Below are 57,671 nucleotides of genomic sequence, written 5' to 3'. Positions count from 1 at the left end.
ATTCATTAAATCGTTCAAAAAGGGTGCACTAGTGCTGCTCGTATTCATACTGAGCATCAGCCTTCTAACCGCATGCGGCTCGCAGGGCGAAACGGAATTGACTAATCAAGAAACAGCAGTCCCGAACGAAACCGCAGCTTCTGAAGGAACGGAGACAACAGCTTCAACTAGGGTAGTGACAGATGAGCTGGATCATGAGATTACGATTCCGACTAAGCCTCTTAAAGTTTTTGCTCCATATATGGAGGATTCCATGATTGTCTTAGGCGTTAATCCGGTGGCGCAATGGGCAGATGGGAAAAATGGGCAGTTATATTTGCAGGATCAATTGGCAGATGTGCCTAAAGTTAACTTTGTTGGCGGGCTTCCGCCCGCACCAGAGGTAGTCATGGCTTTTGAGCCGGATTTAATTATTTTGCATACAGCCTTCTATGCTGAAAATGGCGTTTATGAGAAGTACTCCAAAATTGCGCCTACTTATGTATTTAAAAACGCAGCAGGTGATCTGGTAAGCTCAGTCACAAAGCTTGGCGATTTGCTGGGCAAAGGGGCAGAGGCAGAACAGGCGCTGAAGGATTATGAAAAGAAGAAAGAGGAAGCGAAGGCAAAGCTTGCGCCTGTGGCGGAAGGTAAGAAGGCAGCACTTATCAATTTTAATGGAAAAGGCATGTATATGATTGGCGGCAACTATTTTGGCGGATACGTTCTATCGCATGAACTGGGTCTTGGAAAGAGCAAGCTGGTAGAAACGAAGAACAGTATGGATGTTTCACTTGAAATTATACCGGACATAGATGCCGATTTTATTTTTACAATGAACAACAAAGGTACGGGAACTGCAAATATGAAGGAGCTCACCGACAACGCGATCTGGAAGAACACGCCATACGCCAAAGCTGGCCATGTTTATGAGGTTGACGATACTTATTGGACAGGAAGCGGACTGATTGCTTATGGAAAAATCATCAATGATGTTGTGACGCTGCTTGCACCATGAGTCATAACAATATTAGCAACCACTACGTCGAAGGCCGTTTTGAGCAAGTCATTTACTCAAATCATAAGCAGTTGGAGTATCGAATGATGATAGCCATTCCGAGCGAGCCGCCTCCGGCAGAGGGCTATCCAATTATTTATGCTCTGGATGGGGATGCTGTATTCGCTACCTTTGCGGAGGCCGCTCGTCTTCAAACACGCAAGCCGCATGGTTATGATCCTGTAGTTATAGTGGGCATCGGTTACCCTTCAAGGGAACCCTTTGAGATGAGCAGGCGATGTTATGATTTCACAATGCCAGCAGAGGTTCAGAACCTGCCTGCTCGCCCGAATGGGCAGGAGTGGCCAGAGCATGGGGGCGCGGATGCGTTCCTCCAATTTATTGAGACGGAGCTGCGCCCCGCGATTGAGAAACAATATCCGATTAATACGACAAGACAAAGCCTGTTTGGGCACTCGCTGGGAGGTTTGCTAGTCCTTCATGCCTTATTTACAAGGCCTCAAGCATTTCAAAACTATGCAGCAGGGAGTCCCTCTATTTGGTGGAATCATCATGCTGTGCTGGAGGAAGCCGAAGCTTTTGAGAAGAGTTTCATAATAGAGGGCAATCTACCGAGGCTGATGCTGACTATTGGTGCAGACGAGCTTCCGGCTATGGTGAAGGATGCAGAACAGCTTGCTGAGCGGCTGCTGCCCCTTGCGGAAAAAGGCTTTTATTCTGAAATGGTGAAATTTTGTGATGAGAGTCATGTCAGTGTGCTGCCAGCGGCAATTAGCAGAGTATTGCGGTTTGCGTTATCGAGCAATCATAAGGGATGATTATTTAGTTTGAGAAAACCTCTAGGGCGAACCCCAGTAGACATTTGCTACTGGGATTCGCCCTATTAGTTATTTATAGTACGTTCAAATGAGGAATAACAAGACCGCCATAGGCGAATGCGATAACGATGACGATGGCAGGATGAATTTTGCGGAACTGCATCGCCCAGAAAGCGACTGCTGCAATAATGAGTGATTGCACAATTCCGATCGATTCGATAGAGCTTTCAGCCATTTGCCATGTAAGCAGCAGCATCATTATGGCAATTACGGGCTGTACAAGCAGCGTCATTCCTTTGACTACAGGCGATTGACGATGCTTCTGCAGCACCTTAAGAAGCAGAATGAGCGCGACAGCGGAAGGAACAATCGTTGCAGCTAATGCGACAATTAAGCCGATCCAGCCGCCGACATCGTAGCCGACAAAGGCGGCAATTTTAGTCGCAATCGGACCTGGGAGTGCGTTGCCGAGTGCCAGTATGTTTGAGAACTCTACTGGTGTCGTCCACTGATGATTCGTTACAATCTCCCTGTACATCAGCGGAATGGAGGCTGGTCCGCCCCCGTAGCCAAGCACATTAGCGATAAAAAACCCGATAATTAAATTAATCCATTCCACGCGTTATGCCCTCCTTCTGCTGGTTGCTTCGGAGCTGCTTCTGCTTTTTTTTGCGCTGAAGGGCTGCAACTGTTTTCAGATGAAAAGCACCGTAACCAAGAAATAAAAGAATGACGATAGCAGGATGAATATGAATGCCTTGCAGCAGTCCAAATGCTAATGCAAAAAAACCAAAACCGACGTATTTGCCAAGCCCTTTGACGGCACGTTCTCCGAATTCATAGGCCATCATGCCAAGCATGACAGCGATGACAGGCGTTACCGCACCGATCATACCTTGTATGAAGGCTGCGCTGCTGAGGAATTGAACCGTCGTTAATAGCAGAATCATCGCAACAGCTGAAGGAATGATATGGGCGAGAACAGACACGATAGCGCCTAGAGTACCTTTTTCACGATACCCTAAATAGGCGGCAATCTTTGTTGCAATCGGACCTGGCAGTGCATTCGCAAGCGCAAGAATTTCGCCGAATTCCTCATCTTCAATCCATTTATAGTTCGAAACTGCCTCATATCGAATCAGCGGGATAACGGACGGGCCGCCCCCGTAGCCAAGAATACCTGTCTTCATCATCGCCCATGAAAGCTGCATGTAGCGGTTATTCATTATTTTGCCAGCCATCATCTACAGCCTCATTCCCATTCGACTCTTGTAACGATTAATTAACACCTGACAATCGACGCTCATAATGCCGGGCAGTGTGTAAAGCTTATCTTTGAGAAAATGCTCCATCTCCTGATTGTTGCGAAACAGACCATGCATATGCAGTTTGCTTGGTCCAGTCATATGGTAGAGGCTGGTGACAAACGGCTCTGTCGAAAGCTGATCAGCAACGGTGTGCAGATGCTTAGGCTCTACTTCTACATTGAAAAAAGCCGATACATTTATTCCGATTCGCTCAGGGTTAATGACAGCCGTAAAACGTTCGATGACACCGCCATCCATCAACGCATTAATCCGAGATTGGACAGCTACTCGCGACAATCCAATCTCCTTCGCTAAATCTGTGTAAGATATTCTTCCATTGATATTGAGCTCAGCAATGATTTTACGATCAATATCATCAATTTCCATTATTTTTGGTTCGTCAAAAGGCCTTTCTTGCACTTATTCATCAGCTCCAATTTTATTTCATTATTTTGCAAGGTGTCTTGTAATACCGAGTTTTAATTACCATATGTATAAATATATACACATCACCATTCGTTTTCAACACAATTAATAAAAAGAAGTTACATTTTTATTGCCTATCATTCTCTGAGGTGGTATTTTAAAAGAATACACAATGTTATATTATCTAACATATAAATAAGTGAATTGCGAGTTTGATTAGAGTTATATCCATTTTTAGGGGTGGTAGATATGAATCAATCGGTCATCGGAACCAAAGCTATGGTTGTCAGCCCTCATTATTTGGCTACTGCGGCTGGCGCTCGTATGCTTGCGCAAGGTGGGAATGCTTACGATGCAGCTGTCGCTGTGAGCGCATGTCTTGCCGTCGTTTATCCGCATATGACAAGTCTTGGAGGAGACTCCTTCTGGCTCGGCTATCATCATAGTGAAGGAAAGGTGCGCGGCTATAATGCCAGCGGCCGATCTGGTTATAAAGCTAGTATTAGTGCTTACGATGGCTTGGCGGCGATTCCGAATCGGGGCATTGGCAGTATCGTAACGGTGCCCGGCATGGTCGATGGTTGGGATGCGGTTCACCGAGAGTATGGCAGACTGGACTGGGCGCAGGTGCTGGCACCCGCTATTGATTACGCCGCGAATGGCTTCCCCATGTCAAATGATCAATATCAAAATACGGTTCATAATGAAATTGTTCTTGCGAGAACACTCGAAACAGCAGATATATACTTGCCAAACGGGCAGGTGGTTAAAGTTGGCGAGCGATTTAAGCAGCCTGCGCTTGCGAAGACGCTGCGCCGTTTAGCTGAATTTGGGCGCGATGAATTTTATAAAGGCGAAACCGCAATGGAAATGACGAGTTTTTTGGGCAAACAAAATGGTCTGCTTGCCGCAGATGATTTTGCGGATCATCATGGCGACTGGGTGCTCCCGATTGAGGGCACTTACCGAGGGTATACGCTTCATCAGATGCCTCCCAATTCACAAGGCTTCTCTGCTATTATGGCACTTCAAATACTAGAGCAATTTAAGCTCGGTGAAATTGAACATGGCTCCCATCATTATTATCAGCTGTGCGTCGAGGCATTAAAGCTAAGCTTCCGTGACCGGAACAAATATTTATCAGACCCTGCATTTACGAGCATACCGCTTGAGCGGCTCTTGGATAAAAACTATGCGGCAGCGCTTGCTGCTTCAATTGAGTTAAACCATGCTTCATGCGAGAAATCAGAGGTGTTGGGCAGCGATACCGCCTATGCGGCAGTTGTGGATGAGGAAGGGAATTCCGTCTCCTTCATTCAAAGTCTGTACTTCGAGTTTGGATCGGGCATCGTAGCGGGCAATACTGGTGTTTTATTGCAAAACCGCGGCTCTTTTTTCTCGCTTGATCCGAATCATGTGAACAGTCTGAAGCCAGCTAAAAGGACATTTCACACCTTAATGCCAGCGATGGCATGTCGTGATGGCAAGCCTGCTGTGCTGTATGGCACGCAAGGCGGCGAGGGCCAGCCTCAGACGCAAACGGCGATATTTACCCGGATGATTGATTATGGCATGAATCCTCAGCAAGCGATAAATGAACCTAGATGGGTATGGGGCCGAACGTGGGGAGAGCCAACGCAGGAGCTGAAAATAGAAGGACGTGTTTCTGCAGACGTACTAGCATCGCTGGCGCAGGCAGGCCACACGGTGAAGAAAGTGAAGGACTTCGACGGCATTATGGGCCATGCCCATGCGATTATGCGAGATGAGCAAGGGTTACTGCAAGGCGGATCGGACCCGCGCTGCGATGGCGCAGCAATGGGATGGTAAAGAGGAGGCGGGGATCTTGATGAAGCAAAGCAGCTGGAATGCGTATGCGACGGAACAGCTTGAGATAGAGCCTTTAGCTGAAGGTGTCTTAAGCGGTAAAACGTATGCGGCAAAAGATGTATTCGATATTGCTGGACATATCTCAAGTGCAGGCAATCCCGACTGGCTGCGAACACATGACGAGGCAGATAAGCACGCTTCAGTCATAAATCGGCTGCTTAGAAGCGGAGCGACATTAAAAGGAACGACCATTACGGATGAATTGATGTACAGCATCAATGGAGAAAATGCTCATTATGGAACCCCGGTGAATCCTAAAGCGTTTGGCCGGATACCCGGAGGCTCCTCCAGCGGATCAGCTGTTGCGGTGGCGGCAGGATTAGCAGACTTCGCTATTGGAACGGATACGGGAGGCTCCATTCGAGTGCCATCCGCCTATTGTGGAATTTATGGAATACGGCCTACGCATGGTGCAGTGGATACGAATGGGCTTATACCGCTGGCGCCTAGCTTCGATACGGTAGGCTGGATGGCCCGAGATGCGCAGACATTGCTTCAAGTGGGCGGTGTACTGCTTGATGAGCAAGGGAGCAGTAAGGAGACATTCACGCGAATGGTGTTTGCTAAGGATGTCTGGGCATTGACGGATGAGCATACATCTACAGCTTCGTCGCAATATTTTCCAATGCTGCATGGTCTAGCCCAGAGGCATGAACAAGCCGTCATTGCGCCAAACGGGCTGCGAGAGTGGGTGAATGCTTTTCGGATTATTCAAGGATTAGAGATTTGGCGTGAGCATCGGGACTGGATATTGCGCGAGCAGCCTGCCTTCGGACCGGGCATAGCGGAGCGGTTTGCTTGGGCGAGCACGCTGCGGCAAGAGGATAGTGGTACAGCTTTCATTATTCGGGAAGAAGCGCGGGCGCTTATGGATGAATGGCTTGGAGAGGATACGGTGCTCGTTGTGCCCACCGTGCCTGCGATAGCGCCGCTGCTAGGATTATCGGGCTCGGAGGTTGAGCAGCGTCGCGCGCGAACGCTCGAAATGAGCTGTTTAGCAGGGCTGGCTGGGCTTCCTCAGATTACGGTTCCGATTGCAGGCGAGCTGGGTTGTCCGATTGGTCTATCCTTCATTGCGGGTAGAGGTCAGGATATGAGGCTGTTGAAATGGGTAGCTGATCACGTCTCGACACGAATAAAGCCATTAAGCTAAAGAAAAGGAGCTGCTGGCAATGAAAATATCAACGGTAAAAAGGAATGGCAAGGAGCTCGCTGCGATACCAAGTGCAGAGGGCCTTGTTCTTATAGAAACGATTAATGAGGCGGAGAATGCCAGCTGGAGTACAGAGCTGTTCGAGCTTATTCGTTTGGGCGAGCTGAGTCTTTTAACAGAATGGTACGAAAGAGAAGGGAAGGAAAAGTTGAAGCGATTGCCGGCGATTCCTTATGAGGATGTACAGTACGCTCCGCTATACCGTCACCCTCGCAAAATTTGGGGTATCGGCATGAACTACGTAAAGGATGCGGCAGAATTAGCGTTGGCGGACCCAAATGAAGAGCCAGTCAGCTTCATCAAGCCGGATACGACGATTATCGGTCCGCTTGATGCGATACATATTCCAGAGGGAGTTGGGAAAATCACAGCAGAAGCTGAACTTGGCATTATTATCGGAAAAACCTGCAAAAATATATCAGAAGCTGAAGTGTATGACGTCATTGCCGGGTATACGACGACAATTGACGTTACGGCAGCTGATATTCATGCTAGACATCAGAGGTTTTTATCGAGGGCCAAAAGCTTCGATACCTTTTTCAGCTTCGGGCCGGAGTTCATTACGAAGGATGAGTTTCCTGATTTGTTAGAGCTGAATGTGGAAACCGCAATCAATGGCGAGGTCGCACATCGCAATAAGGTATTCAATATGAAGTTCCGCCCTTTTGCAGCTGTTGCTTTTCACTCCAGAGTGATGACGCTGCTGCCGGGCGACATTATGATGACAGGAACACCAGGCGCTGTCGTTATTCGCGACGGAGATATAGTAGGCTGTCATATCAATGGTTTCGAGCCGCTGCTGAATACTGTTCAATTTTAGCTTGCTCGGAGAATGAAAAACTGCTATATATAAGTAAGTAAATAAAAACTTGTTTGGAGGAGAGACGATGATCGACGTATTCCCCGCGGCATCGCGGCATTCGGCGGATCTAGGCTGGCTGCGCAGCCACCCAAGCTTCTCATTCGGAGCTTATCATGATCCGAATCGAACAGGCTTTAGTGTGATGCGTGTGTGCAATGACGATTATTTGGCTCCGGAAAAAGGTTTTGGCGCGCATCCACATAGCGACATGGAAATCGTATCTATCGTTTTGAATGGCCGCATTAGACATGAGGATAACATGGGCAACTCGGTCGTGTCCTCGTTTGGCGAGGTGCAACGGATGTCAGCTGGCACGGGCGTTATCCACACGGAATTTAACGCATCAGAAGATCAAGAGCTGCGTTTGCTCCAGCTGTGGTTCATGCCGCAGGAACGAGGAATGAAACCTTCTTATGAAGCGAGCCGATTCGATGTAGACAAGCTGCATAATGCACTGCTTCCTGTCGTTTCAAATCAAGAATTGGAACAGGTTGCCTCGATAAATCAGAATATGACGATTTATCTGAGCAAGTTGGAGCAAGGAAATCAGCTTGAATACGTTGTTGAACCGGGACGCAAGCAATTTATATATATTATTGAAGGTGAAATGTCGGTTCACGGCGAAACGCTTTTTACCGGTGATGAGGCACAAATTGAGGCAGCTGAGGAGCTTACACTCACCGCTGCGGCTCCAGCCTTTTTTATGCTGATCGATTTGCCTTAGGCTTTCGAAGTAAGTTTGCATTCGCAAACTTAAGCATACGCTTTCGAAGTAAGTTTGCATTCGCAAACTTTTGAGGAGGGATAAAAATGAAACAAACGTTTCTTGTTAAACACGCGGTGGGTGGTCGGATGTTTATTGATTCGAATAAGCTGGAAGTGCCCTATACGCTTGTTCCACAGGGGGAAGGCTGGCGATTCACGGTTTCTGTGCCATGGAGCGAAAGTATCGAAGAGCTGCTTGCGCATAAAGCGGAGCTGAACGTGTTTGTTTTCCAAGAGTTTGACGATCAGCCAACGCTAAAAACGTGGTATTACGTCAAAGACGGTCCAGTTGAATATAACGCTGACCAGAACAGTCTCACGATTGTAGCGGATTCTCATATCGCCTATTACCCTCACGAGTATTCGGTTTAAAAGCGTGAGGCAATCATGTGCTATTATCAATTTGTTCACATAGACCAGTCAGACATGTTTTCACATGTAGGGCTGGTCTTTATTTGTATCCATACATGTCGGAGTTGTCCTGCGATTGAAAGAGATGACCTTCTCCGGAAAGCAAGAAAGGTGCTGCCACCCTGCGGCGACAGCACCTTATCTAAGCCTTATTCAATCATTTATTTATTGGTGCTGTGCTGCTTATTTACAAGTCTCTCTGCAGGGTTGCCGTTGCCGTTTCTTCTTTTGTTGAGTTCGGCTTTACGTTGCGTAGCCTGTACCTTTTGAACAAATTCACTTGTGCTTTCCAATTGTATTTCCTCCTCGTTTTTTTGGCATTCTTTCCAACTTCCTTAATTAGAATATCCAACATTCAAAAAAACTGGCGTTAGCGTCATTTATTTTGAGAAAATCGATTGATTGCAGAATCGAGCTCCCTTATGATACCGATATATACTACTATGTTGATGCAGTCATCCACGTTTAACTATATAGGGAAGCTTTAAATTCGAATGCACTTCAATTGATCATACGAGCGGAGCGAGAATAATCATGTTTAGAGTCATAGCGAGGGCGCATATGAAAGAAGGCTTCGAGATGGAGGCCATCGAAGCGGCAAAAAAGTCAGATGCTATACAGCAGCTAATAGAGCAAGGGGAGATTATGACGGTTGGCTGCTTCCAATGGGAGCGAAATGTGTTCATTTACTGTGAGTGCATCGAACGAGTGCTCGAGCCCGAAGAGCTGCTTCCAGAGATGGCTGCTTTTTTGGAGGATTGGCCTGGACATTCAGCTGCGCGAAAATGGATTCCGATGATTGATGTCTTCCATTTTAACGAGCCAGCCAGTTATGATCATTGGCTTCGCAAAGAAACAGTTGAACGGCGTGTTGGAAGAGTTGCGCACTTAAAGCCGGAAATGGCAGCAAGCTATATTTATTTTCATTATCAGCTCCAAGAGGAGCGGGCTTTCCATGGGCCGAAGTATGAAATCATTGCGATGCATGAGAATTTGCTGTTTGGTTATCAGGAATTTCCTGCCGTCGTCGAGGAGCCCATATTGCCAGGGAAGCTTAGTACGACAGGGACTCCTGTTAATTGGAGCGATTCTAGAATGGATCTTCATTTTCAACCTTGGGAGGATGGGCATTTGTATTTCAAACCGATTGAGCAGCTGTTTGCGCATTACTGCCACTCTCCAAAAAAAAGGCGCTAAAATATAGGCTGATATTTGCCTTTATTGGACGAAATATGGTACAATAAAATCAATTGCAAGTTTGAAGCAAATATTCACAATACACTGCTGTTTATAAATGATAACTGCCCCTTACTCTAAGTTCGAGGCAGTTTTTCCTTTTTTATCGCGAAGGGGGCTGACCATATGTACAATCGTAAAAAACCGCTTGAAGAAATTCCGGAAGAAAACACGAAGGTATGGACATGCGAGACGGAAGGGTGCAACAGTTGGATGCGCGATAACTTTGCGTTTGATCACGTTCCTACTTGTTTAATCTGCCATGAACCAATGGTCAGTGGCGAGAAGATGCTGCCCGCGCTCAATAACTCCAATAGTGACATGAAGACGTTGAAGAAGGGTACACCGATTATGTAGGTGTCTTTCTCAGACAAAGAGAAGCTGAGTTTGGCTCGGTTGGTTAACGCCAATTGAACGAAGCTCAGCTTTTTTTTGCTTTTGAATCAATTTATGGAGCTGACTTTATCCCTTATGCGAGAGCAGGTTTCCGCTAACTATCCCCGTTGTAATGGTGTTTCCTATAGTCGTTGGGAGAGCAGTTCGTACGTTTCTTGAAGACGCGGCTAAAATATTTCTCATCCTGAAAGCCTACCAGCTCTGCAACCTGAGCGATCTTTAACTGCCCGTTCGCCAAAAGCTCCTTTGCCCGCTTGATCCGAACCTCCGCAATAAAATCGGATAAATTGCCATTCGTCTCCTGCTTGAATTTGCGTGAAATGTATTCTCTGCTTAAATAAAAGCGCTCGGATATATCCTGCAGCGTGATTTCCTCGTGAGGATGCTGTTCAATATAGGCAGCGATGTCCTCAATGACACTACGTTCCTTGTCATGTTCAGCCAAACGCAAGGAAACGTCACACGTTTCTGTAAAAACGCCCTGTTTCCACTGCTCGTAATCAAAAAAACCATTGGCATCCAAGGATAAGAGTGTCTGATCCTCAATTAATTCGGATTTGTTTCCAGTTTTGCTTTTGTCGCTTTTGTATTCCCATATAGACTTGGCGAATTCGAATTGCTGACGCCAGTTCATTAGCTGTTCTTGCGAGATGAAGCCTGCTTGATCAAGGGAATCGAACCAAGGCTTTAAAGCGCGGCGGATTTGTTCTTTGTTGCCGCTTTGCACAGCAAATTTTATTTTTTCTTCATGCTCGCTAAAGAGCAGAAGTGTGTTTTTGTGCTGATGAACTGCTGCCTCAAAAGTATGGCAATACGAATCGTTAACGAGCAAATTCCGGCGCAAAAGCGCATGCTTCGCTTGTTGATAAGCGGAGGCTGCTGATGAAGGAAAGGCTGCAGCATGCCCGAGTCCAAAATGAAACCGCGTCTTCAATATCACAAATATCGCATCGTTCATTTCCTTGATTAACGCAGGCGCCAGCTCTCCATCTCCCCAAAACAGCAGCAATAGCTCTTGCTCCTGTCCGCGGTGGCGAAGCGCGAAGCCGATTTTTTTTTCCTTTAGAAATTCATTGCATATATTCGTCAAAGAGAACAGCAGCAAATCGAGTCCTGAGGCAAATTTCTCTCTAATGAACGGAGAAGCAAGCTCAAGCTTGACCAGTGCAATACGTGCACGAGGTATAGGTTTCGTAATTCCTAACTCCAGTCTGAGCGTATCTGCAAAGCTCGAGTAGGAGCCAGGTTCGTTGATCATTGCCGAAAAATATTGCTCCAAGTACATCGGCTTAAGCTGATTAAGCTCGATATTCATCCTCGTCTTGCGGCATCGCTCCTGCTCCTCCGCGGTATAGCAGCTCACCGCTTTCGCTAATGCACTAACGAGCTGCTCCGCATCAATGGGCTTCAAAATATAATCGATTCCGCCGTATTTGACCGCATGGCGAACGAGGCTAAAGTCGTCATGGCCGCTAATGACGATGATTTTGCTGGCAGGCGCATGCTCAGCTGCCCATTGCAGCAGCTCCGTGCCATTCATATTTGGCATCATCATATCGGTGAAAATAATTTCTGGCCGTTCCGTGCGAATTAAAGCAGTAGCGGCGATACCGTCTTGTGCCTCAAGCAGTGTATCGATGCCGTAATCATCCCAAGGGACGAGCAGCCGTATCGCTTCCCTCACATGCTTCTCATCGTCAATGATTAATGCCTTCATCGTTCATTCTCCTTCGCCAGCGGAATATGAATCGTAACGGAAAAGCCATGCGGCTTCACGTGACGCAGCTCCATAGCAGCCGTTTTGTTAAAATGCAGGCGCAGACGCGAAAGCACGTTAGGCAGGCCAATTCCGCCCTCTTCTTGATCATTCGGCTGCCCGGTTCCGATGGGAGGCATTTTCTCCAGTTGAAGCCGCACCTCTTGAAGCCGATCCTCGGACACGCCGCAGCCATTATCTTGAACCGTAATCGAAAGCCATTCCCCTTGTTTATCCAAAACGCTGGTAATCAGAAGCTCCGAAGGCTCCTCCGATGATTGCACAAACCCATGCTTAAAAAAGTTTTCGAGCAGCGGCTGCAAAATCATTTTTGGAACGAGTATTTGCCTTGTCTGCTCATCAATTAGCAGCTGCACATGGAGAGCTGTGTCAAAACGCTGTTTCTGCAAATCAAGATAGGCCTGAACATAATCGAGCTCCCGGCGCAGCTCCACGACCGAGTCCATGGCGTTCATGTGATAGCGCATCATTTTCCCAAGAGACGTAATGAGTGAATACGCTTTGGTGTCGCCGTGCTGCAGTGAAACGGTACCGATCGATTGCAGTGCATTATAGAGAAAGTGCGGATTTACCTGAGCTTGCAGCGCTTTCAACTCATTGGTTTTATTGGCAATCTCAAGCCGATATTCGGTCAAAATGAGATTGTTGATAGTCTGCATCATCGAGCGGAACCGCCTTGCGAGCAGGCCGATTTCATCATTGCTGTGTATGTCGATCGCTACATTCAAATTGCCCGTCTCAATCTTGTTCACATAACCGATTAAGCGAAGCAGCGGCTTCGTAAACCGAATTGAAATGAACAAAGTGGCTAATACGACAATGGCTAGAAAAGCGATTCCGACTGCCGTATTAATGCGGGCAATCCGATCGGCAGCGCTGAAGAGATGCTTGTAGGGCGTCTGTTTGATTAAATACCAGTCCATGTAAGGCGTCTTAATCCGATCATAAAAAATCATGCCCTTGAACGATTCCTCTTTCCAGTCAAAATGTCCGCTGTCCTGCCCGGAGCTGAGAATCGTCCCCAGCCAGCTCTGTTTAGCTGACGTACCGATTTCGTTTTTATCCGAAGAAAGCACGATTTGACCATTCGAATCCGCAATATAAAAGCTTTCCTCACCGCCGTCATAGAGCTGGCGATTTAAATCCTCTAATACATTCAATCTCACATCGATAGACAATTCAGCAAGCAGCTCATCACTTGGAGCGAGGAAGATCGGACGATGGAGCGTAAATACCATCTCCTCGCTTGCCGAAGATTTGAGATCAACGAGTCCGTAATTATGGCTCATATGCGTAGGCTCTATATAAGCTTTCTTAAAGGTTTGTGGAATGGGAACATTATTTCGCCCAACCTTAATGTCGTCATTCCATAGTAAATACGTTGCGTTTTGGTTGACCGCATAAAGCCTTACTTTATGAAATTCGCTGACGCTTTGATACATGTTGTACAAATGATCCTTCAGCAGGTTGCGATTGCGGATGACGTCGGTAATATCGTTCGGGAATACCTCATCCTCCATGCTGTGCTCCAAAATATAATACAAGGAGCGCGGAACGTTCATCGCGTTGTAGACAGCGAGCGACTTCTGATTGATGTTGTTCATGTAGTTCATAATGTTGGTTTTCCCGAGCGACAGCAGTCGATTGTTGCGAGCAATCGCATCCTCTGTAATCGATTTGGTTGTCGCATTATAAGAGATGATCATCGAGGTTGCAATCGGCAAAATCGTAGCTGCGAGCAGCAAAAGCATGAGCTTTTTGCGAATCGTGTTAAATGGCTTAATCGTATTCATGATCACAATCGCCCGCTTTCTGTCTAAGTCACTCTTGCATAAACACAGTAACCGATCCTGCTGCGGATGGTCAATATAGTCCACCTACCTTATCATCATCCTCTGTGGTTTGATGGGGGACTCGGTTTTATACTGTGAATATCAACAGATACATTGACACATAGGGAAGAGAAAGGGGACGAGAATGATGTCCAAAAAAATCAAGTGGAACGAATGGATACAGCAAACGGTATTTGTTGGACCGGGACTCATTGCCTTTATATTGATTGTGCTTGCGCCATTCGTGATGGGTTTTTACTACACCTTTACGGAATGGAACGGGATGGACCTCGGCAACGCCAAATGGGTAGGAATGAAAAATATCGTTAAGATTTTCTCTGACGATGAGCGTTTTTGGAATGCATTCTGGTTTACGACTAAGTTTACGGCTGCCGCGGTTATCGTCACCAATCTGCTGGCATTTCTGTTATCTCTGCTGCTTACGCGAAACCTGAAGAGCCGCAACATTTTGCGAACCGTATTTTTTCTGCCTAACGTAATCGGGGGACTGCTGCTCGGCTACATCTGGTATTTTATATTCGTAAGAGGCTTTCGGGCTATCGGCGAAGCGACGGGCTTCGGATTTTTTAACCTTCAGTGGCTAGGTACTCCGAATACTGCCTTTTGGGGCATCGTTATCGTATTCGTATGGCAGACGGCAGGGTATATGATGATTATTTATATCGCAGCTATGATCAGTGTGCCGAAGGATTTAATCGAGGCCGCCAAAATCGACGGGGCAGGAGCTTGGCAAATGCTGCGTTCAGTCACCGTGCCGCTTATTATGCCAGCCATTACGATCTGCTTGTTTCTTACGACATCAAACTCGTTCAAAATGTTCGATTTGAACCTGTCGCTCACCGCTGGCGGTCCTGGCAATGCAACGGAGTCGATCGCGCTAAACGTTTACCGCGAGGGGCTAGTTAACAACCGTTATGGACTTGGAACAGCGAAAGCGATGATTTTCTTCTTCGGCGTAGCTTTAATTACGGTCACGCAGGTATGGTTCACGAAGAAGAAGGAGGTGGAGGCGTAATGGAAAACAAACAGCGCTATACACCTCTCATTTTATTGCTCGAAATTATAGGTATCGCGGCTGCGCTCATTTTCTTGGCACCGTTCTACTTTTTGATCATCAACTCGTTTAAGGAGCTCAAATTTATTTTGCTCAACGCCGCTTCGCTGCCGGAGAAGCTGGGGCTGGACAACTTCAAGCGCGCATGGGTTGCTATCGATTTTCCGACGGTGTTTCTGAATTCGTTTATGGTGACTTCGATTAGCGTCCTTATGCTTGTCATCGTCAGTTCCATGATGGCTTATCGCTTAGTTAGGCGTCCGACGACCTTTAATAAAATATTGCTGACGGTACTTATTGCTGCCATGATCATTCCGTTCCAATCGGTTATGCTGCCGCTGATGCGCATTACGTCGATGTTCGAATTGCGCGGTCATTTGTATGGTATCGTTATATGTTATATGGGCTTCGGCATTTCCTTATCGATGTTTCTGTATCATGGGTTCATTAAATCTGTTCCGCTAGAGGTAGAGGAAGCGGCGGTTGTGGATGGCTGCTCACCTTATGGCGTATTCTGGCGTATCGTGTTTCCGCTGCTGAAGCCAATCACGGTAACGGTCATTATTTTGAACGTGCTGTGGATTTGGAATGATTATTTGCTGCCAGTGCTCGTTATAAATGATAAGCTGACTACGATTCCGCTCGCCGTGCAAAAGTTTTTTGGCCAATATTTGCGCAAGTGGGATCTCGCAATGGCTGCACTCACGCTTAGTACGATTCCAATTATTTTGTTTTTTTTATTTTTGCAAAAGCACATTATTGAAGGAATTACAGCCGGTTCAGTTAAAGGTTAACGATAAAAAGTTTAATTATGGAAGTTATCAACATTTTACACCTAGAAGTACAATATATTCGGTGTTGTGCCACGTTGTTGCACAATTATAATGACGATGTAAGCGATACAAAAACGAAATGATATATAAAATTTGCGGGAGGTCATAAGATGAAAAAAGTTTCCTTACTTATGCTAGCTGCTATTATGCTCATCGTTCTGGCAAGCGGCTGTGGAAGCAACAACGGTAACGGCGGGAAAGCAACAAATGCACCAAAAGAAACTGAAAAAAACGGTGGAACAGAAGCGACGGCAGCGCCGAAGAAGGACGTTACCATTAAAGTGTTTCAATTCAAGGTAGAGATAGCTGACGCACTTGCCAAAATGGCTGCTGAATACGAGAAGGAAACCGGCGTAAAAGTGGAAATCGAGACACACGGCGGCGGGGAAGACTACAGCGCATTGCTGAAAGCAGAGCTGGCTGCCGGCGAGGAGCCGGAAATTTTCAACTCAAGCGGCTGGGCGGGCTTCGATCCTTACGTGGACCGTGCGACGGACTTGACTGGCGAGGCTTGGGCGAAGGATTTGGTTGAAGCATCAAAAGCACAAATTACGCGTGACGGCAAGCTGCTTGGCATGCCGATGAACCTTGAAGCTTATGGCTTCACCTACAATAAGGATCTATTTGCAAAAGCAGGCATCACCGACCTGCCGCAAACGCTCGAGGATCTAGAAGCAGCAGCTAAAAAGCTGAAGGATGCTGGCATCATTCCATTCGCGCTTACTTCGGAGTGGTGGTCGATGGGCATTCATACGCTAAATATCGCATTCGCTAACCAAGCTGATCCAGCGGCATTTATCGAAGATGTGAAAGCGGGCAAAGTGAAGCTGAAAGATGATCCGATCATGAAGCAGTGGATTCGCCTAGTGGACATTATGTTCGCGAATGGTCAAGACAATGCGCTGACAACGGATTACAATACGCAGGTAGCGGAGTTTGCAGCAGGCAAATATGCCATGATTCAGCACGGCAACTGGATTCAAGGCATGATTGATGAAATTGATCCCGCGCTTAACCTTGGCATGATGGCTGTCCCTCTTCAAGGCAAGCCTAACGTATTTACCGGCGTACCGAACAACTGGATCGTCAACAGCAAATCCGATCAAGTCGAAGAAGCGAAAGCATTCCTGAATTGGATGGTTACTTCGGAAACAGGCAAAAAATTCATTTCAACCGATTTCAAATTTGTACCGGCATTGTCCTCCATCGAGCCAAACCCAGAAGCGGTAGGCAAAATCGGCGGCGATTTCGCAACCTTCGCGAATGCGAGTCCAGAGCAAGTGAAAAGCTGGAACTGGGATCGTTTCCCAGACGGCATTACACAGCAATGGGGTGCAGCAATGCAAGAATATCTCGGCAAGCAAATTACCAGCGATCAATTGCTTGAGAAATTCGACAAAGCGGTACAGGATATCGTGAAAAAATAATAATTTGAGCAAGCAGAGGATTATGATGCTCCCGTATCTTCTATAATAGAAGAGGCAGCTCCTTAGGTTATTGACCTAAGGGGCTGCCTCTTATTTGTGTGAGAACTTACCCGTATACGAGATTATACGATTTCTCTATCCATCGCCTCGCAAATCAACATGGCGAACAGGCTGTTGGACCAAGCGAACCATTCTCGCGAGAATACGGAAGGATCATCCTTATGGAAGCCCTCGTGCATAAAGCCTGTATCAGCATCCGTATTCACGAGCATATCGATCAGCTCTTTTATTTCTTCATTATTATCAGCAGTCAGCGCTTGCATCGACAAAGCCATATGCCATACATGCCCGGCAGGCGTATGAGGGCTGCCTATGCCTTTGGCGAATTTGCCTTCAAAGTAAAACGGATTTTCATGGCTCAGCGCAAACCTACGTGTGTTTTGATAAATGGGATCGTCCACAGGCGCATAGCCGAAATAAGGAATAGACAGCAGTCCAGGTGTACCCGCATCATCCATAAGACAGTAGTTTCCATACCCGTCCGTTTCATAAGCATAAATTTTGCCGAATACCGGATGATTGACGATGCCGTACGCTCTAATGCCGAAGTCGATCTCCTGCCGCAGCTTCTCTGCTCTTGCAGCCAATTCTTTGTCGCCATACACTTGATCCGCAATATCCCGAATATAGCCCAAAATAACGACGGCAAACATGTTGGAAGGAATGTTGTAGCCGAACAGGCAAGCATCATCGCTTGGACGGAAGCCCGACCAAGACATGCCTGTGTAGTTGACCGGCAGTCCTAACCCGTCATTTTGCAGCGTTTCGGTTTCTTTAAAGCCTGGACGCACGAAGCGGTAAGGGGACTTTTCTTCATGCCGCTGCTCTGTTTTGATTACATTGACGATCGAGTTTAAGGCTTGATAGCAGGCATCGTCGAAAATATCGCTTTTGCCTGTTTCCTGCCAGTACATATAGGCGAGCTGAGTAGGGAAGCACAAGGAATCCAGCTCATATTTGCGCTCCCACATCCAAGCTGTCATATCCGATTGGTCACCTGCATTATAATGTTTGCCGCTTGCCGTCTCATTAAATGCGTTCGTATAAGGATCTATATTAATGTAGAACATCTGACGGCGAATTACGCCGCTAATAATACGCTGCAGTTCAGCATCCTCCTTGGCATAAGGGATGTAATGACGAACCTGCTCCGTAGAATCACGCAGCCACATCGCCGGAATATCTCCTGTAATGACAAAGGTTGTGCCATCGTCCAGCAGCTTGATCGTTGTCTCCAGCGTATTTGGAAAACAATTTTTGAACAGCTTTTGCAGCTTGGGACGATGCGCAAGGCGCTGGTCTGCCTCAGCCAATACGTTAATAATGGAATCTGGTAATTTCATAAGGTTTGCCTCCTGATTGTAGAGAGTAGGTTATAATTTTTGCTTTTCCAATGGTTTGGCGTACATCGCTGTTCTGAATGCTCGCGGCCTCTTGACGGCGTTCCAAAATATCGCTTTGATAAATATGCTCTACGCCAAAATTAGCTTCAAACGCCAGCTCCTGCGGCTCGCCCGCAAGGTTGTACCAACGAATAATGACATCGCCGCTTTGCTGCGACACTTTAAAGGCGGACAAAGCGAACCCTTTGCCTTCCCACTTCAGTGGCTCATAGGTTGCCGGGAGCGAGCCTTGTTGATTTCCGGTTTGCAGGTGGAACCAAGGCGCTTGGAATTGGTAAGCTTTCACAAATGCCTCCGAAGAAATAGCATCGCCGGCGTGCGGGAATAGGGAGAACTCTACGGTATGCTCGCCAAGGCACTGCGCCTCTGGTGTCGGGAATACTCCCCAATCTCCCAGCTCAGAAACAGAACGGAGAAGCGTAACCGCTATGGTATTCGATCCATCGCGTAGCACTTCGTATTCGTTAAGGCCTTTATTAGCGACGCTTAAGCCGTGTTCGCCGTCCGACACACTAACAAATGCATGTTGATGCTGGGCATTGCTTGGATTTATCCACTCCTCCGCTGGCGTCGTATCACGGGAAGCGACCTCGAAGATCGAGTCAGCCAAATGCTTGTCCGACTTCAGCCCAGTAGGGAACAATACGCGAAGGCGATGATCCTTGGCCTGATTATTGAAGGATGCCTCCAGCTGCAGCCCTCTGCCGGATTGCTCTAGGCTAACGCGAGTGACGATGCGCATCGGCACCATATGCTCAACTCGTTGGGCCTGCCGATCACGGAAACGGACCATTTTTCGTTTTTCAGATGTGAATGTATCATCAGCTCTGGCTGGAATTGCCCATTCATGTACAATCTCGTATGTGGCCCGATAGGTTTCATTCTCAACAAGGGTTATAGTTGCCGGAATACCCTTGGTTGTAAGAGGCTGTTCTCCCTCAGGCTGCCGGAATACATATTCATTGCCAATGTCGCCGCAATCCTCGTAAATGCCAAGTCCTTGGAATGTCTTCCCGGTTACTTTATCCGTTAAATGATATGAGCCGTCTGCTTCAAAGCTTACAGCAATATATTGATTTTCCATGCCGCTTGGGCTGGCGATTAGTGATGTGTTAGGCGCTAAAGCCGGGGCTGCAGCGGATTCATGCCAAGCATATGTTTTGAAGCCAAGTGCCGGAACCCGGCTTGCTTCAAACGTTAACTTTATTTTGCGAGCCATATAAGGCTGGCGGAATTTATCCTTCGGCAGCTCATAACCGAAATGAACGCCTAAATCCTCCACTTTGGCAGCAATCGCATAACCCTCGTCATCCAGCAGAGCCCCATTCTCCAAATGAAGCGGAAGCTTCTCAAGCCGTTCAGCAATGGCAGCAGGGTTAGGCCCTTCCTTAAAATAAGCTTTGGCAACGATGAGCTCCGCGCTTACTGTGCCGCTGCGCTCCCAACCCGTCATGTTAAAAATAGTAACAGGCACGCTGGATTCACCCCATGCTTTAACCCCGCTCGTATCGATCTGTCCCGCAATTGCACTCAGGCTCTCCGCTATAATGGATTCGGCCGTATGGCGGCTCTTATCGAATCGCGTCACCATTTCCTGATGCACTTCGTCTACGCTGCAGCCGCAAATACTGTCATGGGGATGATTTTGCATAAGCGTCTTCCAAGCATAGGTCAATAGCTGATGCGGATAGCTTTGGCCGCCGACGAGATGTGCAAGTGCAGCTAGAGGCTCAGCGCCTTTCTCCAGCAAGGTTTGTCCCCGCTGATTGAGCTGCTTCAAATAAACCCGAGCGGAAGCCGTATTGACGAGCGTGCTCCACCCGTCTGTATGCTGGCTGCGCAGCTCGCCCTCGACCGTCGTCAAATGAGAAGGCAGCTGCCCCTTCAATGCCTCGATATATTGCTCAAAGCTGGAATGAACAAAGGTAACGTCCGGGAAAAGCTCGCTTGCCGTGCGAATACCCTCGGATAAGTTGGTTTGAACAGGTTGATGATCACAACCGTTCATGAAAAGAAGCTCTGGCGTAGAAGCGTATTTGCTGGCATCGCCAAGCCGTTTGGTCCAATAGGCTTTCGCTTCTTCTGGATCAGTCGGCACTTCCATCCCGTTGTTGTACCAGTTAGCAAATAGCAGTCCGAGCACGGACGAACCGTCAGGAGAGGTCCAGTGCATTTCTGAATAGGGAGATTCATAGCTGGAGCCGGTCGTTTCACCGACCATATTATCGAAGCCGGTCGGCTTAACGCCCCGTCCAAACACAGCGGTATCCATATCTGCTTGCTTCAGCATTTGTGGAGCCTGCCCCATATTTCCGAAGGAATCGGGGAAATATCCAAGCTTTGAAATAACGCCATAATAAGCAGCGTCTTGATGCCCAATCAACAAGTTGCGGACATTCGCCTCGGAGCTTGTCAGAAATTCATCCTGCAGCACATACCATGGACCGATAATAATTCGGCCTTCTCGAATGTATTTCTCGAGCACTTCTCTTTTCTCAGGATGAATCTGTAGATAGTCTTCAATAATGATCGTCTGTCCGTCCAGATGAAAGCTGCGGAAGCTGTCATCCTCTTCCAAGATGCGAAGCAAATCGTTCATTAGCTCTGCGAGCAGCGTATGGTGGTATTCGTAAGGCATGTACCATTCGCGGTCCCAGTGCGTGTGTGAAATAAGATGGGCGGTTTTGTTTGTCACGGTCAAAAGCCTCCTGAATTGGATTGGAATTGTATGCGTGTTCATAAGAGATAATTGATAACGGCTGTTCAGAAACAGGCATTCGTAAGAAAGGTTCACACATTTATCCGCAAAGCACAATATGTATCACTTGCACCCCATTTTCGGACAGCATATCTAACACATTAAGAGCGTTCTGATGAGCGAAAATAGGACAACTGTCATTGCGAAAAGCCTGTAAAACCCTATGGTTACGGCGTTTTCGAATGACAATGCAGATCATACATATTTACCGTTGATGGTGAAAATGACTACAATTTGGAATGTAAGCGCTAGTCAATTACAATGCCGGTTGCCGGTAGAGTGAAGCTGCGAATAACAACATAGAGAGAGGAGGATTCGAGAGAGATGGAAGGAAACGAATTGCAAGCTGTTCCATTAAACAAGAAGACAAGCGGAAACAAGTCGCTCGCAAAAAAGATGCTGCAAAACTGGGAGCTCTACTTATTTATGACTCCTGTCATGCTGTACTTTCTTATCTTCCATTATGGTCCGATGTACGGTATCCAGATTGCTTTCAAGAACTTCATTCCGACAAAAGGCATTATGGGAAGTCCGTGGGTAGGCTTCGAGCATTTTGAGAGATTTTTTAACTCCTATTATTTTTGGGACTTATTGTGGAATACGTTCAGCATTAGCTTATATGAACTGGCCATCGGTTTTCCGCTGCCCATTATTCTAGCGTTAGCATTTAACGAAATTAAGAACGGCTACTTTAAGAAAACTGTGCAAACGGTTACTTATGCACCGCATTTTATTTCTGTCGTTGTTATGGCCGGGATGATTATCACTTTCTTGTCGCCATCATCGGGAATGCTTGTGAGGCTCATCGAGCTGGTTGGCTTGGAGCCGGCTGCTTATCTTACGGATCCAAAATGGTTTAAGACGGTGTACGTCTTATCAGGCGTGTGGCAAAGCGCGGGGTGGGGGACAATTATTTATCTTGCAGCATTGTCTGGCGTAGACCCTCAGCTTCATGAGGCTGCTATCGTCGATGGCGCAAGCCGATTCAAACGAGTGCTGCACATCAACTTGCCGACGATTGTACCGACCATCACCATTTTATTGATTTTGAACATGGGCAATATTTTGGGCGTTGGCTTCGAGAAAATTTTGCTGCTGCAAAATCCATTAAATATGGGATCATCGGATGTCATTTCTACATTTGTTTACCGAACCGGGCTAGTAGATGCACAATATAGCTTCTCTACGGCCGTGGGCTTATTCAATTCAGTCGTGAATGCGCTATTGCTTATTATGGTCAACAAAATTGCGAAACGCACAAGCGAAACCAGTCTTTGGTAGGAAGGAGGAGCAGAAACGTATGGTTACAGCAGTAAAAGAATCAAAGGGCGATAAGCTGTTTCTCATTTTGAACTATATTTATTTGCTACTAGCGTTAATCGTTGTGTTGTACCCGGTGCTCTATATGGTCAGCGCTTCGATAAGTGATCCGAAATACGTCAATTCAGGCGAAATGTGGCTGTTTCCGAAGGGGATTACATGGGAAGGGTACAAGCTGGTATTCGATAACGCGAAGGTTTGGAACGGTTATCTCAATACGATCATTTACACGGTCGTGGGTACGCTGCTCAATCTAGTCGTTACCCTGCCTGCCGCGTATGCGCTGAGCAGAACCGATTTCATCGGGCGCAAACTGTTCATGGGCATCATTCTAGTTACGATGTTCTTCAGCGGAGGCCTTGTGCCAAGCTACTTGTTAATTAAAAACCTAGGCCTCATTAACAGCATGGGTGCGCTTATTTTGCCAGTCGCAGCCTCAGTATGGAATATCATCGTGGCGAGAACCTTTTTCCAGTCTACGATTCCGAAGGAGCTGCAAGAGGCTGCGCATATGGATGGCTGTACGAACTTGAAGCTATTTGTCCGTATTATTTTACCGCTATCCTCACCGATTATTGCCGTTATGGCTCTCTTCTATGGAGTAGGGCATTGGAATAGTTATTTTTCTGCATTGATTTATTTGAATGACGAGGCGAAATATCCGCTTCAAATGATTTTGCGTCAAATTCTTGTGCTGCAGGAAATGACAGCAGAGACTACGGGTGCCGCGGTTAGCGGTGAAGTAGCGATGGCGATGAATTCCAAGGCAGATGCGGCTTCTTTGGTCAAATATGCGGTCATTATCGTATCGACGCTTCCGATCATTGCCGTTTATCCGTTTTTGCAGCGTTACTTCGTACAAGGCGTCATGATTGGCTCTGTAAAGGGTTAGTTGCCTTGTTCGGAGCTTTTCCGAAGGACTTTGTGAGATAATGGACGAAGGAAATCATTCCTTCGCTTATTATATAGCATCATTTAAATAGAATAGAGGAAAAAAAGGGAGGATTTAAGAATGTACAAATCAAGAAAAGCAGCGTCCTTGCTGCTTGCAGGTGTGATGACGGTTACATTGCTTGCAGGCTGCGGCTCTAACGGCGACAAGGAAAAAGGAAATACGACTGGAGCGGGAGCAGGAGCAGCTGCAAACGTGAATAAGGAAGGTTTTCCAATCGTTAACGAGAAACTTACCTTAACGCTAATGGCGCCGGACATCGGTATTCAGAACTGGAATGACATGCCGGTAATGGACGAAATGGAGAAATTGACGGGCATTAAATTTGAGTATTTGAATGCGCCTAGAGACAGCTTTGATACGAAAAAAAATCTAGTTTTTGCAAGCGGCGATTATCCTAATGTATTGTTTGGCGCAAAGCTAACTCAGGCTGAAGAGCTTAATTATGGTGGACAAGGCATTCTTATTCCACTGGAAGACCTTATTGACGAATATGCACCGAATGTGAAGAAGCTGCTTGAGGCTTACCCGGATATTCGCAAATCCATCACAGCACCGGACGGGCATATCTACTCCTTGCCAAGATTTGATTTAAACCAGCCATGGTACCGCAATCCGCTTTGGTATAACGGCGACTTTCTGAAAGCGCTTGATATTAAGAAAATTCCTGAAACAACGGAGGAATTGTACACTTATTTGAAGCGGGTCAAAGAAGAGGATCCGAACGGCAATGGCCAAAAAGACGAAATTCCACTCGCTTCCTCCTCGAAGATGAGAGATTTGCGGACGTGGATTCTAGGAGCTTTTGGCGCATATGAGGAAGAAATTTATGTAGATGACAAGGATGTTGTTCATTATACGCCTATGGAAGAGCCTTACAAGGCGTACCTGGAATACATGAATCGTCTTTGGAGTGAGGAACTGCTCGATCATGAGTCCTTCTCTCAAACGGATGATCAGAAGAAAGCAAAAGCTAAAAACAATCAAGTCGGATTGTTCTCGGAGTGGCATGCATACTTTACACTCGGCGGCGAGCCGGACACAGAAGATGTGCTGTTCAGCCCTGTGAAGAGCGATATGGTAGCAGCTCCTGCAATTGCAAAAAATAGAGGTTATTCAACAGGCGCCTTCGCAATTACGAGCAGCAACAAAGCGCCGGAAGCATCGATGCGTTGGGTCGATTATTTGTACTCCTATGATGGAGCAATGCTGTTTGACAAAGGACCTGAAGGTACGCTCTGGAAATACACAGACAAAGCTTCAATGACGAAGGAATGGCTGCCTGTTCCAGGCGGCGGCGATCGGGAGGAATACCGCTCAACACTTACGCCTAACTATGGTATTGCCGCGCCTATGGTAATTAGCGATGACCTTACAAAGGGCTTGAAAACAGAGTTCGATGAGTGGGTAGCCAAGGAAAATAAGGAAAAGCTGTTGGATCGCGGTGCAAGAGTTCCGTTTCCAGCTTTGTTCTTAACTGCAGAAGAGTCGGCTGAGGTTACAAAACTTCGCTCTGACCTGAGCACTTATGTTATGCAAATGGAAGCTAAGTTTATTACAGGTCAAGATTCGATTAGCGGTTGGGATAAATACGTTGGCACGATCAAGAAAATGGGTGGAGAACGGATGGCGGCGATTTATCAGACGGCATACGACCGCTGGAAAACGAGCTAACATCCAAGTAAATAAGCCAACTCTTGCACCGGGAACGGTGCTTAAGAGTTGGCTTTGATTATGAGCATGATGACAATGATGGGCTTTACTCCACATGGTGGACTTCGGGAGCATTAAGCTTACGGTATTGCCCTGGGGTAAGGCCTGTTTCTTTCTTAAATTTACGAATAAAGTTCGGTGTATCCAAGTATCCGACTTGCTCAATAATGTCTTTAAGTGGAGCATCGGTGCTCAGCAGCAGGCGCATGACCTCATCCATACGGCAGCGCGAAATATATTGTGAAAAGTTGAGGCCTGTTTTTTCTTTGAAGCTGCGGCTCAAATAGGAAGTTGAGATTGCGTATTTCAAGGCGATATGCTCCAGACTGAGCGTGTAATCCGCATATTGCTGATCCACGTACGCTACGATATCGTCCATTAAAGAATGCTGCTCGGTCTCGGTATTTCGTTCCACCTGGTCGCAAATTTGTTCGGCAAGCCTGTTTAGCTTTTGTTCGGTTTCTTCGAGTGTATCGAAGGTTGCCAAGGCAGAAATATGCTGAATAACGCTGTGCATGCCCATTTCAGAGGCTGCCCGCAGCAAGGCGTTTAGCAGGTCATAGCAAAAGCAGCGCAGTAAGGATACCGATAATGACTCGTTTTTCATATCAAGTATGATGCTGCTAATCATTTGTCTGGCTACGATTGCGTTTCCTTGCTTTAAGCTTTGCTCTAGCTTGAGCAGCGATTTTTTGGAGATCCAGAAGGTCTCTGTATCAGGCGAGCTGAGCTCTGCCAAGTGTTCAAAGTAAGTGACATGGCCATTACCGCCTGCCAATCGGAATTCCAGCGCGGTAGCCGCTTCGATAAAGGATTGATTAAGCTCTGCCAGATTCTCGTATGGCGTACCAACCCCTAGTGATGGCAGCAGCTGCGAGTTTTCCATAATCATGAGCTTTATGGACTCAACGATTTGTTCAATCTGCTCCTGCAAAGGTACGGACTCTGCTGGTACAAGGCTAACCATGAACGCAAATTGCTCTGCTGGGGAGAACTCGATCCCATAAACTCGCGAATGAAGATCCGGCAGCTCCAATTCATGGAGCATTTCCTGCATCTGCTGGCGTTCCTGACGGGAATTTTCGCCCGTATTGGAAGCATTCCAAGCCAAAATAACAGAGAAATAATATCCTTGCCCCTGCGGAAGCTCAAGCCCTGCATCCAAGACTAGCTGCTCGATCTCTGGGTCGTCAGGCTTGCCATGCTTGAGTAGAAGAAGTAAGCATTGATTGCGAACATAAGGCACCTGTATATCTATTCGAGCATTATAATCATGAATGGTCTGCTTGATCCAATCCCATTCATTGCTGATTTTTGCTGAATCTAATGCAGTGCTTTTGCTCTTTTGTTTGGCGAACTCCATTAAATCTTTAATGGGATGGTATTGACGCTTGGCCAATAACATAGCTGCGGCAATGCCCGTCAGTACGACGATACTGAATACTAGCAGAATCAGAGTCTGAATGTGAACGACACGGCTGAAAAATTGATGGCTCGGCATTGCGGCGACGTAAGTCCATCCATTCTCTTGCGATAGGACAGCAACAACAGACTGCTTCTCGCCGTTCAGTGTCAGGCTGTGAATGCCTGGCTGCAAAGCAGAGAGGATAGCTAAGTCACCCTGCGGCATGCTTGCTCCATGATTATTGGCCGTCAGCATTTTGCCGTCCTGATCAAAGATGTAGCTGCTGCCGGAAAAGTTGTTGAGGATGGAATCCATGACTCCGGTCAGCTTGGACTCTTCCATCAAATAGACAACGGTTCCATAAGGAAAAGGATCATTTGGCATAATCGGAACGAGCAGTGTAAGCATAGATTCCTTGCGATAGTTAACGTTGACCTGCTCAGCAGGACGCATAATCGGACCTTTGGCTTCATTTAGGTCATGAAGCAAATCCTCTTTACTCACTTGATTAAACTGATAGGTTTGGCTGAATAGAACATCTACATTGGTAAGACCGCGAGATGAGTAAATAGTAGAATCATCATGGAAATATAGGAATAAATCTTCCAAAATGCTGCTGTTGGCTTTGTAGGTAGAAAGTTGACGAATAGCTTCCCAGCCAAAATAGGGATCACGAACCATATAAGGCGTTAATTGCTCGTCGTAGGCTATTTTGCTGGCGATTTCCTGAAGCTCTCTCATCCGGTCATCAATCGTCATTTTCACTTGATTCAATTGATTCACATTGGACTGCTCTATCTCCGAGCGAAGACCAGTGACTGCGTTTTCATAAACGAATATGGTAACTCCGGTCAAAGGGATTAGGAAGATAAGTATGTACGACAAGGCGTATTTCAGAAGCAAGCTTGATTTCAAATGATTCCAATTTATTTTGGCTCGTGACAACGAAGTTGACTTATTTGTGAGCTTTGACACGACTGTGTTCGCCTCCAGTACGTAATTGTAATCCATGTTCAATCATGACGCTTAGTCTTCCATTATGCAATAAATAGCGGATCATGGAAAGTAAAGATCCATAAACAATAGAGAAATGATAGGAGCGAGAACCATGAAAGCAGTACTATTTTATGACCCTACTTTTCCGTTAGACGGCTGTGCGCCAAATACAGAGGCACTTCAAAAGCTGAATAGTCTGTTTAAAGTAACCGATGCGGAAGGATTGTCAGCAGCTCTTAAAGAAGACGGGGTAGACTGCCTCGTTCATTTGCACGGATCGTATTTTCCGATGGCATCATGGCCGGAAATACTCGCTTTTGTAAAGCGGGGCGGGGGATTGATACATGCAGGCGGAGCCCCTTTTAAACAGCCGGTGAGCCGGGATGGCGAGCAGTGGGACGTCCAGCAGGAAATGACAGCATACCATCAGGAACTATTTATTCATGAAGCGCTTGCTGTCGATCATACGCGTTCAACTGAATTATGCCACAATCAGGAGCTGCCATTGCTGCAGGGCAAGGAGCATTTGTTCACGATTGAACCTACGTTTGGCCTTATTTTACATGTGACGCATGAGCGGGATCAGCTGAATCAGGCTACGGGCTCGCAGGGACCGATGAATGCACACATTCGCCCGCTTCTGAAGGGAATGTCTGCCGATGGCCGGGAGGTATCGGCTCCTGTCGTTCTGATCGAGCATAACAAGGGCGACTTTGCAGGCGGACGCTGGTTGTTTGTGAATCAACAGCTGACTGACCGTTTCTGGTCGGGCGCAGGTGCGGATGCTCTTGCAGAATGGGCGGCATTTTGTGCGAGGGGTGTGACTGAGCTTTGGATTAAGCCGAGCTACGCGGTTTATTATGAAGCAGAGAGACCGCATCTGACGCTTCAAGCACAGCAGATTAAAGCGGCATACGGCTATGAGCAAAGCGGCAAGCAAGAGAACTGGTCGATGGCTATTTCTATTTATAAGCAAGGAGAGGCTAAGGCGGTATGGGAGCATCGGTTGAGCGTGAGTGTTGGAAGCGAAATCGAGTATATGAGTTTTAGTGTACCGCTCTCTATTGAACCTGGCTTGTATGAGATCGTATGTGAAGCCGAAGCCGAAAGCGGAGAAAAAAGAGTTCTGCGGCAGGGCTTCTGGGGGTATGACCGCGATTTGCTGGAGAGAGGTACGCCGCTTGCAGTTGGTCGGGATTATTTTGAGAAAAATGGCGCTCCCTTCCCGATTGTAGGAATGACGTATATGACCTCGGATGTTGGCCGGAAATTCGTGTCTATGCCGAATGCTGCGATCTGGGATCAAGATATGGCGACGATGAAGGAAGCCGGCATCAACCTGATTCGTACCGGTTTATGGACGGCGTGGCGGCATCTTATGTTCGAGGATGGACATGCATCGGAGGAGCTGCTCAGAGCTGTAGATGCTTTTATTTTGACAGCGGCTAAACATGAGATTGAAATGACCTTTAGCTTCTTCGCCTTTGCTCCCGAAGCTTGGGAAGGCAAAAATCCGTATCTCGATCCAAGAAGTGTACAAGCACAAAAACGGTTTATCGCAGCGATCGTATCCAGGCATAAACACACGTCCAATGTACAGTGGGATTTGATCAATGAGCCGTCATTATTTGATCATATGCGCATTTTCTCAGGACCTCGCTCCATGCATGATCCTTTTGAAAAAGCAGCCTATGTGAATTGGCTGAAGCAGCGGCACGAATCGATTGGCAAGCTGCAGGCGCGGTGGAATATGACGAGCACGGAGCTGCCGGACTTTGAAGCGGTCACCTTGCCGGAGCAAACGGACATCGCGTTTGATATTCAAGACGTGAAGAAGCTGAAGAAAAATACGCGCTGGCTGGACTATACACGATTTACGATGGATATGCATAACCGCTGGGTAGGGGAGCTTACGGCAACGATTCATGCCATTTCCCCGCGTCAGCTCGTGACTGTTGGTCAAGATGAGGCGCTTGGCATGGGGCCGCGTCCTTCTCCGCTAATTTATGCGGAAAGCGTAGATTACACAACGGTACACACTTGGTGGCTAAATGACAGGCTGCTGTGGGACAGCGTATATGGCAAAGATCCAAGCAAGCCGACCTTGATTCAAGAAACGGGCATTATGTATGTGGAAATGCCGGATAATAGGGCGAAGCGTTCCGAGGAAGAGCTGAGGAACATCTTAGAGCGCAAATATGCATACGCTTTTGCCGCAGGCGGCGCAGGTGCGGTGCAGTGGCTGTGGAATACAAACTATTTCATGGACAACGTTTGCGAGTCGAATATCGGAGCACTGCGGGCTGATGGGACACAGAAGCCAGAAGCGGATGTATCCTATGATTTCGGCAAGTTTATTGGGCAGATATCGAGCTTGTTTGAGGAACGCCAGCTAGAGGAGATTGCGGTAGTGTTTCCTTACTCCAATGATTTCTCCAGCCGCCGTTTTGCTTGCGAAGCGACAGGAAACTTGACTCGTGTACTGGGCTACGAAATGAAGCTTCCGCATCGCGGCATTGGAGAGTTTCACTTGGAAACCTTGCAGCGCGACAAACCGAAGCTCATTATCGTTCCGAGCGCGCACAACTTCAGCGATGCTGCGCTGACGGAGCTGCTTGCGCATGTTGAAGCGCATGGAGGCACACTGCTGTTCACCGGACCTATTGGGCTGGATGAATATTGGAAGCCAACTTCACGGGCGGAATCGATTGTGGGACCGTATCGTTTAAGCAATATATCGCGGGAGGAAACGCTGCAAATTGGCGAGCGTACCTTCAAAGCTTCTTTCGGAGGCAAGAAGATTGGCGAGTTGAACAAGGAAATTGCTTTGGACAGCAGCGGAAGCTATTCGGATGGCATTTCAACCGTTCGTACCGTAGCCCACGGATTAGGAAAAGTCATGTGGTGTCCGCTGCCGCTGGAGCTAAACGAGCGTACGGATGCACTCATTGCACTTTATGAGGCTGCGCTGCATGAGGCTGAGGATTTGAAGCCAGGCATCGTATGGGAAGCAGGCGGAGACCACCCGGGGATCTTTGGCAGCAAGCTGCAATTTAAGCAAGGAAGCTTATATACTTTTATCTCGGAAGCGGGTATGGACTGTCCTATTACTGTGCGTGATGCCGAAACCAACAAGAGCTACAGCTTCGTGCTGGAGAGCGAACGCTCGGTTCTATTTGCGACGGATTTGGAAGGAAATGTGCTGGCGTCCTATCGCGATATTATCGTTTGAGTGATGTAATGGGGTTAGCTTAGACAACTGCAATATTTATCGAGAGGCTGCTTCAAAGGTAGATAAATCTACTTTTGGAACAGCCTCTGTTTCTTTTTAGGTGGCTGTTTTCAAAAAAACAGCTTCACTAACTGTAACTGAACGAAGTTAAACAAACATAAGCCTACTTTCTAGCTCTATTTTTGAACAATGGGATCTATTGAAGAAAATAAGGCTAAATTTTAGCTCTATTTTCGCTAAAACGTCTCCAAATCATGCTGATTTGTGGGAGTGAGGAAGTTTAAGGCTAAATTCTAGCTCTATTTATGAATAATGGGCTTGTTTGATGAAAATAAGCCTAAATTTTAGCTCTATTTTCGTTGAATCGGCTCTAAATCGTGCTGATTTGCTGGTGATGGGAAAGTTTAAGACTACTTTCTAGTTCTATTTTTGAATAATGGGCTTGCTTGATGAAAATAATCCTATATTTTAGCTCTATTTTGTTTGAAACGGCTTCATATCATGCTGATTTGCTGGTGATGGGAAAGTGTAAGACTACTATTTAATTCTATTTTTGATTAATGGACTTGCTTGATGAAATAAGCCTATATTTTAGCACTATTTTGTTTGAAACGGCTTCATATCATGCTGATTTGCTGGTGATGGGAAAGTATAAGACTACTATCTAGTTCTATTTTTGATTAATGGACTTGCTTGATGAAAATAGCCTATATTTTAGCTCTATTTTGTTTGAAATGGCTTCATATCATACTGATTGCGAGTGATGAGGAAGTTTAGGACTAATCTCTAGTTCAATTTATGATCAATGGGCTTGTTTGTTGAAAATAAGCCTATATTTTAGCTCTATTTTCACTGAAAAGGCTCTGAATCATGCTGATTTGTGGGTGATGCGGACGTTTAGGACTAATTTCTAGTTCTATTTTGATTATTGGCAGCGTTTGATGAAAATAAGCCTATATTTTAGCTCTATTTTGCTGAAACGGCTCCGAATCATGCTGATTTGTGGGTGATGAGGAAGTTTATGTCTACTTTCTAGCGCTATGTTTGATTAATGGCAGCGTTTGATGAAAATAAGCCTATATTGAGCAGGGGCGGATGAGCATGCCGCATGGCTTCTTACCTTTTTGGAAAGCACCCTCTTTTTGTGCATCGGTTCCTTTCTGTCTAAGAAGTTGCTTATTATGCACATTTGCAACTCATGGTTTCGGCATAAATCGCTGCTTACGCAAATAAAATGGTAGATGGTGGGTGACAAGCTGAGGCGAGGCGGGGATCTAATGAACAGAAGAGGGATCATTAAAGGTTTGGCTATTGTTTTATTGCTGCTTGTAATCGTCTATATCGGAGTAGCAGCGATTCCGGATAAGCAGCTGGAACAGCTGTGGACTAGTGAGCAGGGAGAGATTATTGAGATAGCGATCGCGATTGGGATGATTGGCTTTGGGGCCCTGCTTATCCTGATTATTGTATTCGATCTTCCAGCTGGCAATAATCGCATAAGCAATCCCAGCCATGGAGTGGTTGAAGCCGCTGGAGCTGGAGCGAAGAAGGAGTCAAGACCAGGGGTTGCCGTAACGCCTGCTTGGGAGCCGCCACCCGTCCCTCTAAAAACACCTTCAATCGAGCAGATCGTTGGAGCCGCAAACGCTGCTGCTGAGTTGATATCGAATAGCCGCAATGCTGTCATCACGATGAAGGTCATTACCGGTCATGCACAGCATATTGGCGAGCGTGAGGAGCAGCAGGATGCTTATGGCTTCTCGTCACTCGATGATGAAGAAGCAATTGAGCGTCACGGTGTGCTTGCTGTGCTTGCGGATGGCATGGGCGGCTACGCTATGGGGAAGGAGGCGGGGCAGCTTGCCGTGCAAACGATGCTGAATGAATATATAGCCAAATCAGCAGAGGAGTCTATCCCGCGGGCATTGGAGCAGTCGCTGCATCTTGCCAATCAAGCTGTTTATGAGATGGCGCTAAGTCATGAGCTGGAATGGAGCGTCGGAACGACGCTTATTGCGACCGTCATTCATCAAGGAGAGCTGTACTGGATATCTGCCGGCGACAGCCGAATTTATTTGTTTCGAAGCGGAGTGCTCATGCCGCTAACGAGGGATCATATTTATGCGAATCGGTTACGGGAGTATGTTTTGGCGGGCAATCTAACACTGGAGGAAGCCGAGTCGCACCCGGAGCGCCATTTGTTAACAAGTTATTTAGGCATCCCTCGCATAACAGAAATCGATGCCAATCAAGAGCCGCTGCACCTTTTGACGGGCGATCTCGTTATATTGTGCAGCGACGGGCTCTATGATGATTTATCAGATAAGCTGCTGGAGGAGGCGTCGTGCTTATATCCTCCGCTTGCCGCAGCGTTTATTTTGCAGCATGTGCTTGCAGGGCAGAGGCCTTACCAGGATAACGCAACGATAGCCATATTGGCTTGTGTGTAGGCTTATGGTTAGAAACGCCCAGATAGTGGGTAGTATAAGGTAGGTGATATGAAGAAGGAGGTCTTTATAATGGATAATGAACATGATGTGCGGCATGCTAAAAGCTTAGCAACGGAAAAGGATATCGATCCTGATTTTGGTTTGTTTACGGAGGATGCAAGTGGCGCAGCTGTGCCTCATGCATCGGAGCTGCTGGAGAAGCAGCATCCCGATACACACGTGCTTGAATCTCATATTCCAGCTTCACTGGATAATCGTGCGGGGCTGGACGACGAGGTAGATACGCCAGAGGAAATTTCTGAGGAGCTGGCTTCGGTGCCCGATGCGGATGTTATGGCGAAGGACAGTCCGATCGATCCTGCGTCTCCCAGTGAGGAATTCCACGGCATTGACCTATTGAATGGTGTCGGCAATCACCCTGAGGATGAGACGGAAGAGCTCTAACTACTGATCCGCATAGATTAGCTTGAGAATAAGGCTTCCATAATAGACGTCTATGTTGTATTCCATACAATATTGACGTCTATTTACATGCGATAAGTAGCTTCGCCAAGCGAATAACAAACATAACTGTTGTGCGATGACGATGATGCTTATGTTACAATAGAGGAACAAATGTTCTTTATGGGAGCGGTAGAAGGAAAATATGCTGATAAACGATACGGTCACGATATCGGTGAGAAACTTAGTCGAATACGTATTTCTGAGCGGCAGCATCGACGTAAGGCTAAATGCCATCGATACGATGCATGAGGGCACGAAAGCGCATCAGAGAGTACAGCTAACCTATGGTGAGCAGGATCAGAAGGAGGTCTATGTCAGAGCGGATATCCAGTTGGATGATCTGCTGTTTGTCGTGGACGGACGCTGTGATGGACTGCTTGGGACAGACCCGATATTGACCGTAGATGAAATCAAATCGACTGGCGGTGACTTGGATCGTATAGCGGAGGACGGTTACCCCGTCCACTGGGCGCAGGCGCTATTTTATGCCTATATGTATGCTAAGGAGCATGAACAATCCGCAATGCGCGTACAGCTTACCTATGTGCAGACGAAGACAGAGGAAGAGCGGCGGTTCATGCGGGAAGTCAGCTTCGTAGAGCTGAAGCAATACGTTTATGAGATTACTGCGCGATATGCTCCCTATGTGCAGCAGCTCCGAAAGCATGAGCAGTTAAGGAATGAGAGCATTAAGGGGCTTGCTTTTCCGTTTGAAACGTACCGAGCAGGGCAGCGCAAGCTTGCCGGAGCGGTATATAAATCAATAGAGGAAGGCGTTCGTTTGTTTGCGAAGGCGCCTACGGGTATAGGAAAAACCATATCGACGACCTATCCAACGATCAAAGCGATAGGAGCAGGCATGCTGCAGCGTTTTTATTATTTGACAGCAAGGACGACAACAAGAGCGGCAGCCGAGGACGCCTTGATTTTCATGCGCGATAAAGGGCTGCATCTGCACGCTGTGACGATTACAGCAAAGGATAAAATATGCTTTCAGGAGGAAGTCCGCTGCGAGAAAGAGCATTGCCCTTACGCGGAAGGCTACTATGATCGGATTAATGGGGCCGTGCTTGATATATTGGATCAGGAAACGATTATGACGAGACCTGTTATCGAAGCCTATGCCCATAAGCATAAAGTTTGCCCATTCGAATTTTCGCTGGATTTGGCGTATGCATCGGATGCGGTTGTCTGTGATTATAATTATATTTTTGACCCGCGCATTTCATTTAAGCGTCAATATGCGGAGATGAAGAAACGGACAGCGCTGCTCGTGGATGAAGCGCATAATCTTGTGGACCGTGCGCGGGAGATGTTCTCTGCGGAGCTGACGAAAGCTCCGTTTCTTGCGCTGCAGCGAGAGCTGAAGGGCGTGCATAACGAGGGGTATCGCACCGCCAAGGCAATCAATGATTATTTCATCGCACTGCGCAAAAGCAGCGATGGGGCGCCGCATCTGATTCAGCGGCAGCTGCCGGAGGAGCTGGTCGCATTAGTGGATGCATTCGCGTCGGCTGCTGAACAGGCGATAGCTATAGGAGCTAGCGGAGACAGTGCGCTGCTGGATACTTATTTTGCAGCGCAAAATTTTGTGCGGACAGCTAAGTTATTTGATGAGCGTTATGTCGTCTATATCGAGCTTTCGAAGAGCGATGTTCGGCTTAAGCTGTTTTGCCTTGATCCCTCTCAATTGCTGCAGCAGGTCGGCAAGGGTTATCGCTCGCATATCTATTTCTCTGCAACGCTCTCTCCCGTCTCGTATTATATGGACATGCTGGGAGCGGGAGAAAATGATTATACGCTTGCAGTGCCGTCTCCTTTTGCGAAGGAACAGCTTGATGTAGTCATTAATCCGCTTTCTACAAGGTACCATGACCGCGATCAATCTAAGCTGCCGATAGCGAAGCTGATTATGGAGCTGATGAGTGAGCGGCCGGGCAACTATTTTGTATTTTTCCCATCCTACGCTTACATGAATGCTGTTTATGAGACGTATATGGAGCTGAAGGAATGGTCTGTTCCAACAGGAGCGGCCACGGATGCAGAGGTACTGCTGCAAACGCCCGATATGACAGAGGAAGAGCGGGATCGTTTTTTAGGTACATTTCAGGCTGGGAGCGGGAAGTCCTTGATCGGTTTTGCGGTGATGGGCGGCGTGTTCTCAGAAGGCGTTGACCTCGTCGGAGACAGATTGGTCGGCGTTATCGTTGTTGGGGTAGGTTTGCCGCAGCTTGGTGTAGAACGCAATATGCTGAAGGATTATTTTAACGAGCAGGGCAAAAATGGGTACGATTATGCTTACGTTTTTCCGGGAATGAACAAGGTGCTGCAAGCTGGAGGAAGGCTCATCCGCTCGGAAACCGATCGCGGCACACTTGTGCTCATCGACGATCGGTATTTGCAGTCCCAGTATCAACGGCTTTTGCCTGAGGAGTGGAAGGGATAATCAATTGACAGAATCGGACTCTGTTTTTGGTTTGCGGCTGAGAAATGACGGCAATTGCACGGAACCAAACCTTTTCTCGACATATGCTGCAGCCGATAAGGTGATTAATAACCCGAGCAGCGATCCGCATACGGACAAGGGAACGACCCAGAATAACGTGGGATGTGTAAAAAAAGGAATGAGTGCGACGGCCAAAATCGGAGGCGCGTTCCATTTGAAGGTTCGGATGCAAAAAATAACGATGATAAGCGTGAGAAGCAGCGAAAGAGCGCTCGGGTTCCAGTGGGCAAATAAAGAGCCGATAAGCGAGGAAAGCACGGCGCCAACGGCGATTTTGCGAAGCTCGGCTTTCTCGAATGGACGCGAGATGAAGAGCAGGCTGAAGGCACCCAAGGTAGGGAAAAACAAGGTGTGCATACTCGGAATATGTAACGAAATCCAGTAAATCGTGATGATATATAAGCAGATTGCATAAGTTCTAATACGCATGCTGTAAAATCACCTTCTTTCTAAAATAAGTGGCTGCTGCGAGCCATTTTACATTTTACCTTCCCCGTTCTTGTACCGTCAATCGCTGATATATTCCATTTGCCATCTTGCTTTGCATAATTTGTTTTTTTACCAATCGGTATTGACAGTAATTTCTACGGATGGTAAAGTGACTAATATATTTTAGCGAGAGGAGGGTTACGTTACATGAACACTTACGATTACAATCAATTTGCAGCGAAGAATAACCATCATTTGAACATGAATAACGTAATCCATCCGCGCGTTGTTTCACTTTGATTAAAGGGTAAACCCCATCATCAGAGGCGCATGATTACGTCATCGTAATTATGCGCCTTTTCTATGACCTCGCGAGACTTGACTATGTTCTAAGTCGCGTTTTTTTGAGGGGAAGAAGCGTGTCGTTACGACGACACGCTTTTTTTTGTGTTCTCGGGAGTAAATCGAAGGTAAACGAAGCTTGGATGGATAGCGGAAGGTGTGGTAGAGAAGCATGTTTAGTGTACTCAAAAAATTAAGCTGGTTTTTTAAATTGCATTGGAAGCGTTATACGGTTGCTATAACACTTCTAGTTCTAACAGGAATTATTGATGTCATCCCGCCTTGGCTTATTGGCTATACGATTGATGGCATACATCAGGATCTGCTCGGTCAAGCCGATTTTAATCGCGTGCTTTACGGCTGGATCGCACTAACGGTAGTAGGTTATGTCATTACGTACATATGGCATTACAAGCTGTTTGGCGGAGCATTTGTGCTGGAGAAGCTGCTGCGGTCGCGATTAATGGGACATTTTTTACGAATGACCCCCACCTTTTATGAACGCAATCGGACGGGCGATCTTATGGCGCGCTCGACCAATGATTTAGGAGCAGTAGCGCAGACAGCCGGCTTCGGTATTTTGACGTTAATCGATTCGACCTTATTTATGATTACGATTCTAATTGTTATGGCAGGCTTGATAAGCGTGAAGCTCACGCTTGCCGCATTGCTGCCGCTGCCGCTTATGGCGCTTGCGATGAAGCATTATGGTAAAAAAATTCACGAACGTTTCATGGACGCGCAAGACGCATTTGGCGATTTGAACGATCAGGTGCTGGAATCGGTATCTGGTGTTCGCGTCATTAGAGCATTCGTTCAGGAAGAAGCAAGCGAGGCGCGTTTCAGCGCCAAAACAAATGAAGTGCTTAACAAAAATATTGCTGTTGCGCGCATCGACGCGTTATTCGAGCCGACGATGAAAATACTCGTTGGAACAAGTTATTTGATCGGGCTTTGTTATGGCGGATATCTTGTATTCCATAATGAAATTACGCTCGGGGAGCTCGTATCCTTCAACGTGTTTCTTGGTATGCTGATCTGGCCGATGTTTGCAATCGGTGAGCTCATTAACATTATGCAGCGCGGCAATGCTTCGCTCGATCGTGTAAGTGAAACACTTGGCTATAAGCCTGATGTTGCTGATGCAGCAACGCAGGTGAAAGTAGATGAACCAACGTCCGTTGAATTCAAAAATGTGACGTTCCGTTACCCGTCCTCCCAAGTCGACAACTTGGTTGATCTCTCCTTTGCGTTATCGCAAGGGCAGACGCTTGGTATCGTAGGCAGAACAGGCAGCGGCAAGACTACACTGCTGAAGCAGCTGCTTCGGGAATATCCGCTAGGACGCGGCAGTATTCATATATCTGGAGAGCCGCTTGGCAGCTTGAAAATCGATGATATGCTGGGCTGGGTCGGATATGTGCCGCAGCAGCCGATCTTGTTCTCGAAGACGATTCGCGAAAACATTTTCTATGGCCTAAAAGAAGGCACAGACGCCGATTTGCAGCGAGCACTCGAGCGGGCTTCATTCGCCAAAGATATTAAGTTTTTGCCGGATGGACTAGAGACGATGGTAGGCGAGCGAGGCGTGGCATTGTCCGGCGGACAGAAGCAGCGCGTAAGTATTGCGCGTGCCCTTATCGCCGATCCGGAAATATTGCTAATGGACGATGCTTTGTCAGCTGTTGACGGGAAGACGGAATCCGAGATTATTGAAGGCATCCGTACAGAAAGAGCAGGCAAGACAACATTCATTACAACGCACCGGTTATCTGCAGTACAGCATGCGGACTGGATTATCGTTCTCGACGAAGGACGAATTGTGCAAGAAGGCACGCATGAGCAGTTGCTGGAGATGGGCGGCTGGTATCGCGAGCAGTATGATCGTCAACAGCTTGAGGCTATTATTGAAACGTAATAAATTGGAGGCGTGAAGAGCAATGGGCAACACAGGAAAACGATTGTTTCAATACGCCATGCTTTATAAAAAACCGATCCTGCTTGCGCTTCTTCTGCTCGTGCTTGCTGTATGCGCAGAGCTTGCGGGACCGCTAATTGCAAAACGGATGATTGACCAGAATATTCTCGGCATCGAGAAGAAATGGCATGAAGTCGAAGCAAAACAAGAGTATGCGGTTCTTTATAAAGATAAATGGTATAAGCGCGAGGATCACTTTGCCGCTTCGGAACAGAAGGGCAAGGAGGTTCGCGTGCTGCAGGTTGGACGCAAATTTTATTGGCTGGAGGATGCGCTGGCATCCGATCAAGGCAAACGTGTCGTAGAGGGGAACAATCTCTCGGTGACAAACAAGGAAACGGGCGAAACGGTCTCGTATCCAGTAACACAGCTTACATCACAAGAGCTGTATTCCTTCTATAAGCCGGAGTTTCCGGCGTTAATGAAGCTAGCAGCTATGTATTTCGGATTTTTGCTGCTCGTAGCTGTCTTCACCTACGGACAGCGGCTTATGCTGCAAACGTCAGCGAATCGTATCGTGCGCAAGATGCGTACGGATATATTTGCACACACGCAGCGGCTGCCGGTCAATTATTATGATAATTTATCGGCTGGGCAGGTTGTCTCGCGGGTGACAAATGATACAGAAGCTATACGCGAGCTGTATGTCGCTGTGCTGGCGAATTTCTTTACAGGTGTTATTTATATGGTGGCTATTTATGGAGCCTTGTTCTTGCTTGATGTGCGCTTAGCGCTTCTGGCTCTGCCGCTTGTGCCAATCCTCATCATTTGGATTATCGTTTACCGTAAATTCGCTGCTCGTTATAACCGTATCATTAGATCAAAGCTGAGTGAAATCAACGGAATGATCAATGAATCGATACAAGGGATGACGATTATCCAGGCGTTCCGCCGTCAGAAGGAGACGACGAAGGAATTTGAGGAAATGAATGAGCATTATTATAAATATCAAAACAAGCTGCTCAGCCTCAACTCTGTGACATCGCATAATCTTGTCAATGTTATACGGAATACATTGTTCCTCATTGTACTCATTATGTTCTGGGGCGATTCACTTCGTGGAGCAGTATCGGTTGGCGTGCTTTACGCATTCATCGATTATATGAACCGTATGTTTGCGCCGATCGTTGGTATCGTAAACCAGCTATCCAATCTCGAGACGGCGCGCGTATCTGCAGAGCGAGTATTTAAGCTGATGGACGAGGAAGGAATCGATGTCGTTTCCGGCAAAATGGACCGTTATAAGGGCGATGTTAAGTTTGAGGATGTTTCTTTTGCTTATAAAAAGGATGAGTATGTGCTGAAAAATATTTCCTTCCATGCTCAACAAGGCCAGACGGTTGCGCTGGTAGGCCATACCGGCTCAGGCAAAAGCTCGATTCTTAATCTGTTGTTCCGTTTCTACGATTCGAACGAGGGGAAGATCATCGTAGATGGCACCGATGTACGCGATATGCCTAAGCAGCTGCTAAGGCAGCATATGGGTATCGTTCTTCAGGACCCGTTCCTATTTACCGGAACGATCGCATCGAACATCAGCCTTGATAACCCGGAGATTAGCCGCGAGAAAATTGTACAGTCGCTGCGTGACGTTGGCGCTTACGACATGTTCAGTCAGTTCCAAGGCGGCATTGATGCCCCTGTTATTGAGAAGGGAAGCACACTGTCTGCTGGTCAAAGGCAGCTGATTTCCTTTGCAAGGGCGCTTGCTTATGATCCGGCTATTCTTATTCTCGATGAGGCGACAGCCAGCATTGATACCGAGACGGAAGCCATCATTCAAGAGGCGCTTGATGTACTGAAGAAAGGCCGCACGACGTTCGTCATCGCGCATCGCCTGTCGACGATTCGCAGTGCAGATCAAATTCTTGTGCTTGATCGCGGTGTCATTGTAGAGCGCGGCAGCCATGATGAGCTTATGGAGCATCGCGGCAAATATTACGCGATGTATCAGCTGCAATTCGGCGCAGCATCTGCATCATAGAAAACGGCAAAAAAAGGCTAAGCGAGAGTCATCCCGCTTAGCCTTTTTTATTTGGGCAGATATTAGCGTTTGTTAGTACATCAGGTCTTGAAGCGGCTAATCGCCTCATTCAAGGTAGAAGCTAAGTTGCGCAGTTGCTCGGAGGAGCTTGCAACCTCCTGCATGGAAGCAAGCTGTTCTTCTGACGCCGCAGCGACACGCTGTGAGTTTCCTGCGGAATTAGCCGTTATGCCCTCAAGCGCATCTAGCGAAGCTGCAATTTGCTCGCTGCCAGCTGACATTTGCTCAGACGCTGCGGATACTTCCTGTACTTGACTGGAAACATCACGAATGGAAGTAACGATAGAGCGGAAGGACTCGCCGGCTTGCGCCGAGATGTTAGAGCCGAAACGAGCAGCTTCCACGGATTGCTCCATTGATGAAACGGCTGTTTCAGCATAACTTCCGATGCTATGCAGTATAGTTCCAATCTGCTCGGAGGATTCCTTGGAGCGTTCAGCCAGCTTGCGGATTTCATGGGCAACGACAGCAAAACCTTTGCCATGCTCGCCGGCACGCGCCGCTTCAATAGACGCATTAAGCGCAAGCAGATTAGTCTGATTGGCTACATCGCCGATCAAGGCAAGGATGCCGCCAATTTTGTCACTCTGCTCCTTCAACTCATGCAAGGTTGTTACCGTTTCGACTACATTGGACTCGATCGTATTCATTTGATGCAATGTTTGATCAATAACGGTCTCGCCTTCCGTAGCCATTGCCGTAGTGTCGGCTGCCAGCTCAGATACAGAAGAGGTGGACTCTGCAATTCTTTGAATGCCGATCGTCATTTCTGTCATCGCGCGCTGGCACTCTTGCAAGCTTTGCAGCTGTGTTTCTGAACCGGAGGCAACTTCTTGAATAGCTTCGGTTACTTCTTCTGTTGCACGGGAGGTCTGCTCTGCACTCTGCTGCATGTTGAAAGCCGAGCCAGCCACCTCATCGGATGTTATTCGAATGCTGCCTGTGAGCTGACGAAGGCTTGCGATCATTTCATTAAAGGCGATAGAAACTTGAGCTATTTCATTGCCTCCTTTGACTGCAACGGCAAGCGTCAAGTCGCCTTTCGCTGCTAAAGAGGATACTTCCGCGAGCCGTTTGAGCGGCTTCAACGTCATTCTTACCAGTGCAACAATAATAAGTATGGCAATAAAGGCTAGAAGCGCTGCAATCCCTATGCTTTTCCAAAACATAAGATTTAAGGCATCATCAATTTGTTTGAAATCAACGTCGATGCCGAATATGCCGATTAATTTGCCGCTTGGGTCTTTTACGCGGGCTAAATAAGAAATCCACTGACCATATTCATCTGTAACGACTTCGGTCAAAGCTGATCCCTCATTTAAGGCATCATCAATTTTACCAGCGAAATCGTCACTCATTTCATACTCATCTCCAGGACCAAGGCCTGCGGCGGAGAGAGACTCATTGCTCTGCATCATCTTTATAAATTTCTTTCCGTCGCGTTCAATCACCTCAGGCATATACACATATGCATTTGCGACGATATCGTTCTTAATCATGACGTCAAGCTGCAGCTTAAGCGTCTTAAACGTAGCATTATTGGTATCACGTCCAGCGGATACTTCGTTGTATCCAAAAGTAACCAGATCATGACCAGCTTCGATTTGATAACCAAGCGTTTGTCCAATCCGTTCAATTTCATCTAAATAGGATTTTTTCTGCGAGCTGTAGGATAAATACTCGGTGACGCTAATGACAATAACGAGGAGAAGGGCTAATACGATGGAGCTGGTAACGACTAAACTTCTGTCCTTAATTCGGAACATGCAATCACACCCCATAATGAAAAGTTAAGATAAGATAAGTTATCGTCGAATTATGTCGAAAAATGAATAGTAACGATACAGTCCATTTTTTTACAATTCAATGAATGACATCTGTTTTTACAATAACAGACTTTTATTAGAGAAATACGGGGCTTTATGTTAGAAAAGTGTTCAATTGCAGCATGTCTTCAGCCAACATTCAGCGGGGATTAAAGGAGGCTTAAGTTTTATTGTCTATGCTAGGTCTTGTAACAACAAATTTGAAAGTGAAAGGTGGAATATTCAATGAAGAGAGCAAAAGCTTTAACAGCAGGTGCTATTGCGCTAACGCTTGCCTTAGGGGGCGGAGGCCTATGGGCTAGCCAATATGTAAATGCGGCAGCAGCAAGCAGCGACGCGCAGCAAGAGCAAGGTGCACAAGCAGATAGCAGCGCAGCTAAGAAGGATCATGAAGGCAGACATGGCGGTTTCGGACGCGGCTTTGAACAAATACAGGAGCAGTTACTAACGTACTTAGGGCTCGATGAAGCGGCACTTCAGACTAAGCTGCAAACGTCAACGCTGGCAGAGGTTGCAGTAGCGAGCGGGAAAACGCGAGTTGATCTTAAGGCTAAGCTTGTTGAATGGCTGGAGGCAGCTGAGGCAGCTAACCCGAAACCTGATGCAAAAGTAGAAGCAGACAAGCTTGCAGAAACTGGACAACAGCAAGCAAAGCCGGATGCGGCTGCACAAGCGGAGAAGCTGCTTGATTCCATAGGATTAGGTTTTGGAAAGCATGGCGGCGGTGGTGAAAGAGGAGGCGGCTTTGAGAAAAACGTAGATGGCATAGCTGCAGCGCTAGGCATAACGGCAGATGTACTAAAGACGGAGCTTGAATCAGGCAAGACCTTGGCGGCAATCGCTGGGGAGAAGGGTGTTGCGATCCAAGTAATCATTGACGTGCAAGTAAAGGATCAAAAAGCGAAGCTGGCGGAGGAGCTGGCAGCGGGCACGATTACGCAGGAGCAATATGATACGAAGCTGGCTGAGGCTGTCGATCATGCAACAAAACATGTAAATGGAGAAATCCCGGCGCGTGGAGGTCATGGCAAGGGTGGACATGGCGGAAAAGGACCGCGTGGCGAACGCCCGAGTGACGCTGCAGCGAAAAGCGAATCCACAACGGATACCTCCGCAGCAGCAACTCCAGCTCCAACTGCATAAAAGTTTTGTAGGCGAAATATGCAATAAGCCCTGTAGACTTTAAAAAGATGAAGGAGCTGCTCCGCGGTCTATGACCTTGAGGCAGCTCCTTCATGTTTGTTGTATAGCTTATTCATTCTTACTGAGAAGGAGCGCCAGCTCCTGTGGCGGCAGCGGTTTACTGAATAAATAACCTTGCAGCTCATCACACTGCAGCTCCGTACAGAAATTCGATTCGGCAATGGTCTCCACGCCTTCTGCAACAACCTTCATATTCATGCTATGTACAAGCTCGATAATTGCTTTGACGATCGATGATTTTTTCTCGTCATTCGTAATGCCTTGAATAAAGGAACGATCCAGCTTTACGTCCGATATAGGCAGGCGCTGCAGCTGATTCAAGGATGAATAACCCGTGCCAAAGTCATCGATTGATATTTGAATGCCAAGTCCCCGAAGGAAAAGGATGGTCTCGATCACTTGATCCATATTCCGCATAAATACACCCTCTGTAATTTCAAGGCTTACATATTGCGGATCAAGGCCGGTGTCCTTTAACGCTTTGACGATCATTTCAGATAAGTTTCCTTGGTAGAAATGTCTTGCTGAAATGTTCACTGAGACGCATATATGCTGTAGTCCCTCATCCTGCCAAGCTTTATTTTGCCGGCAAGCCTCATGGAAGACCCAGCTGTCAATATCTAATATAAAACCGGATTGCTCGGCAAGTGGAATAAACTTATCAGGCGGAATCATGCCAAGCTCGGGATGACGCCAGCGAATGAGCGCTTCAATGCCGCATAGCTCGCCGGTTGCAGCATTTATTTTTGGCTGATAATGAAGCGAGAACTGTTTGTTTTGCAGCGCATTATAAAGCCCGTTCTCGATCTGCATCTTCTCTGTCATCGCGGACACCAGCGTTGGCTTGAAAAACCGATAGCAGCCGTCGCCTTGCTCTTTGGCGCTATACATAGCAATATCGGCGTTTCGGATAATGGTATCCATATCGCCGCCATCCTGCGGGTACACGCTAACGCCGACGCTAACGGTTAAATAAAGCAGCGTTTCGTCGATCATAAAAGGCTCATTGAAAGAATCTACGACGGCTTGGGCATTTGCAGCAAGTTCATCTTCATTCTCATACTGTCCGACAAACACGAACTCGTCCCCACCCAATCGGAAGACGTTGCAGTCATCAAACACCGCTGCTCCGAAGCGTTCTGCTGCCTTGCCGAGCAAAATATCTCCTACAGCATGTCCAAGCGTATCATTAATTTGCTTAAAGCGATTGATGTCAGCGAACATGATGGCTATCGGTTTTTTCATAGCAGCGTTCATAGTGATCATGTCTTGAAAATGGAGTGTGAATTGCAGCCTATTCGGCAGACCAGTCAGCATGTCGTAATAGGCAAGCTGATGCAGTCTTTCCTCCGATTGCTGCAATAAATAAGTTTGAGCCTCCAGCCTCTCGTTGCTTCGCTGCGATTCTTGAAACATGTGAATGAGATTGGTTGACATATGCTTGAAATTAGCAATCAACGAATGAATTTCTACAATACTGCTTCGTGGCCATTCCAACGTGTTCATCTCCTGAAGCTTCAGCGGAAGGTTCGTTGTCGCTCTCGCTAACCGAGTTAAACTGCGAGAGAGCCACCAATTAATGAGATACGCTAGAATGACGGCAAAGAAGGCAAGCCCGATCATATAAACAAAATGAATAAAATATTTGGAAAATAAATATTTTTGATGGTTTTTAATGGGGAAGTCAACGTAAATAAGCCAATCCGTTGCCTGAAGCTTATCTTTATATATCAAATTTCCATCATGCCAGGTCTGGAAATGCCAAGAGTATTTTTTTAAGTCAGGCATGACTAAATACGATTTTTTGTTAATGGGAGTAATGCTGCTTTCTTTGGAGAAATCAAGCATTTCACCTACAGTCTTAGGCGCGCTGGATGCAATAACTTTCTGGTCAATATTCGTCACAGAAATGATAGAATTCCCGGAATGTTTGCCAAGGGCTAGTTGAAGGAAAGCAATCTGATCCTGCTTCTCTACCTCCGTGCTAACCGCCTGCCATTTGTCCAATGATTCTAGAATACGATTGACTTCGATCGAGGAGATTCGCTCGACATATAAACTTACTTCTTTAATGGAGCTCAAGCTGTTAATGAAAATGTTGAGTAAAAATGAAATGAATACGATACCGATGGAGAAATGAAACAGTACCTTGCTGAAGGAATTTGGCCCTTGCTGCGAGCGGGCAAACCCACTCCATTTGCGCAGCGGCATGTACTGGTAGATAATCTCAGCGAACAGTGCGTTAAATAGGCCATTCATGGCAATAATTCCTGCGATAAGAAGCAAATCCTGCGTTATGAGCGTTGAATGAAAGGAGTAGAACCAATAGATAGCGGGCATTCCGACTAGAACCCAGAAAACGGCGTCAATCCCAAACAGTTGATTCTTGTATTTGCGAAGAAGCAAGCCCGTAAAGGCAGCTTCAATAAGGATGATGTAATGAAAGAGGGGCTGCTTTAATAAAAAAGTGCCTAGGAATAGGACAACTGCGCTCATTAAGAGTCCTGGCCAGTAACCGAATAATCGCAAGCCAAGAAGTGTAAATAGACTCGTTAACGAAAAGGTAATGCCATACAAAAATTGAAAATGGTTCGACTCGGCGATTAGCGCAAGAAGCGCACATAAGGCAAATGCGAAAGCAATCGTCAATTGTTTGTTGTGCTGCTGAAACAATGGGTTGCTCACCGTCGGCCTCCTGGAAGTGTGACAAAACCTTTTACGTTCAAATAAGGGTGCCGAAGCACCCTGACAAGGATAAGAACATAAATAGAGTTTGATTATTTTCCCTGTTATTCGACAATTTTTTCTAATATCCTGCTTTTGTTTCAGGAAGATACTGTTAAACCTTTAGAATATCGTGATCCACATAACGTTCGCCGTTTAATTCGCTAATGATGTTAATGGCAGCTTTTGCCCCATCCCCTGCAGTAACGACAGCATGCACGCTTACGCCTGCAACCGTTCCTGCCGCCCAAATGTTATCAATATTCGTTTTACCAGCCGCGTCGACCGCAATAACGGTTTTGATACGAGGCTCGGTACCCGGCTTTGTAGAGATCCCGATATGCTCAGCCAGCTCAGTCGAAACGCCTGTTGCAATAAGTACATGCCTTCCTTCGTAGCTTCCGCCGTCTGTTTCCACCCGCAGGCCGTCAGTGATGGCAACGATATTTTGTACGGTTTCCTCCTTGAACTCCGCTCCGAACTTCTCGGCCTGTCGTTTGCCTGTATCCACAAGGTCAGGGCCGCCAATTTCTGAAATTCCGTAGTAGTTCTCGAACCAAGCGCGTTTTGTCATTCCTTTGTTGTTCTCAAACACGAGCGTCTTTTTTCCTGCTTTTGCAGTAAAAATGGCTGCACTTGCTCCAGCCGGACCAGCACCAATAATAACGATATCGTACATACGACATACCTCCAATAATGGTTGGTTTGATTACTTCACTAGTATATAAACGGCAGCTTAAAAAAAGCAAATGGCTTGTCCTTCTCTTGTACACATCTGTTCACAATATATTCTAAATTAAGGCGTTGTTTTAAATAAAATCGTTTGATATAGTTCTATTATCGAACTGTTTCATAATAGAATTAATTTCGTGGATATTTAGAAACTACATATAAAGGGGGACACCAGTGTGGATCGAGCATCATTGAAACAACTCATCGATCGCTACGAAGCGGCTAATTTTCTTGTAAACCGTCGATTAAATGCGATGATCCGCGAGTTAATGCCAGATGATCTGACTGTAGACCAGTTTGCGACACTACGTTATTTGCATTCGAAGGAAATGAGCACATCATCCGAATTAGCGGACATTTTTTGCGTGGGCAAAAGCTCAATAACCGCGATCATTACGCGATTATTTGATAAAAACTTGATTCAAAGATTTCCAGATGAGAAGGATCGCAGGGTCATCTATTTAGCGCTAACCGAGGAAGGCAAGCAGGTTTGCGACCTCATGGAGGATAAGATACAAGTGCTGCTGGCCAAATACATTAATCGTTTTGAAGAGCAGGAAGCGAACTGTTTTATCGAAACCTTCGAGAAGCTTGCTAAAGAAATGATGAATCCATAGTTTTATTCTATTTGAGGGGGAACTAAAGATGAGAACCGTTTTGAAATTTAGATGGTTTGTTCTTATATTGTGGCTTGCTGCTGCCGTAGGCTTAATGCTCAGCGCGCCGAATATGGAAGAGCTTGTTCGTACGAAAGGGCAAATCAACGTGCCTGATGGATATTCTTCGTCAGTCGCCAGGGACTTGGAGAAATCGATTGGCGGAGGCGATAATGCAGGCGCCAGCAGCGGAATGCCTACCGTGCTTGTATTCCATAAGGATGGCGGTCTGAAGGATGCCGATTTAGCGGAAGTGAAGAGAGGAATCGATGAGCTGAAGAGCAAAGGCGAGGCTATCGGGGTTCTCTCCGTGACGACTCATTTTGATACCAAAGAGCTTGAGGAGCAAATGGTATCGAAGGATGGAAGCACCATCCTTGCGCTCGTTAATGTCGAGGCTGGCGACCGTGAGCTTGCTGAGCTGAGAGACGGTCTCTATGAGACGATTTCAGATGTGAAGGTAGAGCATTATTATACAGGAAACTGGCTTATTTCTGAGGATGTTGTACAAAGCTCGCAGGAAGGGCTTAAGAAAACCGAGTTTATTACGCTTGGATTTATTTTAATTATTTTGTTTGTAGTATTCCGTTCTGCGATTGCGCCGCTCGTACCGTTAGTGGCCGTTGGATTTACTTATTTAATATCACAATCCGTTATTGCGTTTTTAGTCAAATATTTTGATTTCCCGCTTTCCAACTTCACGCAAATTTTCTTGGTTGCCGTATTATTTGGGATCGGTACAGACTATTGCATCCTGCTCATTAGCCGCTTCAAGGAAGAATTGACGCATAGCGGCGGCGACAAGACAGAAGCGATTGTTCAAACTTACCGCACTGCGGGAAAAACCGTATTATTTTCTGGCTTGGCTGTGTTGGTGGGATTCTCTGCAATCGGATTCTCGACGTTTATGCTTTACCGCTCGGCAGTAGCCGTTGCAGTCGGGGTAGCGGTACTGCTTATCGCATTGTTTACGATCGTGCCGTTTTTTATGGCGGTGCTGGGTACAAAATTGTTTTGGCCGGCGAAAGGCTCGCTTGAGCATAAGCCGAGCAAGCTTTGGGGTACGGTGGGTAAGTTTTCACTAAAACGCCCTTTGTGGGCGCTCGTTATTTTGGCAGTAATTATCGTACCTTTCCTTACAGCGTATAAAGGTACAATTTCTTTTAACTCGCTGGATGAGATTGGAGATAAATATGACTCTGTTAAAGCGTTCAACATTATTGCGGATAGCTTTGGACCTGGTGATTCACTGCCTACTACCGTTGTGGTCAAAGCTGATAAACCGATGGACACACCTGAGGGGCTTGCTGTACTAGAGCAAATCAGCCGCGAGCTTGCGAATTCTGGAGGCATCAAGGCCGTTCGCAGTGCAACTCGTCCGACAGGTGATGTAATGGAGCAATTTCTCGTGGCAGATCAAGTTACCACCCTTGAGAGCGGACTTGGTCAAAGCGGCGAAGGCTTGGGCAAAATCGGTGATGGTCTCTCCGAGGCAAGCAGCGCGTTAAGCGAGAATAAGCCGAAATTAAATGAAGCTGTTGACGGCGCCGGTAAGCTCGTTAATGGTACGAATGAGCTGAAGTCTGGCATTGTACAGCTTGGCGCAGGTTTGAAGAAGATTCAGCAAGGGCTGCAGGATGGATCTGCAGGTGTGGGAGAGCTTAGCGAGGGCTTGAAGCAGGCGCAGGCGAGTGCGGAGCAGCTGGCAGGCGCGAGCCGTAAATTGCTTAGCAGCTACGAGCAGCTAGGCGGCGGTCTTGGTCAGCTTACAGGTGCATATAGCGCGATTGCATCGGAACAGGAGAAGCTGGCAAGCGGGTTATCCGGCGTACAGCAAAGTCTAACTGCACTTCAGGAAAGTCACCCAGAGCTGCAAACCGATGAGACTTTTAAACAAACGATGCTTGCTCTTGGAAATCTGCAGCAAGGAGCAGCAGGAATCAGCGGGCAGTTGTCTCAGCTTAATGAGCAGCTGACAGGCATTTCAGCGGGAATGACACAAGCAAATGCCGGTTTCTTGCAAGCAAGTGAAGGGCAAACGGCGCTAGCTTCGGGTCTTGGCAAGCTTGCAGCAGGACTTGGAGAACTGCAAAAAGGAATTGAGCAGGCAGCCGCAGGCCAAGGTCAAATTGTATCGAAGCTGCCTGGTGTCACGCAGGGCTTTAATGAACTATCAGATGGACAGAAGGAACTGCAGGCAGGGTTTGCATCGCTAAACGATCAGCTGGGCGAATTGACCGGCGGTTTGGACCAAAGCGTTGACGGCTTATCGAAGGTAACCGATGGACTCACATCCGCTGGCGGATATTTGAATAGTCTAGCGGAATCGCCGAATAAGCAAATGACGGGCTTTTATATTCCAGAGGAAGCCATTGCGAACAAGGAATTTCAGGCTGCCCTTAATGTGTATATGTCGGAGGATCGCCAAACAGCGAAGTTCGATGTCATATTTAAAGGCAATCCGTATGCACAGGAAACGATGGCGCAAATCGATGGACTGGAAGCAGCTGTTCACCGCGCGATTCAAAACACCGATTATAACGGATCACAGGTAGCTGTCGGCGGAGTAACGAGTATGAATAACGATTTGAGCAATATTTCAGCGTCGGATTATTCGCGTACGGTTATTCTCATGCTCATCGGCATTTCAATTATCCTTATCCTTTTGTTCCGCTCAATCGTCATGCCGCTTTATATGATCGCATCGCTTCTCGTTACGTTCTATTCCTCGATGGCGATAGCAGAGGTCATATTCGTAAGGCTGCTTGGGCAGTCGGGAATTAGCTGGGCGGTTCCATTTTTCGGGTTCGTCATGCTCGTCGCATTAGGAATTGATTATAGTATTTTCTTGATGGATCGCTTTAAAGAATACCGCCATCTGTCGCCTCAGGAAGCTATTTTGGAAGCGATGAAAAACATGGGTACGGTTATTATGTCTGCAGCCGTTATTCTAGGCGGGACATTCGCAGCGATGCTTCCTTCAGGCGTAATGTCACTTCTGCAAATTGCAACTATTGTGCTTTGTGGACTGTTCATCTATGCATTGTTGATGCTTCCATTATTCATTCCAGTTATGGTACGCACTTTCGGTCCTGCTAACTGGTGGCCGTTTATGGGACGCAAACAGGATGCTGAGCAAACGAATCGTTTGCATAGCGGTCAAACGCTTAAGGGTCATCATGTTTCGCATGATTCAACTCACTAGTTAATAAAGCAGGGTTATCGAGGGTCTTTGGTACATGACAAAGACCTATGCGATAACCCTTTTCTTGTTACTTAACGTCCGGCCATTTCGTATGGAACCATAGCTGCATTCGCATTTTGCACGGACCCATCAAGAAAGGCGCTGATTTGCTGCTGCTGCTCAGTTAACAGACGCTGCAGCTCTTCTGCTTGCTCTTTGCTCGCGGATGCTTCTTGTTCGGCGCGTGTTACCAGCTTAAGCAGATTAAAGGATTCGATCGATAATCCAAGCTTAATCCGAATTTTCTCATACCGGAACGATTCGGCTTTTAGTGATGGGCTGCCGCCCTCGGCGTTATTATGTTTTGTTTTTTCAGGAAGCAGCTGCAATGCTGCACGACCTTGCTCGGTAATTTTATAGACTTTTTTGGCGCCATCCTCTAACTGAACGGAGACGAAGCCGGATCCCACAAGCATCTGAAGCGTGGGATAAATGGAGCCGGCACTGGGTACATAAAGGCCGCCAGACTGCTCCTCTAAAGCCTTCATCATCTGGTAGCCGTGCATTGGCTGGTCGACGAGGAGCTTCATAAGTGCAACCTTCACGCCGCCGCGGCCAAAATAACGCTTGCTGCTGCGCGGATTGACTTTAGGCTCTTCCTTGCTATGTTGATGATGCTCTTTGGAAACATCGTTAGTAGACATCTTCAAGTTAAGTCACCTCGATCTTTATGATAAGGAAAGCTTCTGTTTTTCAATGCTTGAGGGTGAAGTGAAACATAAGAGATCGCTCATCAGCTGTCATTTGGAATAAGCTTACTCTACTTACAGCATTGACAATGATAATTATTATTATTTACAATTTATAAAATAATATTGTTTATTAAGGATGTGAGCGCGCATGTCGCAGCAACCGAATCAAACAAAGTACGGTGAAATGTTCTATATTGGCACGGAGGAAGTTAAGCTCCCGTCGCTGCAGCATATGCAGTTGAACAATAGAGAGGAGCAATGCTTTGCGTTTGTGCTTCAACATAAAATAAAGGTTTCCATTGTGAAGAAGGGGCAGCACACGACTAAAAAAGCCGTTGGCGGTGAGCTGTTTCTCATTCCGTCCCATTGTGAATGTACGCTGCTTAATGAGGGCAACCATCTAGCTGAAATCGTACTTATTCGCTTCCGAAGCGGTTCGACAGCAGCAGGTGCGGAGATGCTACCCTACCGAGACAGTATGGGATTAAAACTGCTGAGGCTGCCGCAGGCGAGAAGCTGGCTTCAGGACTTTCAAAGCGACTGCGGTACTGATGATGTGGTTTTATACTATCAGCTGCAATCACAGCTATATGCAATGGTCGCTGCGCTCATTCAGTCTGTCCAGCAGCCGAGAGAGACCGAAGCTGATTTAATTGGCTACGTCGAGCAAGCCAAGCAGTTTATGATTGAGCAGTTAAGCACACCGATGGATATGGAGGAGCTCGCAAGATCCTCAGGGGTGAGTACAAGCCGTTTTTATCAAGCCTTTCGCAGTTATACAGGACTTACACCGCTTAAATATATGACCAAGCTGAGGCTCGATGCTTCTATGCGCATGCTCTCGGGTACGTCCTCTTCCATCGTCGACGTAGCCCATTCCGTCGGCTATCCTGACGAGTACTATTTTAGCCGGCTATTTAAGAAACATATGGGACTGGCTCCTACGGAATATGCTCAGCTTGCGAAGAAACGAGTAGCCACGCTTGTATCTGTGTTCGCGGGCGACCTATCAGCTATCGGCATGCCTACTTGCTTGTCTTTTATTCGGCTGAGCACTCATCAGCATGAACGTGTGCTTCAGCAGCTGCGTGAAGCGGAGCCGGATCTCATATTGGCAGGTATGCTGGATGAGGAAATGTACGCGGCATGCTCGGCTATCGCTCCGGTTCTAATGCTCGATTGGAAGGCTTATTCCTGGAAGGAGCGGCTGCTTGAGATAAGCAATGCATTAGGCTTGTCCACCGTAGCAGAGCGCTGGTTATCCTATTATGAGATGAAGGTGCAAAACGCGCGTGAGCAGCTCAAAAATAGTCTAGGCGATGAGCCTATCTTAATTGTTCATGCCGGAAAAACGGGCTTTCGTATATTTGGCCCGCGCCGCCGCAAGATGAAGGATCTTTTTTATGACGATTTGCAAATGACCTATCCGAAGTCGGCACACCAGATCGGATTTCTTGATACGAGCTCACTAAGGGAGATCGCTGATTTGGGCTGCAGCAGCGTTCTCTTCCTCGTACCAGCGGAGGCTTCCCGTGATTATTGCAATCAGCTGGAGGAGGGCTGGCGCCGCTTGAGGGAAAAGGATGCGCGTAGAAGATGTATCTTTATCGGCTACCACGACCGGCTGAACTATAATCCGACCGTCCACGATGGGCTCATCGATGAGACAGTGAGGCATTTGATGAGTTACGCGCAATAAATGAGGGCACTCGTTCGATTTTATCTGTGGTATTCTGCAAAAAAAAGAAGAGGTCAGCTGTATTGATTGAAGCGCATGTAGCCGATAAATAAAGTAATGGTTATGCATCATTACTTTTTGATCGGGAGGGAATTTATGAAGCTCACTCAAATGGGCAAAGCACTATACCCGCTCTCGTTAATTATCATGATATCTTTCATAAGCGGTTGTACGCTTAATCCAAATAGTCCGGAACCGCTTGAACAGACACCAGCTCCGAATAAGGTGACTTTAAAAATTGTTGAGAGTTTAATGACGCCGCTGCGGACAGTGGAATTAGACAAATTAATCGAACAATTTGAACGCGACAATCCAACCATTGAGATTGTGAGAGTGACGTCAGAATACGAGACCGCTGATCAGACGATCTTGACGATGCTGGAGCAGAACCAAGCGATTGATATTGTTGAGGTGCGGGACGTTACGGTACATCAGCTTGCGGAAAGTGGTCTGATAACCAGCTTGGAGAGTTATATTTCATCATGGAGCAACTATATGCTGCTTAACAATAATGCAAAGCTGATGTCTAGAGATGCAGGCGATGTTGCTTATTATATTCCGAGCAGTCTTTATCAAGTGCAGCTTTATTATCGCAAGGATTGGTTCGATGCCAAGGCGCTGCAAGTGCCAGAAACATGGGAGCAGCTCTTCTTTGTCGGCAAGCAATTGACGAAGCCGATGGAGAGGATATACGGCTTTTCCTTTCGCGGAGGGAGTGGTGCCGTTAATACGTTGTCTTCAATCGTTCAGGACTATAACGGAGAGAATGTCGATATAAGCGATTCCATGTTTAATACGGATGGCTCGACGATATTCTCAGGCAAGCGGGCAGCAGAGGCTGTTGAGCTTTACAAGAAGATTTATACAGAGATCTCAGATCCTGCGTCCATAGATTGGGGCTTTAATGAACAGGTTCAAGCGTTTGTGAACGGCAATGCGGCCTTGCTTATCCAAGACTCAGACGTGATAGAGATGATTAAGGAAAAGCTGGAGAGCAGCCAGTGGGCAACAGCCCCTTTGCCTACAGGGCCTGATGGAATCTCCCATTACAACGTTGGCGCAGCCGGCTGGGGGATTGCTTCCCAGTCTAAGCATAAGGATGAGGCTTGGAAGTTCATTTCCTATTTGTCTTCGATTGAGAACAATCGTGCCTTTACTGATGCCTCAGGCGTTATATCCATCTATAACAATACAATTGAAGAGGAAAAGTATTCTACAGGGCCGTATGCTCCTTATATGTTGATGGCAAATGACCCTGATCGGTTTCAGGGCGTAAGAAAACCGAGCTATTATAAAAATTATAGTCAATTTTTTCAAATGGGAACGGATTTGGGTCGACAACATTTGATGAATGTCATTTCTACGGAGGAATTGCTTAAGCAATTCGATGATTTTTGGCGGAAGCAAGGAAAGCAGGAGCGAGATTAAATGAATGGAGGATGCTAAAGGCATGTTAGTTGCAAATGCCCAGCACCTCCTTTTTTAATTGGATGAATAGGCGATGTGATCTCGTATGAAGCGAGTTGCACAGGGCAACATGTAAGGATAGCGCTTGTGCCTTGACCAGAGTGCAGAGCCGCATATACGATAGTAGAAGTTATCTTTTTTTATCGCTGGATAGCGATTGCAAGACAATAAGGAGGAACATTTGTGAAGCAGTTATTGGTTGTTTTTACAGGCGGGACCATTGGAAGCAAAAAGCAGGGAAACGGCATCGATGTTAATGACGCGGGATCTTATTCGCTTATAGATGATTATATCAACAGTGCTGAGCAGCGCGATGATGTTAGAATTGATGCGATACAGCCGCTTAACTTGTTAAGTGAAAATATGACGACCGAGGATTGGATCGCGCTTGCAGAGGCTGTCCATGGAATAGATACCGAATCGTATGCAGGCATAGTCATCACCCATGGATCGGATACGCTGGCATATAGCGCAGCGATGATCGGTTATTTGTTCGCAGATACAAAAATTCCAATTGTGCTGACCGCCAGCAATTACCCGGTTGCCGATGAAAGAAGCAATGGGCGCCGTAATTTTGCAAATGCAATCGATTTTGTAGTGGATGCACAGCTTCCGGGCGTATTTGTCGTTTACGAGGATGACAAAGGGGATGCACTTGTTTACTTAGCTACTAGAGTTACGCAAGCGATGTCCTTTACGGATCAATTCGGCAGCCCCTATGGCGTGCCGTACGGAAAGATGGCAGACCGAGTGTTCAACTGGCTGGAGCATGAGAGAAATCCAAGACCGGAAGCGCTGATTACCAAGCCTAAAGCGTCGTTTGCATGGGAGCCGGCTACTCTTAAGCTCGATTCCAGCATCGTCTATATTCGTCCATATCCGGGCTTGAACTATTCGTTGTATGATTTTACAACGATTCGGCCGAAGGCGATCCTCCATGATTTGCATCATTCGGGTACAGCAAGCGCAATAGAAGCAGGGCCGTACTCTCTTCCTGCGTTTATTGCAAACTGTAAAAAGCTTGGCATCGATGTATACATATGTCCGATCCGAGATCGTTCGGCAGCCCTATATTCGTCGTCGCTGCGCCTTATTGAAGCGGGTGCCATTGTCATTGAGAAGCTGTCGGTTGAGGCTGCAATAACTAAGCTCATGCTCGCATATGGTTTATACGATGATAAAGCACAGGCAAAAGCTTTCGTAACGGAAAGTGTTTTATATCACGAACATAATGAGGTGTAAAATGATTATAGAAAAGCTGGTGCTTTTGACAGAAAAAGCAGCAAGGATTTTGTCTTTTTATAGGGATGTGCTGGCATTGCCGGTTATTCGCTCCGAGAAGGACAGCTTTACCGTTCAGGTTGGCTGGAGCGAGCTGACTTTCCAAGAGACTGGTGATCAACCTGCTGAAGCGTATTGTTATCATTTCGCCTTTACGATTCCAGAGAATAAGCTCGAGGAAGCAAAAGAGTGGATCGAAGCGCTTGTTCCAATTGGTACGGAGGCAGGTCAGGATGTGTCGTATAGTGAATCATGGAACTCGCATTCTGTTTATTTTGAAGACCCGTCGGGTAATATTTTAGAGCTGATTGCTCGCCATACGATGGATAACGGTGTTGAGCGTCCCTTTGACCCGCAGCAAGACATTCTTTGTATCAGTGAAATTGGCATAACGACCAGTGACGTTCCTACAGCAGTCGATCAATTTGCAGAGCTTGGCATTATGACCTATAGGACGCGCAATGACAATTTCAATCCAATCGGCGATGATAATGGTATATTTATAGTGGTTGGAAAAGGAAGACGCTGGCATTTTACGAATAAAACCGCAGAGAGCTTCCCGGTACATGTGACCGTGCGCGGGCTGGGTGAGCTGTACCTGGTGGAAGGCGAGCAAGGCTTGTTGATTGAAAATAAAAAGTAGAGGAGCATTCAACGATGGGAGAACATTTAAAAGTAGGGGACCAGGTCCCGAATTTCAAGCTGCAAGCATCCAATGGCAAAGATGTAGAGCTTGCGGATTACTCAGGCA

Annotated in this window: 43 protein-coding genes (2 of these 43 running past the window's edge); 29 read left to right on the top strand and 14 right to left on the bottom strand. The window is 46.9% G+C overall.

Annotation, left to right across the window (positions count from 1 at the left end):
- Positions 1-997 carry the 3' portion of an ABC transporter substrate-binding protein gene (locus tag BK120_RS04765; protein WP_076266340.1) on the top strand. The gene continues 20 nt to the left of window position 1, outside the view, so 997 of the gene's 1,017 nt are visible here — the last part of the coding sequence; its start codon lies off the left edge, out of view; its stop codon occupies positions 995-997.
- Positions 994-1,815 (top strand): alpha/beta hydrolase, encoded by an 822-nt coding sequence (locus BK120_RS04760; RefSeq protein WP_076266339.1) that lies wholly within the window; start codon positions 994-996, stop codon positions 1,813-1,815. Before BK120_RS04765 ends, BK120_RS04760 begins: the two co-directional genes overlap by 4 nt.
- 73 nt (positions 1,816-1,888) lie before the next feature.
- Here the strand turns inward: BK120_RS04760 and chrA are convergent, their stop codons facing one another.
- Genes chrA through chrS form a run of 3 tightly spaced genes read right to left on the bottom strand, consistent with a single transcriptional unit; the run spans position 1,889 to position 3,509 of the window.
- Positions 1,889-2,434: a chromate efflux transporter ChrA gene (chrA, locus tag BK120_RS04755; protein ID WP_076266338.1), complete on the bottom strand. Its 546-nt coding sequence runs from the start codon at positions 2,432-2,434 to the stop codon at positions 1,889-1,891.
- A complete protein-coding gene (gene chrB, locus BK120_RS04750; protein ID WP_305953868.1) occupies positions 2,421-3,059 on the bottom strand; it encodes a chromate efflux transporter ChrB in 639 nt (212 codons plus the stop codon). The genes chrA and chrB overlap by 14 nt, the downstream gene beginning before the upstream one ends.
- Positions 3,060-3,509, bottom strand: coding sequence for a chromate efflux transcriptional regulator ChrS (gene chrS / locus BK120_RS04745; protein WP_076266622.1), 450 nt, complete (start codon positions 3,507-3,509; stop codon positions 3,060-3,062).
- Positions 3,510-3,797: 288 nt separating this feature from the next.
- Between chrS and ggt the strand changes: the two genes are divergently transcribed.
- The 5 genes from ggt to BK120_RS04720 all read left to right on the top strand — a co-directional run bounded on the left by ggt (position 3,798) and on the right by BK120_RS04720 (position 8,650).
- Positions 3,798-5,378 (top strand): gamma-glutamyltransferase, encoded by a 1,581-nt coding sequence (gene ggt, locus BK120_RS04740; RefSeq protein WP_076266337.1) that lies wholly within the window; start codon positions 3,798-3,800, stop codon positions 5,376-5,378.
- A gap of 19 nt (positions 5,379-5,397) precedes the next feature.
- Positions 5,398-6,591, top strand: coding sequence for an amidase (locus tag BK120_RS04735; protein ID WP_076266336.1), 1,194 nt, complete (start codon positions 5,398-5,400; stop codon positions 6,589-6,591).
- 19 nt (positions 6,592-6,610) lie between these two features.
- On the top strand, positions 6,611-7,471 hold the full coding sequence (locus BK120_RS04730; protein WP_076266335.1) for a fumarylacetoacetate hydrolase family protein: 861 nt from the start codon (positions 6,611-6,613) through the stop codon (positions 7,469-7,471).
- Positions 7,472-7,538: 67 nt separating this feature from the next.
- Complete coding sequence (locus BK120_RS04725; protein ID WP_076266334.1) at positions 7,539-8,237, top strand: pirin family protein; 699 nt, start codon at positions 7,539-7,541, stop codon at positions 8,235-8,237.
- A gap of 86 nt (positions 8,238-8,323) precedes the next feature.
- A complete protein-coding gene (locus BK120_RS04720; protein WP_076266333.1) occupies positions 8,324-8,650 on the top strand; it encodes a hypothetical protein in 327 nt (108 codons plus the stop codon).
- 200 nt (positions 8,651-8,850) lie between these two features.
- On the opposite strand, the gene BK120_RS04715 is transcribed toward BK120_RS04720, so the two are convergent.
- On the bottom strand, positions 8,851-8,982 hold the full coding sequence (locus tag BK120_RS04715) for a DUF4023 domain-containing protein (RefSeq protein WP_076266332.1): 132 nt from the start codon (positions 8,980-8,982) through the stop codon (positions 8,851-8,853).
- A 241-nt stretch (positions 8,983-9,223) separates the two neighbouring features.
- Here BK120_RS04715 and BK120_RS04710 point away from each other — a divergent pair, with 241 nt between their 5' ends.
- Both BK120_RS04710 and BK120_RS04705 read left to right on the top strand, forming a co-directional pair.
- Entirely contained in the window at positions 9,224-9,886 is a 663-nt protein-coding gene (locus BK120_RS04710) for a hypothetical protein (protein WP_076266331.1), read from the top strand.
- A gap of 165 nt (positions 9,887-10,051) precedes the next feature.
- On the top strand, positions 10,052-10,282 hold the full coding sequence (locus tag BK120_RS04705) for a cold-shock protein (protein WP_053373644.1): 231 nt from the start codon (positions 10,052-10,054) through the stop codon (positions 10,280-10,282).
- Positions 10,283-10,415: 133 nt separating this feature from the next.
- Here BK120_RS04705 and BK120_RS04700 read toward each other — a convergent pair whose 3' ends face one another.
- Positions 10,416-12,038: a response regulator transcription factor gene (locus BK120_RS04700; protein ID WP_076266330.1), complete on the bottom strand. Its 1,623-nt coding sequence runs from the start codon at positions 12,036-12,038 to the stop codon at positions 10,416-10,418.
- The gene (locus tag BK120_RS04695) at positions 12,035-13,891 is read right to left on the bottom strand and encodes a sensor histidine kinase (protein ID WP_076266329.1); all 1,857 of its coding nucleotides are present in this window, start codon (positions 13,889-13,891) and stop codon (positions 12,035-12,037) included. The genes BK120_RS04700 and BK120_RS04695 overlap by 4 nt, the downstream gene beginning before the upstream one ends.
- Before the next feature lie 187 nt (positions 13,892-14,078).
- Between BK120_RS04695 and BK120_RS04690 the strand changes: the two genes are divergently transcribed.
- The 3 genes from BK120_RS04690 (at position 14,079) to BK120_RS04680 (ending at position 17,265) form a co-directional block, all read left to right on the top strand.
- The gene (locus BK120_RS04690; RefSeq protein WP_076266328.1) at positions 14,079-14,966 is read left to right on the top strand and encodes a carbohydrate ABC transporter permease; all 888 of its coding nucleotides are present in this window, start codon (positions 14,079-14,081) and stop codon (positions 14,964-14,966) included.
- Entirely contained in the window at positions 14,966-15,799 is an 834-nt protein-coding gene (locus BK120_RS04685; protein WP_076266327.1) for a carbohydrate ABC transporter permease, read from the top strand. Before BK120_RS04690 ends, BK120_RS04685 begins: the two co-directional genes overlap by 1 nt.
- A gap of 149 nt (positions 15,800-15,948) precedes the next feature.
- Positions 15,949-17,265 (top strand): ABC transporter substrate-binding protein, encoded by a 1,317-nt coding sequence (locus tag BK120_RS04680; RefSeq protein ID WP_076266326.1) that lies wholly within the window; start codon positions 15,949-15,951, stop codon positions 17,263-17,265.
- A 122-nt stretch (positions 17,266-17,387) separates the two neighbouring features.
- Here BK120_RS04680 and BK120_RS04675 read toward each other — a convergent pair whose 3' ends face one another.
- Positions 17,388-18,668: a glycoside hydrolase family 125 protein gene (locus BK120_RS04675; RefSeq protein ID WP_076266325.1), complete on the bottom strand. Its 1,281-nt coding sequence runs from the start codon at positions 18,666-18,668 to the stop codon at positions 17,388-17,390.
- Entirely contained in the window at positions 18,643-21,468 is a 2,826-nt protein-coding gene (locus BK120_RS04670) for an alpha-mannosidase (protein ID WP_076266621.1), read from the bottom strand. Before BK120_RS04670 ends, BK120_RS04675 begins: the two co-directional genes overlap by 26 nt.
- A gap of 414 nt (positions 21,469-21,882) precedes the next feature.
- Here BK120_RS04670 and BK120_RS04665 point away from each other — a divergent pair, with 414 nt between their 5' ends.
- From BK120_RS04665 to BK120_RS04655, 3 genes are all read left to right on the top strand, one after another.
- The gene (locus BK120_RS04665) at positions 21,883-22,767 is read left to right on the top strand and encodes an ABC transporter permease (RefSeq protein ID WP_372238957.1); all 885 of its coding nucleotides are present in this window, start codon (positions 21,883-21,885) and stop codon (positions 22,765-22,767) included.
- Positions 22,768-22,786: 19 nt separating this feature from the next.
- Entirely contained in the window at positions 22,787-23,698 is a 912-nt protein-coding gene (locus BK120_RS04660) for a carbohydrate ABC transporter permease (RefSeq protein WP_076266323.1), read from the top strand.
- Between the two features lie 120 nt (positions 23,699-23,818).
- Positions 23,819-25,432: an extracellular solute-binding protein gene (locus tag BK120_RS04655; RefSeq protein ID WP_076266322.1), complete on the top strand. Its 1,614-nt coding sequence runs from the start codon at positions 23,819-23,821 to the stop codon at positions 25,430-25,432.
- Between the two features lie 85 nt (positions 25,433-25,517).
- On the opposite strand, the gene BK120_RS04650 is transcribed toward BK120_RS04655, so the two are convergent.
- Complete coding sequence (locus BK120_RS04650; protein WP_256710796.1) at positions 25,518-27,851, bottom strand: helix-turn-helix domain-containing protein; 2,334 nt, start codon at positions 27,849-27,851, stop codon at positions 25,518-25,520.
- 133 nt (positions 27,852-27,984) lie between these two features.
- Here BK120_RS04650 and BK120_RS04645 point away from each other — a divergent pair, with 133 nt between their 5' ends.
- From BK120_RS04645 to BK120_RS04630, 4 genes are all read left to right on the top strand, one after another.
- Positions 27,985-31,104: an alpha-amylase family protein gene (locus tag BK120_RS04645; RefSeq protein ID WP_144376686.1), complete on the top strand. Its 3,120-nt coding sequence runs from the start codon at positions 27,985-27,987 to the stop codon at positions 31,102-31,104.
- 1,277 nt (positions 31,105-32,381) lie between these two features.
- A complete protein-coding gene (locus BK120_RS04640) occupies positions 32,382-33,554 on the top strand; it encodes a PP2C family protein-serine/threonine phosphatase (RefSeq protein WP_076266320.1) in 1,173 nt (390 codons plus the stop codon).
- Between the two features lie 69 nt (positions 33,555-33,623).
- Positions 33,624-33,998 (top strand): hypothetical protein, encoded by a 375-nt coding sequence (locus BK120_RS04635; RefSeq protein WP_076266319.1) that lies wholly within the window; start codon positions 33,624-33,626, stop codon positions 33,996-33,998.
- Positions 33,999-34,206: 208 nt separating this feature from the next.
- Complete coding sequence (locus tag BK120_RS04630; protein ID WP_144376696.1) at positions 34,207-36,504, top strand: helicase C-terminal domain-containing protein; 2,298 nt, start codon at positions 34,207-34,209, stop codon at positions 36,502-36,504.
- On the opposite strand, the gene BK120_RS04625 is transcribed toward BK120_RS04630, so the two are convergent.
- A complete protein-coding gene (locus BK120_RS04625) occupies positions 36,505-36,993 on the bottom strand; it encodes an HPP family protein (protein WP_076266317.1) in 489 nt (162 codons plus the stop codon).
- Between the two features lie 514 nt (positions 36,994-37,507).
- Here BK120_RS04625 and BK120_RS04620 point away from each other — a divergent pair.
- Positions 37,508-39,253 (top strand): ABC transporter ATP-binding protein, encoded by a 1,746-nt coding sequence (locus BK120_RS04620; RefSeq protein WP_076266316.1) that lies wholly within the window; start codon positions 37,508-37,510, stop codon positions 39,251-39,253.
- Positions 39,254-39,275: 22 nt separating this feature from the next.
- Positions 39,276-41,297, top strand: coding sequence for an ABC transporter ATP-binding protein (locus BK120_RS04615; RefSeq protein WP_076266315.1), 2,022 nt, complete (start codon positions 39,276-39,278; stop codon positions 41,295-41,297).
- An 80-nt stretch (positions 41,298-41,377) separates the two neighbouring features.
- On the opposite strand, the gene BK120_RS04610 is transcribed toward BK120_RS04615, so the two are convergent.
- A complete protein-coding gene (locus BK120_RS04610; RefSeq protein ID WP_179089744.1) occupies positions 41,378-43,123 on the bottom strand; it encodes a methyl-accepting chemotaxis protein in 1,746 nt (581 codons plus the stop codon).
- A gap of 285 nt (positions 43,124-43,408) precedes the next feature.
- Here BK120_RS04610 and BK120_RS04605 point away from each other — a divergent pair, with 285 nt between their 5' ends.
- The gene (locus BK120_RS04605; RefSeq protein WP_076266314.1) at positions 43,409-44,326 is read left to right on the top strand and encodes a hypothetical protein; all 918 of its coding nucleotides are present in this window, start codon (positions 43,409-43,411) and stop codon (positions 44,324-44,326) included.
- Between the two features lie 108 nt (positions 44,327-44,434).
- On the opposite strand, the gene BK120_RS04600 is transcribed toward BK120_RS04605, so the two are convergent.
- The gene (locus BK120_RS04600) at positions 44,435-47,071 is read right to left on the bottom strand and encodes an EAL domain-containing protein (RefSeq protein WP_076266313.1); all 2,637 of its coding nucleotides are present in this window, start codon (positions 47,069-47,071) and stop codon (positions 44,435-44,437) included.
- A 154-nt stretch (positions 47,072-47,225) separates the two neighbouring features.
- Positions 47,226-47,789 (bottom strand): FAD-dependent oxidoreductase, encoded by a 564-nt coding sequence (locus BK120_RS04595; protein ID WP_076266312.1) that lies wholly within the window; start codon positions 47,787-47,789, stop codon positions 47,226-47,228.
- A gap of 229 nt (positions 47,790-48,018) precedes the next feature.
- Between BK120_RS04595 and BK120_RS04590 the strand changes: the two genes are divergently transcribed.
- Entirely contained in the window at positions 48,019-48,459 is a 441-nt protein-coding gene (locus tag BK120_RS04590; RefSeq protein ID WP_076266311.1) for a MarR family winged helix-turn-helix transcriptional regulator, read from the top strand.
- Between the two features lie 28 nt (positions 48,460-48,487).
- Entirely contained in the window at positions 48,488-51,703 is a 3,216-nt protein-coding gene (locus BK120_RS04585; protein ID WP_076266310.1) for an MMPL family transporter, read from the top strand.
- A 71-nt stretch (positions 51,704-51,774) separates the two neighbouring features.
- Here the strand turns inward: BK120_RS04585 and BK120_RS04580 are convergent, their stop codons facing one another.
- Complete coding sequence (locus BK120_RS04580; RefSeq protein ID WP_076266309.1) at positions 51,775-52,386, bottom strand: PadR family transcriptional regulator; 612 nt, start codon at positions 52,384-52,386, stop codon at positions 51,775-51,777.
- 196 nt (positions 52,387-52,582) lie between these two features.
- Between BK120_RS04580 and BK120_RS04575 the strand changes: the two genes are divergently transcribed.
- The 5 genes from BK120_RS04575 to bcp all read left to right on the top strand — a co-directional run.
- A complete protein-coding gene (locus tag BK120_RS04575) occupies positions 52,583-54,133 on the top strand; it encodes a helix-turn-helix domain-containing protein (RefSeq protein WP_076266308.1) in 1,551 nt (516 codons plus the stop codon).
- A 135-nt stretch (positions 54,134-54,268) separates the two neighbouring features.
- Positions 54,269-55,600 carry an ABC transporter substrate-binding protein gene (locus BK120_RS04570; RefSeq protein ID WP_179089743.1) on the top strand — a complete coding sequence of 444 codons (1,332 nt, stop codon included), beginning with the start codon at positions 54,269-54,271 and terminating at the stop codon, positions 55,598-55,600.
- 222 nt (positions 55,601-55,822) lie between these two features.
- Complete coding sequence (locus BK120_RS04565) at positions 55,823-56,881, top strand: asparaginase (protein WP_076266307.1); 1,059 nt, start codon at positions 55,823-55,825, stop codon at positions 56,879-56,881.
- Between the two features lies 1 nt (position 56,882).
- Positions 56,883-57,563, top strand: a complete 681-nt coding sequence (locus tag BK120_RS04560) for a VOC family protein (protein WP_076266306.1) — start codon at positions 56,883-56,885, stop codon at positions 57,561-57,563.
- A gap of 14 nt (positions 57,564-57,577) precedes the next feature.
- A protein-coding gene (gene bcp / locus BK120_RS04555) for a thioredoxin-dependent thiol peroxidase (RefSeq protein WP_076266305.1) crosses the window boundary here: on the top strand, positions 57,578-57,671 show its beginning. The gene runs 377 nt beyond the window's last position; only the first 94 of its 471 coding nucleotides appear in the window; it begins with the start codon at positions 57,578-57,580; its stop codon lies off the right edge, out of view.

This window comes from Paenibacillus sp. FSL A5-0031 (assembly GCF_001956295.1).
Taxonomy (GTDB): Bacteria; Bacillota; Bacilli; order Paenibacillales; family Paenibacillaceae; genus Pristimantibacillus.
This window is presented reverse-complemented; position numbering and strand designations above follow the sequence as displayed.

What these genes read in the sequence shown, in the direction of transcription:
- BK120_RS04760 (WP_076266339.1), top strand. Translation starts at nt 994, where the DNA reads ATGAGTCATAACAATATTAGCAACCACTACGTCGAAGGCCGTTTTGAG.
- chrB (WP_305953868.1), bottom strand. Translation starts at nt 3,059, where the DNA reads ATGATGGCTGGCAAAATAATGAATAACCGCTACATGCAGCTTTCATGG.
- chrS (WP_076266622.1), bottom strand. Translation starts at nt 3,509, where the DNA reads ATGGAAATTGATGATATTGATCGTAAAATCATTGCTGAGCTCAATATC.
- ggt (WP_076266337.1), top strand. Translation starts at nt 3,798, where the DNA reads ATGAATCAATCGGTCATCGGAACCAAAGCTATGGTTGTCAGCCCTCAT.
- BK120_RS04735 (WP_076266336.1), top strand. Translation starts at nt 5,398, where the DNA reads ATGAAGCAAAGCAGCTGGAATGCGTATGCGACGGAACAGCTTGAGATA.
- BK120_RS04730 (WP_076266335.1), top strand. Translation starts at nt 6,611, where the DNA reads ATGAAAATATCAACGGTAAAAAGGAATGGCAAGGAGCTCGCTGCGATA.
- BK120_RS04725 (WP_076266334.1), top strand. Translation starts at nt 7,539, where the DNA reads ATGATCGACGTATTCCCCGCGGCATCGCGGCATTCGGCGGATCTAGGC.
- BK120_RS04720 (WP_076266333.1), top strand. Translation starts at nt 8,324, where the DNA reads ATGAAACAAACGTTTCTTGTTAAACACGCGGTGGGTGGTCGGATGTTT.
- BK120_RS04710 (WP_076266331.1), top strand. Translation starts at nt 9,224, where the DNA reads ATGTTTAGAGTCATAGCGAGGGCGCATATGAAAGAAGGCTTCGAGATG.
- BK120_RS04705 (WP_053373644.1), top strand. Translation starts at nt 10,052, where the DNA reads ATGTACAATCGTAAAAAACCGCTTGAAGAAATTCCGGAAGAAAACACG.
- BK120_RS04700 (WP_076266330.1), bottom strand. Translation starts at nt 12,038, where the DNA reads ATGAAGGCATTAATCATTGACGATGAGAAGCATGTGAGGGAAGCGATA.
- BK120_RS04695 (WP_076266329.1), bottom strand. Translation starts at nt 13,891, where the DNA reads ATGAATACGATTAAGCCATTTAACACGATTCGCAAAAAGCTCATGCTT.
- BK120_RS04690 (WP_076266328.1), top strand. Translation starts at nt 14,079, where the DNA reads ATGTCCAAAAAAATCAAGTGGAACGAATGGATACAGCAAACGGTATTT.
- BK120_RS04685 (WP_076266327.1), top strand. Translation starts at nt 14,966, where the DNA reads ATGGAAAACAAACAGCGCTATACACCTCTCATTTTATTGCTCGAAATT.
- BK120_RS04680 (WP_076266326.1), top strand. Translation starts at nt 15,949, where the DNA reads ATGAAAAAAGTTTCCTTACTTATGCTAGCTGCTATTATGCTCATCGTT.
- BK120_RS04675 (WP_076266325.1), bottom strand. Translation starts at nt 18,668, where the DNA reads ATGAAATTACCAGATTCCATTATTAACGTATTGGCTGAGGCAGACCAG.
- BK120_RS04670 (WP_076266621.1), bottom strand. Translation starts at nt 21,468, where the DNA reads ATGAACACGCATACAATTCCAATCCAATTCAGGAGGCTTTTGACCGTG.
- BK120_RS04665 (WP_372238957.1), top strand. Translation starts at nt 21,883, where the DNA reads ATGCTGCAAAACTGGGAGCTCTACTTATTTATGACTCCTGTCATGCTG.
- BK120_RS04660 (WP_076266323.1), top strand. Translation starts at nt 22,787, where the DNA reads ATGGTTACAGCAGTAAAAGAATCAAAGGGCGATAAGCTGTTTCTCATT.
- BK120_RS04655 (WP_076266322.1), top strand. Translation starts at nt 23,819, where the DNA reads ATGTACAAATCAAGAAAAGCAGCGTCCTTGCTGCTTGCAGGTGTGATG.
- BK120_RS04645 (WP_144376686.1), top strand. Translation starts at nt 27,985, where the DNA reads ATGAAAGCAGTACTATTTTATGACCCTACTTTTCCGTTAGACGGCTGT.
- BK120_RS04640 (WP_076266320.1), top strand. Translation starts at nt 32,382, where the DNA reads ATGAACAGAAGAGGGATCATTAAAGGTTTGGCTATTGTTTTATTGCTG.
- BK120_RS04635 (WP_076266319.1), top strand. Translation starts at nt 33,624, where the DNA reads ATGGATAATGAACATGATGTGCGGCATGCTAAAAGCTTAGCAACGGAA.
- BK120_RS04625 (WP_076266317.1), bottom strand. Translation starts at nt 36,993, where the DNA reads ATGCGTATTAGAACTTATGCAATCTGCTTATATATCATCACGATTTAC.
- BK120_RS04620 (WP_076266316.1), top strand. Translation starts at nt 37,508, where the DNA reads ATGTTTAGTGTACTCAAAAAATTAAGCTGGTTTTTTAAATTGCATTGG.
- BK120_RS04615 (WP_076266315.1), top strand. Translation starts at nt 39,276, where the DNA reads ATGGGCAACACAGGAAAACGATTGTTTCAATACGCCATGCTTTATAAA.
- BK120_RS04610 (WP_179089744.1), bottom strand. Translation starts at nt 43,123, where the DNA reads ATGTTCCGAATTAAGGACAGAAGTTTAGTCGTTACCAGCTCCATCGTA.
- BK120_RS04605 (WP_076266314.1), top strand. Translation starts at nt 43,409, where the DNA reads ATGAAGAGAGCAAAAGCTTTAACAGCAGGTGCTATTGCGCTAACGCTT.
- BK120_RS04595 (WP_076266312.1), bottom strand. Translation starts at nt 47,789, where the DNA reads ATGTACGATATCGTTATTATTGGTGCTGGTCCGGCTGGAGCAAGTGCA.
- BK120_RS04585 (WP_076266310.1), top strand. Translation starts at nt 48,488, where the DNA reads ATGAGAACCGTTTTGAAATTTAGATGGTTTGTTCTTATATTGTGGCTT.
- BK120_RS04580 (WP_076266309.1), bottom strand. Translation starts at nt 52,386, where the DNA reads ATGTCTACTAACGATGTTTCCAAAGAGCATCATCAACATAGCAAGGAA.
- BK120_RS04575 (WP_076266308.1), top strand. Translation starts at nt 52,583, where the DNA reads ATGTCGCAGCAACCGAATCAAACAAAGTACGGTGAAATGTTCTATATT.
- BK120_RS04570 (WP_179089743.1), top strand. Translation starts at nt 54,269, where the DNA reads ATGAAGCTCACTCAAATGGGCAAAGCACTATACCCGCTCTCGTTAATT.
- BK120_RS04560 (WP_076266306.1), top strand. Translation starts at nt 56,883, where the DNA reads ATGATTATAGAAAAGCTGGTGCTTTTGACAGAAAAAGCAGCAAGGATT.